Consider the following 56,108-nt stretch of genomic DNA (forward strand, 5'->3'; position numbering starts at 1 on the left):
GCCGCTGCGGCTACCCGATCGGCGCCAGTTATCCGCCCGACTGGGGCGAACGCACCATGAGCCTCAGACCCGGCGACCGCACCGAACTGCGCCCCGGCATGACCTTCCACTTCATGCCCGGCATCTGGGAAGACGACTGGGGGCTCGAGATCACCGAGAGCATCCTCATCACCGACACCGGCGTCGAGACCCTGTGCAACACGCCGCGCAAACTCTTCGTCAAGGAATGAGCACGATGAAACCCTCCCCGATCAGTGCCTCGGTCGACTTCGAGCGCGACGGTGTGCAGCACGGCTTCCTGAAGCTGCCCTATTCGCGCGACGACGCCGCATGGGGTGCAGTGATGATCCCGGTCACCGTGGTCCGCAATGGTGACGGCCCCACGGCGCTCCTGACCGGCGGCAACCACGGTGACGAATACGAAGGCCCGATCGCACTCACCAAGCTCGCGACCACGCTCGCGGCCGGCGACGTGCGCGGCCGCGTGATCATCGTGCCCTTCATGAACTATCCGGCTTTCCGCGCCGGCACGCGTACCTCGCCGATCGATCGCGGCAACCTGAACCGCAGCTTTCCCGGCAAACCCGACGGCACCGTCACCGAGAAGATCGCCGACTATGTGCAGCGCCATCTGCTCCCGCTTGCCGACTACGTGCTGGACATTCACTCCGGCGGCAAGACGCTCGATTTCCTGCCTTTCGCCGCCATCCACGTGCTCGACGACAAGGACCAGCAGGCGCGCTGCGAAGCGGCGATGCAGGCCTTCAATGCGCCGTACTCGATGCGCCTGCTCGAACTCGACAGCGTCGGCATGTTCGATACCGCAGCGGAGTCGGCCGGCAAGGTCTTCGTCTCGACCGAACTGGGCGGCGGCGGCAGCGCGACCGCCCGGAGCGTCGACATCGCCGACCGCGGCGTGCGCCAGTTCCTGGTCCATGCCGGCATCTGCGCAGGAGAGATCGAACATCGCGACACCATCACCCTCGACATGCCCGACGGCGACTGCTACGTGACCAGTCTGCACGACGGCCTGCTCGAGATGTGCCGCGACCTCGGCGACCCCGTCGAACGCGACGAGGTGGTGGCGCGCGTCCATGACGTGACCCGCACCGGCCAGCCACCCGTCGAGTACCGCGCGCGCCGCGGCGGCATCCTTGCCGCGCGCCACTTTCCCGGGCTGATCGTCCGCGGCGACACCCTCGCGGTGATTGCCGAGATGCCCGCCTGACCCGTCCGCGACCGCACCCGAAACACCATCCCAAGGAGAATCAAACATGAGCGAATACGAACATGCAGGCACTGGCGCAGTATGGGCTGGCGAAGAACACCTCTTTGCCGAGAATGCCATCTGCCTGCCGGTCTATAACTCGGTCACCTTCGGCTATGACGACATGGAGGAATGGCACCAGGTCGGCATGGGCAAGAAAAAGGGCCACATCTACTCGCGCAACACCAACCCCACGGTGCGTCCGCTCGAAGAGAAGATCCGCATCATGGACGGCGGCGAGGAAGCCACCAGTTTTTCCACCGGCATGGCGGCGATCAGCAACACCCTGTTCGCGCTGCTCGCCCCCGGCGAGCGCGTGGTGGCGATCAAGGACACCTACGGCGGCTCGAACAAGATCTTCATCAAGTTCCTGCCGCGAATGAATGTCGACGTATGCCTGGTCGACACCAGCGATTTCGACGCCATCGAGCGCGAGGTGAAAAAGGGCTGCAAGGTCCTTTACCTCGAGACGCCGACCAACCCGACGCTGAAGATCGTCGACATCGAGCGCCTCGCCAAGGTGGCCCACGACAATGGTGCCATCGTCGTGGTCGACAACACCTTCGCCACGCCGATCAACCAGCGTCCGATCAGCCTGGGCGCCGACATCGTCGTCTACAGCGCCACCAAGTACCTCAACGGCCACTCGGACGTCATGGGCGGGCTGGCCGTGGGCAGGAAGGAACTGATCGACCAGATCTTCCACTACCGCGAGATCACCGGCGCCACCCTGCACCCGCAATCGGCCTACATGATCCTGCGCGGCATGAAGACGCTGGAGCTGCGCATCGCGCGCCACAATGAAAACGCAATGAAGGTCGCCACCTTCCTGTCGCAGCACCCGAAGGTCGACCAGGTCTTCTACCCGGGGCTGGAGACACACCTCAACCACGACATCGCCAAGAAGCAGATGCGCGGCTTCGGCGGCATGCTGAGCTTCTCCCTGAAGGGCGGCTTCAACAACGTGGTGACCGTGCTGGAAAACCTGAAGTACGCGCACAAGGCCGCCAGCCTGGGCTCGGTCGGCACCCTCGTCGGACCGCCGCGCACCACCAGCCATGTCGAGCTGACCGAGCAGGAACGTGCCAACGCCGGCATCCCGGAAAGCCTGATCCGCTATTCGGCCGGTATCGAGAATGGCGACGACCTGATCGCCGACCTCGAGCAGGCGCTCGCCAGGATCTGAGACGCAGACCACCGCGTTTCCGATCGATTCGAGCCCCGCGGCGCCCACTGCCTCGCTGCAGGCGGGCGCCGCGGGCGCATTCTCCCCTCGCAGACACGCCGGGCGGCGTCCGTTCGCCCGCATGGAGACGTCGCAATGAGTCAGATAGTTGAAGTGAAGGTGCCCGATATCGGCGACTTCCCCGAAGTGCCGGTGATCGAACTGTTCGTGAAGGTCGGCGACAGCATCGCTGTCGACGACGCGATCTGCACCCTGGAATCCGACAAGGCCACCATGGACGTCCCCTCGCCGGCCGCCGGCGTGGTCAGGGGCGTCAAGGTCGCACTTGGCGACAAGGTCAGCGAAGGCACAGTGCTGCTGGAACTCGAAACCTCCGGGACAGCGTCTCCTCCCCTTCAAGGGGAGGGACAGGGTGGGGACGGGGTCAAAGCGGCCGCAGGCAAGACCCCTCCCCCTGCCGGTCTCCCCCTCGAAGGGGGTGGGACTGCCGCCGCACCCGCGGCCGTCAGCCCTGCGGGAGCATACGCAGGTCCGGCCGACATCGAGTGCGACATGCTAGTGCTCGGCGCCGGGCCCGGCGGCTATTCGGGCGCCTTCCGCGCCGCCGACCTCGGACTCGCGACGGTCATCGTGGAGCGCTACGCGACCCTCGGCGGCGTGTGCCTGAACGTCGGCTGCATCCCTTCCAAGGCCTTGCTGCATGTGGCCCAGGTGATGGATGAAGCCGAACACATGAGCAGCACCGGCGTGAGCTTCGCCAGGCCGGCGGTCGATGTCGACATGCTGCGCAAACACAAGGACGGCGTGATCGGCAAACTCACCGGCGGCCTCGCCGGCATGGCCAAGGCGCGCAAGGTGGATGTCGTGCGCGGCTGCGGGCGCTTCCTCGACCCCCACCACGTGGAAGTCGACCTCACCTCGGGCGATGGCCAGGACAGGACCGGCGAGAAAAAGCTCATCCGCTTCAAGCAATGCATCATCGCGGCCGGTTCGGCCCCCGTGCATCTGCCCTTCATGCCGGAAGACCCGCGCATCGTGGACTCGACCGGCGCACTCGAACTGCGCTTCATGCCGCAGAAGATGCTGGTCATCGGCGGCGGCATCATCGGGCTCGAGATGGCCACGGTCTACTCGGCGCTAGGCAGCCGCATCGACGTCGTCGAGATGCTCGACGGCCTGATGCAGGGGCCGGACCGTGATGCGGTCAAGGTGTGGGAGAAGCAGAACATCAAGCGCTTCGACAAGGTCATGCTCAAGACCAGGACGGTTGCTGTGGAGGCCAGGGAAGATGGCCTGCATGTGCGCTTCGAGGGCGACCAGGCCCCGCAGGCACCCCAGCGCTACGACATGATCCTGCAGTCGGCCGGGCGCAGCCCCAACGGCAACAGGATCGGCGCCGACAAGGCCGGTGTGGCGGTCGGCGAGCGCGGCTTCATTCCGGTCGATGCGCAGATGCGCACCAATGTGCCGCACATCTTCGCCATCGGCGACATCGTCGGACAACCGATGCTGGCCCACAAGGCGGTGCACGAGGCTCATGTGGCCGCCGAAGTCGCCGCAGGCCAGAAATCAGCTTTCGAGGCGACCGTGATCCCGAGCGTGGCCTACACCCATCCGGAAGTCGCCTGGGTCGGCTACACCGAAGCCCAGGCCAGGGCCGAGGGCAGGAAGATCGACATCGCCAAGTTCCCTTGGGCGGCCTCGGGACGGGCGATCGCCAACGGCGCCGACTACGGTTTCACGAAACTGATCTTCGATGCGTCGGAAAACGGCGGCCACCGCGTGATCGGCGGCACCATCATCGGCCCTTCGGCGGGCGACATGATCGGCGAAGTATGCCTGGCCATCGAGATGGGCGCGGACGCAGTCGATATCGGCAAGACCATCCACCCCCACCCGACGCTTGGCGAAACCATCGGCATGGCGGCCGAAGTGGCGCACGGCTCCTGCACCGACGTGCCGCCGCTGCGCAAGAAGTAAGGGCGCCGACGGCGCCTTGCCAAGGGTGTTGCGGCGCCCTTTGCCCGCACAGCATCCTTGCCGCAATCGGGCCGCGGGAATGGCGCGCATGGCCCTCAGGCCCCGGCGTCTGGCCCGGCGCGCGACTCACGAGCTGGCGACACCTACGTGTCGCCGGCCGTAAAAGGACACTCCACGTAGTGTCCTAGGTCATTCGTCCAGGCATCCCACCCCCCCTAAACTGCATTTCACAAACCGATCGCGCCAACGGCCTGCCCCGCATCGCGAAGCCCGAGTTGACACCAAAGGAAACGCGCTCATGACACACAACCCGTCGCCCATGAATCTGAATACCGGCTCCGACAATGATGCGGACGAGACCCGCGACTGGCTCGACAGCCTTGCCGAAGTCGTCGAGCGCGACGGTCTCAGCCGCGCCGAGTATCTGGTTGGCCGCCTGATCGAATCCGGCCGTCGCGCCGGTGGCCGTTTCCACACCCGGCACACCACCCCCTACCGCAACACCATCGGCGTCGATGCGCAGCCGCCCTACCCCGGCGACATCGACATGGAGGCCCGAATCACCGCCATCCACCGCTGGAATGCGCTGGCCATGGTGTCGCGCGCCAATAAGGCACATGCCGAACTCGGTGGTCACATCGCGACCTATGCATCGATCGCGGATTTGTTCGAGGTCGGCTTCAACCACTTCTTCCGCGGCCGCACCGAGGCGCATCCGGGTGACCTGGTCTATTTTCAGGCGCACGCCTCGCCAGGCGTGTACGCACGCGCCTTCCTCGAAGGCCGTCTGTCCGAAGACCGCCTCGAGCACTTCCGCCGCGAAGTGTCGGGCGGCATCGGTCGTGGCCTGTCGTCCTATCCGCATCCCACGCTGATGCCCGATTTCTGGCAGTTCCCGACCGGCTCGATGGGACTCGGCCTGATCAGTGCGATCTATCAGGCGCGCTTCCAGCGCTACCAGACGCACCGCGGCATTGCCGCGCCGAGCGACCGTCGGGTGTGGGCCTTCGTCGGCGACGGCGAGATGGACGAGCCCGAATCGCTGGCCGGCATTTCGCTGGCCGCCCGCGAGCAGCTCGACAACATGGTGCTGGTGGTCAACTGCAACCTGCAGCGGCTCGACGGCCCGGTGCGCGGCAACGGCAACGTGGTGCAGGAGCTCGAGACCCTGTTCGCCGGTGCGGGCTGGAATGTCATCAAGTGCCTGTGGGGCAGCAACTGGGACGTGCTGTTTGCCCGCGACCGCGAAGGCTGGATCCTCAAGCGCATGGCCGAGGCCGTGGATGGCGAGTTCCAGAAGCTCTCGGCCACCGACGGTCACTACAACCGCGAACATTTCTTCTCGCGCTACCCGGAGCTGGCCGCGCTGGTCGCCAACATGTCCGACCAGGAGATCGACTCGCTCAAGCGCGGCGGACACGATCCCAGCAAGATCTACGCAGCCTACGCCGCCGCGGCCGCCCATCGCGGCCAGCCGACGGTGATTCTTGCGCAGACGACCAAGGGCTACGGCATGGGTGCGTCGGGCCAGGGCGCCAACACCTCGCACCAGACCAAGAAACTCGCCCGTGCCGACCTCGAACGTTTCCGCGAGCGCTTCGGCCTGCCGCTGTCCGACCAGGACCTGGATGAACTGCGCTACTTCCATCCCGGCGAGAACAGCCCGGAGCTGCGCTACCTGCAGGCGCGCCGCGCCGCCCTTGGCGGCTACGTGCCCACGCGCAACCGCGAAGCCAAACCCATCACCCTGTCGCAACCCGATCTCTACGTGCCCTTCCACGCCGACTCGGGCGAGCGCGAGATCTCGACCACGATGACGCTGGTGCGCTTGCTCAACAAGCTGATGCGCGACAGCCAGCTCGGCCCGCGCATCGTGCCGGTGGTTGCCGACGAGGCCCGTACCTTCGGCATGCAGGACATGTTCCGCCAGTTCGGCATCTACTCGCCCTGGGGCCAGCAATACACGCCGCAGGACAGCGACCAGCTCGCCTTCTACCGTGAGGACGTGAAGGGTCAGATCCTTGAGGAAGGCATCACCGAGGCCGGTTCGATGGCATCGTGGATCGCGGCCGGCACCGCTTACTCGCACAGTGACGAGCCGATGCTGCCGTTCTACATCTTCTACTCGATGTTCGGCTTCCAGCGCGTCGCCGATCTGATCTGGAACGCGGCCGACTCGCAGGCACGCGGTTTCCTGCTCGGCGCCACTGCCGGACGTACCACGCTGTCGGGCGAAGGCCTGCAGCACGAGGACGGCCAGAGCCACATCTACGCGGCAACGATTCCGACCTGCCGCGCCTACGATCCGGCCTTCGGCTACGAAGTGGCGGTGATCGTCGAGGATGGCGTGCGGCGGATGATGAGCGAGGCCGACAACGGCTTCTACTACATCACCCTGTACAACGAAAATTACGCCCAGCCGGCGATGCCGGTCGGTGCCGAGGAAGGCATTCGCCGCGGTCTCTATCGGCTGCGCAGCGCCCCGGCCGACGACCGCCCGCGCGTCCAGCTCATCGGTAGCGGCAGCATTCTGCGCCAGGTGATCGCTGCGGCCGACCTGCTCGAACAGGATTTCGGTATCGCCGCCGACGTCTGGAGTGCCACCAGCTTTGGCGAACTGCGCAAGGACGGCATCGACTGCGATCGCTGGAACCTGCTTCATCCGGACGCGCCGCGGCGCGAACCCTGGGTCACGACCCAGCTCGCCGGTCATGGGCCGGTGGTGGCAGCCACCGATTTCGTGCGCAGCTATGCCGACCTGATCCGCAACTGGGTGCCGGGCCGCTACACCGTGCTCGGCACCGACGGCTTCGGACGTTCGGACACCCGGGTGGCACTGCGCGACTTCTTCGAAGTGGATGCCCGTTACATCGCCCTCGCCGCGATCCAGAGCCTGGTGAGCGACGGTGCGCTGCCCGCAGACCGCCTCGACGGCCTGGTCAAGCGCCTCGGCATCGACGCCGACAAACCCAGCCCACTCGGCTGCTGAGCCCACAATCGACATCAGGAAACCGATATGACCCAAGCCCTGGAAGTCTTTGTCCCGGACATCGGCGACTACAGCGACGTGCCGGTGATCGAGGTGCTGGTTCAAGCCGGCGACGCGATCAAGGCCGACGAACCGATCGTCACCCTCGAATCAGACAAGGCAACGATGGACGTGCCCGCACCGCAGGACGGCATCGTTCGCGAAGTGCTGGTGAAGGTGGGTGACCGCTTGTCCGAAGGCAGTCTGCTGATCCGCATGGATGCCGCCGACGCACCTGCTGCCGCCCCCGCGGTCCCCGTCGACACGAGCACGCCGACATCGACGCCCAGCGCGCCGCAGTCGCCGCCGCCGGCCGCTCCACCAGCACCCGCGCAAACGGCTGCGCCGGTGGCCCCCGGACCCGCGCCCCTCCCGCCCGGCGGCAAGGTGCACGCCAGCCCTTCGGTCCGGTACTACGGCCGCGCGCTCGGCGTCGATCTCGCAACGGTGCGACCGAGCGGTCGCAACGGCCGGATCACGCGCGAGGACGTCACCGCCCATGTCAAGGCGTCGATGCAATCGGGCGTCGTGCCCGGCAAGACCCCGGCCGCAAGCGGCGGTGGGATCGACCTGTTGCCATGGCCCAAGGTCGATTTCGCCAAATTCGGTCCCGTCGAATCGATGCCGCTGTCGCGCATCAAGAAGATCTCGGGTGCAAACCTGTCGCGCAACGCCATCGTGATTCCGCACGTCACCAATTTCGACGAAGCCGACATCACCGATCTCGAGGCCTTCCGCATCGCCCTCAACAAGGAAAACGAGAAGAGCGGCAAGAAGCTCACCATGCTCGCCTTCCTGATCAAGGCCTGCGTCTCGGCGCTGCGCAAGTTCCCCGAATTCAACGCCAGCCTCGACGGTGAGAATCTGGTCTACAAGCGCTACTTCCACGTCGCGTTTGCTGCCGACACGCCCAATGGCCTTGTCGTACCCGTCATTCGCGATGCCGACCGCAAGGGTCTCTACGACATTGCCGCGGAGGCCGCCGAACTGGCGAAAAAAGCGCGCGACGGCAAGCTCGGCCCGACAGACATGGCCGGCGGCTGCTTCACGGTATCGAGTCTGGGCGGCATCGGCGGCACGGGCTTCACGCCCATCATCAACGCCCCTGAAGTTGCCATTCTCGGCGTCACGCGGGCACAGACCAAACCGGTCTGGGACGGCAAGCAGTTCGTGCCACGGCTGATCCTGCCACTGTGCCTGTCATGGGATCACCGCGTCGTCGACGGCGTCCTCGCCGCACGCTTCCTGGTGCATCTGCAACAACTGCTCGGCGACTTCCGGCGCATCAGTCTGGACGGGTGACCACGCCTCGCCCCGCTGCGGAACAGCAGGGCGGTCCGCGACGGGGCGGGGCCGGATTGCCGAATCGGGCTAACGGTCGCACGGGCGGTGTTTCTATAATCAATCGATGAGAAACGCTGTCGTGCGCGCCGACGCGGGATCGCCATGAGCACCGCCGGGCGGCGCCAATTCATCGGCCAGTGCGTGGGTCTGCTGGGCTCGGGCGGCATCATGGCAGCGCTGCTGGCAACCGCCACACGACTGGCCGAGGCCCTGCCGGCTTGGGCACTGCGCCCGCCCGGCGCGCTACCCGAGGACGACTTCAGCGCGGCCTGCCTGCGCTGCGGACTGTGCGTACGCGCCTGTCCATTCGACATCCTGCATCTCGCCCACATCGACGACGGGGTCACGCTGGGAACACCCTATTTCGTCGCCCGCCAGCGCGCCTGCGAGATGTGCGTCGACATTCCCTGCGCCGTGTCCTGTCCAACGGATGCACTTACCGTGCCGAAGGCCGGCATCGGCGCCGCGCGCATGGGCTTGGCGCGAATGACCGGTCCGGACACCTGCTACAGCATCAACGGCACCGCCCAGTGCGGCGCCTGCTATCTGGCCTGCCCGATCAAGGACGCCGCGATCACCATGGCGCCACGCCGGGCAGGCGCCCGGCTGTATTTCGAGCCCACGGTCAATGCGGCACACTGCACCGGTTGCGGCAAATGCGAACAGGCCTGCGTAACCCGGGAAGCCTCGATCAAGGTGTTGCCGATCGGCCTGGCTCGCCACGACCGCCACGGGGTGTCGCGGCGGGGGGCCGGCTGATGCCGCGCCGCGGCTGGCTCGTTCGCCACCGCTGGCTGCTGCTGCGCCGACTGGCCCAACTGGGACTGCTGGCCGCTTTCCTCGCCGGTCCATGGTTCGGGGTGTGGATACTCAGCGGCGATCTGGCGTCCAGCGTGCTGTTCGACACGCTGCCCCTCACCGACCCGCTCGTGCTGCTGCAGGCGCTGGTCGCTGGCCACGGGGCGCAATGGGCAGCCCTGTCGGGGGGCGCGCTGGTGCTGCTGGCCTACACCGTCCTGGGCGGGCGCAGCTACTGCGCCTGGGTATGCCCGCTAAGTCTGGTCACCGATCTGGCGGCCGGCCTGCGCCGATGGATCGGCCTCGGCCGAGGCTGGCAGATACGGCGCCAGACCCGCCGCCTCGTGCTGGCCGCGGTACTTGTCGCCTCGGCGGCGTCGGGTACGCTGGTGTGGGAGTGGATCAACCCGATCACCATGCTGCAACGGGGGATCCTGTTTGGCATGGGTGCTGGTTGGGCGCTGATCCTGGCGGTGTTCGTGTTCGATCTGGCGGTGAGCGCACACGGCTGGTGTGGCCACCTGTGTCCGGTCGGCGCCTTCTACGGCCTTGTCGGACGCGTTGCCCGGGTCCGCGTCAATGCCGCCGCACGCACGCACTGCACCGATTGCGGCGACTGCTTCCGCATCTGCCCGGAGCCGCAGGTGATCGCCCCGGCCCTCAAGCCGGCCAGCCCGGATGCATCGCCGGTGATCCTCGACGGAGACTGCCTCAATTGCGGCCGTTGCCTCGATGTGTGCGAGGAGGATGTGTTTACGTTCGGCACCCGCCACGCCACCGTGCCGCTACGCGGCCCCGGCAACGATCACCACGCACGAGACACCCTGCGCAGCCCAGTGCTCGACCAGGGGCCGCCAGACCACGATCGATGACTGCGCGGACACCGGTAGTCGAGGAGCACTGAGCACGGAGCCAATCCCAGCATCACCCGGCAGCGGGTAGCCCGGGTCGAGCCGCTCCTGCGCACGAACCAACTCGCGAAAGCGCGCCACCTTGGCCCGCCCCCCATGCGCTATATCGCTACCAAGATCATCGACGCCAAACCGAAAAAATGCCCCCAAGCCGCCGTGTCTTCACCAGTTCGTCCTTTCATGTCGTCAGGGTAAAGGTTGAAAACAAGTTGTATGAGAAGTCCGCACGACGTAGCATCCTCAGCGCGGACGTAAAAATGCATATGTATTTGAATGTGAAACCGCAGTTATGACGATATGGAGAAGCCGGGACAGAAGAAAGTCCGGGCTGTCGAATCCTGGCACATCGCGTGGCCGGCTGGGTGCTTGGCTGACCGAGGCGCCAGCGGTTTCCACGAAGTTTGTGAAACCTGAGGTTGCTTTCAGGGGTGAAAAGCGTTTTTCATGGCTCTCTCGACTGACATTCTGTTCATGCTGAAGGGGTAGTCCTGGTAGCCCTGAGAATGAAGCAGTACTGTAGCAATCGTCGCTGTCCTGCCATGGAATACCGTATCAACGAGGAGCTCATGACGAAAGGGATATGGATTCAAGATTCTGCTCGTGCGACATCAGTGAAAGGTGCGCGTATCGAAGTTTCGAACCACAAGAGGGTCAATTCCTCACATGCTGATCGGACAATACCGGCAAACAATCAGGGCATCGTGTCGCTCGATACAATCAAGCCCGGCACATACAACCTTCGGGTTATTGCCCAATGGCATGAACCGCTATCGCTCATCAAGGTGGAGATCACCAAGGATGCAATACAGTTTTCCGAAACTCGCATGGAGCCGTAACAGCACAGCCCAAACGCCTTGGTGAGCGCATCGCGCAGTTTGCCTATCATACGGCTTCGAGCGGTTGACCATCTCACATTCGATGGCGAGCAACTATGTTGGCGTAAGGGAGGTCATTCCGAGCAGTGCTGGTCGGCTGTTTCCGGTCGGGAAGGCTACCAAAGCGGCGCACAGCAGACGGTCAAGGATAAAGGACCACTCCCTGAAGGACGGTGGAGTGTTCGGCAATCCGAATACCAGAAGATGCCGGACCGTCGTTTCGTAGAGAAAATTGCTGCAGAACTGGGTAGAACAGCATGGCCAGGAGGTGAAAGCGCTTGGGGCAGGCATCGAGTTTGGCTGCATCCGGAGCCAGGGACAATAACGTATGGGCGAAGTGGCTTCTCGATTCACGGCGGCGACACCCCAGGCTCAGCAGGGTGTATCGACCTTATCGGTAGCGTAGCAGAGTTTGCCCAACGCTTCGAAAGCCACGGCGAAGATCTATTGCTCGACGTGCAGTATGGTGACTGAATTGACCATGCTTCGTGCATTGAATGTCATTTTACTGTCGCTATTGGTATGCAGCCTCGCGTTGTCCGGCTACACCCTGGTTGACTATCTTGTAGCTCATGACCAGTTCCGATTTGGCACCGAAGTTGCGGGATGGCGATACCATACCAAGTGGCATTATGTTGGGTTGGCTGTGGGCGAAGGGCTCGTTGCGCTATTAGGGATCGTCGGTGGGTACTTCATAGCTTCGCTAAGAGCGCGGGTCGTGTTGTTGCTTGGCGTCCTCGGAGCGCTCGTTGTTATTCATGCGGTGTAATTCAAGGTGAATATTGTTCTTGTCTAGACCAGAGAATTGTTCTGAGGTGGGCTTATTCCGGGCCTGGTAAGCGAAACCAGCCCGGCAACCAAGGGCAATTTCGGGTTAGGCGATGCACGCGTCGGCATGGAGATTGTGACGGCTCTCAGGAGATGGGTGCAGTCAGGAGGATCCGACCGAACGCAGAAGGCGCGCGAGCCGAGTCAGAACGATTGTTCAGGTGAATCATGGTTTACCCCTTTTTTTCGCAGCGCTTCGCGCTTTTGCTGCTTCTGCTTCTGCTCCTGCTCGGAGGCGCATTTTTCCACTTCGGAAGGTCCCTTTGGGTTCCCATGTACTACAGGTTGGTCGGCCACCGTTCCGTGGACGGGGTCATTGCGAAGTACGGTCCTGGGGCGGAAGCTCGACTTCAGGATGCATTTCGGGCGGTCGACGTTGACTATCCTCCTGCGTCCTTGGCCTTCCTGGCGTTCAAAGAAGAGAAGCGGCTCGAGGTATGGGCATCAAGGCAGCGCCAGTGGGTGCTTGTCTCCACATACCTCATCAAGGGAATCAGCGGGAAGGCTGGACCGAAGCTGCGGGAAGGCGACAGGCAGGTTCCTGAAGGGATCTACAAGCTGGAGGGATTGAATCCGAACAGCAGCTTTCACCTGTCCATGAAGATCAACTATCCGAACGCCTTCGACCTGAAGCACGCAACGTTGGACGGCCGCACGACGCCAGGTGGCAACATCTTCATACATGGCGGGGCATTGTCGGTCGGCTGCCTTGCCATGGGTGACGACGCCATAGAAGAACTGTTTGTGCTGACCCATCGGGTTGGAGTTAGCAGTGTAAAGGTGGTCATCGCGCCTAGTGATCTGCGACGCGGGGCCTCGCCATCGCTATCAGGGCCAGGCTGGCTACCCGAACTGTATGGGCACATACGAACCGAACTTTCCGAGTTCAAGCCCCACTGAGCTCCGCTCCATTGCTCGGCAACGATCACGATGCGGTCGACCAGCGCGCCGATGGAGGCCAGTTCGGCTAATTGGACTTGCAGCTCATCAGTCATGCGACATCCATGCCGATGAGGTGGCTGGAATGGAGGTCGCCGCACATGGTCTCGGTAGGCTCAAAGCGCAGGGAATGGACCGCTCGGTCTTGCTGTCATTCTCCGGGGCAGAGAACTTCTGTGCCCGAGCCGTCCGCCTTCTAAACAACGAGCCTGCCACCGTGCTGTGGAGCGAGACCCCGCGCGCGGGGTCGCACGGACTTCAGGCGAGCCCCAGGATGTCAGCGATCGGTCGAATTGCTGGCGCTGAACGGCCAGTCGTCAAGGACGTGGGCCGGGTGCTTGTCGATGATGTCGGTATGCTCGACCAGTTCGAAGGCATTGAGCTGCAGATTGATGTGCCACCAGAGGAAGGACGAGATGCAATCGGTCATGTTGCATTGGGTCAGGTCGACGGCCTGGGTGCTGCCGGTGCCGATCAGATCGATCACACGTCCGCAATGACGCGGCTTCCAGAGCGGATGGCCCTCCAGCGCGGAAACATGTTCGGCGAGTGTCATCAAGGTGCCGACTGGCAGGTTAAAGGCGACCCAGGTCGCCTTGTCCTCAATGCAGGTGTCGGCCAATGTCTGGCACTCGTTTTCGCGATAGTCGCAGGTGCGTAGGGTGTAGCTTTGGCTGTTCCAGTTGCCGTCGCGATAGAGCAGCACGGTTCCGCTGGGCAAGGCGGGCGGAGCGCTCGAAGGCGCCGGAAGCGCGCCGTCCTGATTCGAATCCATCATTTTCGATGTTCCTTCAAGTGAGACCCAAGCTTGAGAAAATGGGCCGGCGCATGGAGGCGTGAAGTTCCACCCAAGTAGCCGTTCCATACACTGAACGGCAAAACACGCGATCTGGATGCAGCGAACGCGACAGAATTTTCCGGGCGCGGCGACGGCGCCCGAAAGGCTGCGAAGCGGGCTTGGCCTATTGGGTCTTTAATCCGGCCTTCGAGCTGAGTGGGCCGGCGAATCAGGACGGCCTTCCGATCACGGGATTGCTGTGCCTGTTTCTGGCAGATGCGGTGCGGGCTCAGGCAAGGAAAGCGACGCAGCATCGCCTGGAAGCGCACTACGGCGGTCGTTGATCTTGCCCTGACGCATGTCGCGCGACTCGATGGCTCGTGCAAACACCTCGAGCCCTTCGACGCAGGAAGTGAAGAGAAATCAAAACGCCCCGGTGACCGGGGCAACCCGCGGATCGCCTCGCTTGTTTCCGTCAGAACGACAGGCGCCCGGCGAAGATAAGCGAGGCCAGTCGCCAGGTCACTTCCAGATCTTGCCGCAAAGACCGCGGTAGACAAATGGCTGGGTGGGCTGCCCGGGTGGCGGTTGGTCCGATTCGATGGACACTGCCAACTCCAGCGCCGGGAAGAAGGCCTCTTCCGCCGGCTGGGAGAGGCTCATGTGCAGGATCTCGCCGGGGATTGCAGCAGGTAAGGCCCCCAGGGCTGTCGGCACGCCATCTTTGTCGATACGCCACAAATGCAGATGATGACCCGCCGGTACCGGCAAAGCGGTGACCACCTTCAGATCGACTATCGTGCCGCGCCGCAGGCTCGAGACGATGAGGCCGGGATTGCCTTGCGGCGTGGCAAGCACGCCCACATAGCTTTCAGGCAACTGCATCGCCGTCGGAGACGTCTGCACGTACTGCTGCCAGGCGATCGGCAAGCTCAAGCCGAGCACCAGACCCATGGCCAGTGCGCCCACCGGGACGGGTGCGAGCCATCGCTGCCACCAGCGCTTGGGCGAGGCCGCTACGTTCAGCTCGAGCGTGTCGGCCAGACGCGTCCACGACCCTGCGGAAAGTGTCTGCGGTGGCAGGGACAAGGCCAGCGGCAGGGCGCGCTCCGCCCATTGAGATACGATCTGCGCCACGTCGGGGCGCTGCGCCATGACCTTCTCGAAACGCCGACGCACACGTGCGCTCATGGTCCCCATGACATAGTTGGCGGCCAGGGCTTCGTTCGTCTTCGGATGCATGTACCAATTCATGCCTGCCCCTCCATGCACAGCTTGAGGCCATTGAGGCTGCGCCTGATCCAGGCCTTGACCGTACCCAGCGGACGCTGCAGGCGGGCCGAAATCTCGATATGGGTCAAGCCTTCGAAGTAGCCCAGCAATACCGCCTGACGTGGCCACTCATCGAGTGCGCGCAGGCAGCGCTGCATGACATGGTCGCCCTCGATCTCCAGCAACTGGGTCAGCGGCGAAGCCGACTCGTCTTCGACATCATGCTGATGCTCTTCGCCCGCTTCGTCCTTCCAGCTCAAGGGGGTGGTGGGCTGCAGCTTGCGCACTGCGTCGATGGCCCGGTGGCGGGTCACCACGCAGAGCCAGGACAGCGTCAGTGCTTGCCCGGCCATTCGCCCCTCGCTTTGCTTCCACAGGGTGACCAGCACTTCCTGTACGACGTCTTCGGCCAGCGCCCGGTCTTGTGTGACGCGCATGGCAATGGCCAGCAGACGGCTGCCTACCAGGTCATGAAGTGCACGAAAGGCGGATTGGTCTCCGAGCGCAATGCGGGCCAGCAAGTCGGCGGTCGTGTTCGCGATATCCATCGTAACTATCACATCACTCGGGTCATGAAAATGCACACTGGATGTGCGGCGAGCTGGCCAGCGACTTTCCGGGCCCCGCACTGTTCATCTGCAGACGTATCTTACGGCAGTAGAGGCAAAGGGGAACCGCGCGCGGAAGGACTCGCGCGCAGGATTCCCGATCCGGCACGCGAGTCCTTTGATGGTGGGACAGTGATGTGCGGAGGCCTCAGTAATACGAAGACGAAACCGGCGCTGCTGCGGGCGCGGGTCGGACCAGGTGCCAGACATCGCCGCTGCCATCACCGTTGCGCTCGCCGGGCTTGGCATCGCCTGCGAAGTAGTACAGCGGCTTGCCCTTCCATGCCCATTGCTTGCGCTCGCCTTGCTCAAAGCGCTTGGCTGCTTCGGAAACGCTGGTGCCGGGCTGAACGTCGCCCGTGTAAGCCGGCCAGGCTTTCAGGCAAGCACCTTCGCAATGGCTCTTGAAGGCTTCGTCCTTGTCGAAGACGTACAGGCTGCGACCGGCCGGGTCGGTGACGATGCCATCACGAATCACCGGATTGGCGAGTACAGCGGTGCTCGCGGCCAGGGTCATCAGCGCGCTGAGGAGATGGGTCGATGTGCGTTTCATGTTCTTATCCTGTGAATGTGGAGGGTTGAAGTTCAGGCCAAGAGACCTGTTCCACACACAGAACGGAACGCCGTGCGATATGGATGCAAGAGGCGCAGAAAAAATTTCTGCATACGAGCGCTGGAATGGGTGGTCTGGTCCAACCACCATCGACTACTTGCACCCATCGGCCATATCCCACCTGATAAGGCGGAGGCAAACTATCGGGGTCGTCATCCAGATGAAGGTCGTGAGGAAGGTGGCCTCACCCTCAAGCCAGCCGCGGGGGAATAGCGCGGTCGATCTATTGCGCGTCGCATGTGCAGACCGTTCCGCCCCATCTGTTCATTGGGCACAAGAACGATCGAGGCACGCATGCGACACCATTGAATCCGGACAAAAGAGCCCCTTCGCGCCCATTCGGACGCAAAGGGGTAAGAAACCGACCGACGCTCGGGTTCGGGAGAGGTCAGTGCCGGCCGGGGAGGGAGAAACGAATTGGGCGCCGACTAAGGCCTTGTCGCTTGCCCGGCCACCGTACGCGCGTCCACTTCAGCCTTGCGCGCTGCGCTGGCGGGAATACCGCCGATCCCCCAGTCCTCGGGCGCGACCTGCCGGCATTCACCGCGCACCATCTCGCGGCTGACACCGAGAATCTCGACCAGCAAACGCGTGAAGCCCTCTAGCAGACGGTGGCGCTGGTCGACGGGACGGCCCGCGAGGACGATGAAATCGAAGTACGGTGCGTGCCCCGTGACGAAGGTGGCAAGCTCGCCGCCCACGGCGAAACGGCCTGTCGGATGGGCAGTGATGAAGGCGCGGATGCGATCTATCGGCGCATCGAGCACTTCAGCGTAGAGACGACATGCTGCCAGCAGGAGCTGCTCTTCCTGTGCTGGCGTGCTCGCGCCTTCGAGCAGATGGAAATGGACGATCGGCATGTTGGCGCTCCTCTCGGTTCAAGGCAGACCGCGGCGGCGGCCGGAGTCGAGCATCAGCGTCGAGCCGGTCATGGCATCGGCACAGGGGTCGAGCAGCATCGCGACCGCCCAGGCCACCTGTTCCGGGGTGGTGAAAGCGCCGATGGACGACTCTTCCTTCAGTTCTTCCAGCACCGCATCGATACTGCAGCCGCGCTGTTCGGCACGGCCTCTGGCGACGTTGCGCAAGCGCTCGGTATCGGCTGGCCCGGGCGCGATGACATGCGCGGTGATGCCGCGTGGCCCGTAGGCCAGACTCAGTTGCCGTGACACGTTCACCAGGGCCGCGTTGGCGACACCCGCCGACGCGGCATAGGCGGTCGGCTCCAGACCGTAGTGCCCGCCGATGGAGATGATGCGGCTACCACGACTGAAGTGTTCGTCCGCCGCGCGGGTCAGGCGCAGCAGACCGCCGACCTTGATGTTCACCGCGTCCACCATGGTGGCGGTCGGCGCCACCAGAATGCCGCCGGCCACGCCCACCCCGGGGCCATGGACTACCGCGCGCACCGGGCGGTCGAGCACTTCCTTGATCGATGCGATGGACGAATCGTCGGAGATATCGGCCACGCAGATGCCAATGCTCGATTGGCGCGCCTGCAGTTCGGCCAGCGAATCGGCGCTGCGCGCCACGGCGATGACCTTGAGGCCCGCATCGACCAGACGATCGACCATGCTGTTGCCGAAAGCGCCGGTAGCGCCCACCACCACGGCGATTTCCTTGCGATCCGCGTTGTTCTGAATGTTATTCACGGTGTTCTCCGTTTCTCGTGCTCGTATCAGGTGGTGACGCCCAGAAAACTCTCGGGCACGTGCAACGACTGCGAGAACGCGGCCAGGCCGAGGTGATCCATGGTCCAGGTCAGCCTGGGGCTGTCCGGGTAGCGGGTGTGGCCACCGGTGAAGATCTCGTTGCGGTTGCCCGACGGGTCGAAGAAATAGATGGTTTTCACCGCCGTGATGCCGTGACGGTCGTTCTGTTCGATAGGCACGCCATACTTGCCCATCAGGTCGCCGGCGTACACATGGTCTTCAGTGGAGTTCAGGCGGAAAGACGCATGGTGAAAGCGGTCCGGCTCGGGATGGACGCCGAAGGCGATGTCATGGGCACGAGAGGAGCAGCTCAGGAAGGTCAGGATCTGGTTGCCGCCCGGCACGTCCACCAGCTCTTCGGCCAGGTCGAATTCGAACACCTCGGTGAACAGGCGCACGTTGTCTGGCATGTTGGGGCCGAGGATGAACAGGTGATCGAGCCCGTCGATGCGCATGCCGCGGATGACGCCCTCGTCGGGAATCGTGCCCGGGTTCATCTCACCCAGAGTATTGCCCACCAACGCCTTTTCGGCATACAGGTGCATCTCCTGGCCGGTGGGAATGCGGAACTTGATGCGCCGCCCGCTCTTGGGATAGACACCGGCAGCCACGTTTTCCACTTCGATGCCGAAGGCTTCGAGCTTGCCTTGTAGTTCGGTCAGGGTGGCGTCGTCGAACACCTTGTAGGCAAAGTGGTCGAGGCCGGCGCGATCTGTCTCGCGCAGCACCACGCTGTGGTGGTCCTTCTCGTTCCACGCCTTGAAATAGACCTTGCCCTCGGCGTCGGTCATCATTTCATGCAGGCCCATGTACTTGCCGTAGTGCTGTCTGGCTTCCGCCATGTCGAGCACGCGGATCTGGACTTCGCCCAGGCGAAGGATGCCTCTCATTGCCATTGTCTTGTCTCCAGTATCTGGGGTGATGCGGCCCGCCTGCGTGGGCGGGCCGTCGTTATCCAGCCGAGCGGTCTCGGCCTTATGCCACGTCTTTCAACAGGCCGCGCTGCTTGGCCATGGTCATGGCGGTGTCGATGATCATGTCTTCCTGTCCGCCGATCATCTTCTTGCGGCCCAGCTCGACCAGCACGTCGCGCGCCGGCACGCCGAAACGTTCGGCCGCGCGCTTGGCGTGCAGCAGGAAGGTGGAATACACGCCGGCGAAACCCAGCGTGAGCGAATCGCGATCGACACGGACCATGTGGTCCATCATCGGCACGATGACCTCTTCGGCCACATCCATGAGCTTGAACAGATCGACGCCGGTCTCGATGCCCATGCGGTCGCACACGGCGAGGAAGACTTCCAGCGGCGTGTTGCCGGCACCGGCGCCCAGACCGGCCACCGAACCATCGATGCGGCTGGCGCCGGCTTCGATGGCGGCGATGGAGTTGGCGATGCCCATGCCCATGTTGTGATGGCCGTGGAAGCCGATCTCGGTCTCGGGCTTGAGCACGTCGCGCAGCGCCTTGACGCGCGCCTTCACATCCTCGGGCAGCATGTAGCCGGCAGAGTCGGTCACATAGACCGTCTGTGCACCGTAGCTTTCCATCAGCTTGCCCTGCGCGGCGATGCCCTTGGCGTCGTTGAGGTGAGCCATCATCAGGAAGCCGGTGGTGTCCATGCCCAGCTTGCGGCAGTAGGCGATGTGCTGCGGCGACGTATCGGCCTCGGTGCAGTGGGTGGCCACGTGCACGCTGCGGGCACCGGCCTCGTAGGCGGCCTGCAGTTCGCGCATGGTGCCCAGGCCGGGGATCAGCAATACCGAGATTCTGGTCTGCTTGACCGCGGCGGCGACGGCGCCGATGTATTCCTCGTTGCTGGCCAGGGCGAAACCATGCTGCAGGGAGTTGCCGCCCATGCCGGCACCGTGGGTGACCTGGATGTAGGGCACACCGGCGCCATCCAGCGCGGTGGCGACCTTGACCATTTGCTCGACGCTGATCTGCTCGCGCTTGGCATGCATGCCGTCGCGCAGGCACATGTCGTGAAGAATGACCTTGCGGCCCTTGAGACTGTTCTCGCTCATCACGCGGCCTCCACGGCTTTGAGTTGAATCTTGCCGGCGAGGATTTCCTCGGCGAACATTTCGGCGGTGCGGCAGGCCGCGGCGGTCATGATGTCCAGGTTGCCGGCGTAGGTGGGCAGGTAGTCGCCCAGGCCCGCCACTTCCATGAACACCGCCACACGGTGGCCTTGTGGCACTTCGTCGAACACCGGGCCGTTGACCAGCTTGTAGCCGGGTACGTATTTCTGCACCTCGCCGATCATCTTGAGAACCGACTCGATGATCTTCGATTGATCCGGCTTCTCGTCGGTCAGGCAGTAGATGGTGTTGCGCATGATCATCGGCGGCTCCGCCGGATTGATGATGGCCAGCGCCTTGCCCTTGCGCGCCCCGCCCACCTTTTCGATGGCGTTCGAGGTGGTGTAGGTGAATTCGTCGAGGTTGGCGCGGGTGCCCGGGCCGACCGACTTCGAAGACAGCGAGGCGATGATCTCGGCGTACCCCACGCTCTGCACCTGGGCTACGGCATTGACGATGGGGATTGTCGCCTGACCGGCGCAGGAGATCATGTTGACGTTCATCTCGACCTTGTCGGCATGCTGGCGCAGGTTCACCGGCGGTACGCACAGCGGACCGATGGCCGCCGGCGTGAGGTCGATCATCATCACGCCCAGTTCATTGAGCTTGCGGCTGTTTTCCGCATGCACATAGGCACTGGTGGCGTCGAAGGCGATCTGGATGTTGTCGTCGAGCACATGTGGCAGCAGGCCGTCCACACCCTCGGCGGTGGTCTTGAGACCCATGTCGCGGGCGCGCGCCAAGCCCTCGGAAGTCGGATCGATGCCGACCATCCACACCGGCTCCAGCACCGGGCTGCGCTGGATCTTGTAGATCAGGTCGGTGCCGATGTTGCCCGAGCCGATCAGCGCACAGCGGATCTTCTTCATTGTGGTGTCTCCTCGGCCCGTGCAGCCGCGCGCTGGGCCATGGTCTTGCCGGCGACGTAGAAGCCGTCGTCGGCGTGTTCGGTAATGAGAATGCGGACAGTGTCCGGGCTGCAGGTCAGACTGGCGGCGACGGCCTCGGTCACCGCCGCAGCGACCCTGTTCTTCTGCTCGGTCGTGCGACCGACCATCATGTGCATCTCGATGATTGGCATGGCGTCTATCTCTCTTTTCGGGGTTATTCGACGAAGCGCATCGACACGCTGCCCAGTTCCTGGAAGCGGGCGACGATACTGTCGCCGGGCTTCACCGCCACCGCCTCGGTAATGCCGCCGCTCATCACGAAGCTGCCCGCGGGCAGCTCCTCGCCCAGATCGGCAAGGATGTTGACCAGCATCGCGATCGCCTCCGCGGGATGGCCCAGCACGGCAGCCGATGCGCCCATGGTGACGATCTCGCCGTTCTTCTCCATCACCACGCCGAGCGTGCGCAGGTCGAGCTCCTCCACATAGCGCGCACGGCCGCCGCCAACGAAGCGCGCAGACGAACCGTTGTCGGCTACCACGCTCTCGAGGTCGAACTTGAAACCCGAAAAGCGCGAATCGATGACCTCCACCGCGGGCAATACGTAGTCGGTCGCCGCCAGCACCTCGTCGCGGGTACAGTTCGGCCCCCGCAGCGTCTTCTTCATGACGAACGCCACTTCGCATTCGACCCGCGGATGCACCAGGTCAGCAGTGGAGATCGCCGAATTCTCGGGCCGTGCCATGCGGTCGGTCAGGAAGCCGATGGACGGTACGCTCACGCCCATCTGCTGCATCTTGGCCTTCGAGGTCAGCCCCGCCTTCCAGCCCACCAGCCTGTGGCCCTGGGCCAGGAAGCGACGGCGCAGCTCGGACTGCACGGCGTAGCCGTCGCCCATGGTCATGCCCGGATATTCATCCGTCAGCTTGGGAATTGCGTAGGCGCGCGTCTGCGCCCCTTCCACACGCTCGCACAGGCGAACGATGTCTTCACGCGACAGGGTGACGTTCATGCGCATGCTGCACTCCTCCCGGAGAATTTCACCCGGCAGCTGCCGAGCCCGCCGACAGTGCACACCAGTTCGTCGCCATCCACCACCGGCACCAGGGCCGATTGCGAACCGGACAGGATCACCTCGCCGGCCTTGAACGGAATGCCGAGCTCGCCCAGCGTGTTGGCCAGCCAGGCGACCGCGTTGGCGGGCGAGCCCTGCACCGCGGCACCAACCCCGGTCGAATGCAGCTCGCCGTTCTTCTCCAGCACCATGCCGGCCAGCGTGATATCGAGCCTGCGCGGATCGCCCCGGGTGTTGCCCAGTACATAGACGCCGCATGAGGCGTTGTCCGCCACCGTATCCTGGATCTTGATCTTCCAGTCGGTGATGCGCGAATCGACGATCTCGAAGCACGGCACCACGTAGTCGGTGGCGCGGATCACGTCCATCGCGGTCACGCCCGGCCCCTGCAGATCGGCCTTCAACACGAAGGCGAGTTCGGCCTCGGCCTTGGGCTGGATCAGCGCGCTCAGGTCGATGGTGTCGCCTTCCCGGTAGACCATGCCCGAGGTGAGCTGGCCGAAATCGGGCTGGAACACGCCGAGAAAATCCTGCACCGGCTTGCTGGTGACCCCGATCTTCTTGCCCACGATGCTCTCGCCTGCCACCACGCGGCGTTCGATGAAACGCAGCTGGATGCGATAGGCATCAGCCAGCGTGATGTCCGGCTCGCGTTCGAGCAGCGGCGGCACGGTGCGGCGCTCGCGCCAGGCGGCGTAGAGCTCGTCGCCGTATTTGTGGATGGTTTCGTCGTTCATTCGTCACTCACCGTCAGGTCATATTCAGCGCTGAAAGCTGTGAAGCAAGCGTCGCGAGCAGACCCGAGCTTGGGACGAGAAGCGCAGCCGTACAAAGGTACGGTGAGCATCGCAGTCGCAAGATCGGGACGCGCAGTAGCTTGATTCATAGCTTGATGCACACGTTGCGCGTCTCGGTGTAGAACTCGAGCGAATGCACCCCACCCTCGCGGCCGATACCAGACTGCTTCGAGCCACCGAATGGCGTACGCAGATCGCGCAGGAACCAGCTGTTGATCCAGGTGATGCCCACTTCGACCCGCGCCGCCATCCGGTGCGCACGGGTCAGGTTCGTGGTCCAGATCGTGGTGGAGAGGCCGTAATCGGTGTCGTTGGCGAGATTCACCACCTCATCCTCGGTGTCGAAGGGACGGATGTGGCAGCACGGGCCGAAGATCTCTTCGCGCACGACCGCCGCCGTCTCGGGCAGACCGGTCCAGATGGTGGGTTGCACCCAGGCGCCTTCGGCAAGCTCACCGGGCATGTCGGGCACACCGCCGCCGGTCACCACGGTCGCGCCCTCCTCCACCGCCCTAGCGTAGTAGGACAGCACCTTCTGGCGGTGCTCCTGACTGATCAGCGGCCCGTAGTTGGCGTCGTGATCTTCAGGACGGCCGAACTTGACCGCCTCGGCCCTGGCCTTGAGCGCGGCGACGAACCGGTCGAAGATCGGGCGTTCCACGTAGACCCGCTCGGTACCGAGGCAGACCTGTCCGGTATTGAGAAAGGCCGAGCGGAAGATGCCCTCCACCGCCGCATCGAAATCGGCATCCGCAAACACGATGCCGGCGTTCTTGCCGCCCAGCTCGAAAGAGACATCGCGCATGCCGTCCGAGGCCGCCTTCATGATCGCCGCGCCAGTGCGCGTCTCGCCAGTGAAGGTGATCGCATCCACCCCCGCATGGCGGGTCAGGTACTCCCCCGCGGAATCCGGACCGAAACCGTGCACCACGTTGTAAACACCCTTCGGGATGCCCACCGCGTTCATCACTTCGCCGAGCAGCGCCGCGGTGTGCGGCGACTCCTCCGACGGCTTGACCACCACGGTGTTGCCGCAGGCCAGCGCCGGCCCGACTTTCCACGTCATCAGCAGAAAGGGCGCATTCCACGGGCTGATCACGCCGATCACTCCCTTGGGCTGGCGGATCGCGTAATTGAGCGCACCGCGCCCGTCGGGCGTATCCATCTGGAAGGCCTCGGTGGGCACATTCTTGATGACATCTGCGAACACCTTGAAATTGGCCGCACCACGGGGAATGAACACATGGCGCATCACATGCGAGGGCTGACCGGTATCCGCCATTTCGGCCGCAACGAAGTCCTCGAAACGGCGGGTGATGCCATCGGCCACGCCATACAGCAGATCGACCCGCTGCTCGGTCGTGAGGGCGCCCCACTCTCCGCGCAGCGCGGCACGCGCTGCCGCGACTGCTGCATCGACCTCGGGCATCCCCGCCTCGCTGATCGAGGCAATCACCCGGTTGTCCAACGGCGACCGCTTGTCGAAGCGCCGCCCGCTGGCGGCACCGACAAACTCGCCGGCAATGAAATTCTCGATCTGGCGCATCCTCATCTCCTCCGTCCGCCCTCGCAGCTGCGCCTCAAGGGGCGGACTGCGGGACTGCGATTCATTCGATCCGGGACAGAGTCTAAGAAGCGGCAGAAATACCGTCCAATACCTTATTTCTGAAAACACGATACCTGGGGAGTATCGAGAGACACCCTGGCACAGCATGCTCAACGCGCGCACGGACGGCGGGCTCGGGCGAACTGCTGCCGGTGCGGCGGATCTGCGACCTTCTTGCCGCAACGGCGATCAGGGCGCGTGGCATTCAGTACCCATGTATCGATGCTCGTGCCTGGACGATCGGGTCAGGTGTTGGCTGCTTCAACGCTGCGGGCCACCGCGCCGGAAAAATGCCCGGAGAACGCGTCGGCCTCCGCTGCCATTCATGGCAGCAATGTCTGCCAGCCTGGCGCAATAGCTCCCGCAGGCCAGCAGGATCGACGACCGTCGACCTTCAAGCCATTGATTCATATGAACCAAGAGCCGACCTACCCGGTGGCACGCTTCTTGTTAAGAACGCCATATCCAGATCGGACACGCACCCGCCAGTCACAAGGCAAGGACGGACATGCACTTCAACCCGACACACCCTCAGCCCGTTGCACCCAGCGGCCAACAGTGTCCTGCCTGGCGCACGTGACGACTTTCGAAAGAACCTCCTCAAGCGCACTGATTTCCGAGCCCCGACGCATGACATCTCCATCCCGCATCACCATCATCGGCGCCGGCTTCGGCGCGCTCTCCTGCGTCCGCGAAATCCGCAAGCGCGACAGCATGGCCGAGATCACGCTGATCGCCCCCCGAGCCGAACTGCACTACCTGCCCGGCATCATCTGGATTCCGAGCGGCCTGCGCACGCGCGAACAGCTGATCGTCCCCCTTGGTAACTTTTTCCGACGCATGAACGTCCGCCACGTGGCAGCCGAAGTGACCGGCCTGCGTGATGGCGGTCGTGTGGTAACCACCAGCGCCGGTGACTTCCCCAACGACGGGCTGGTGATCGCCAGCGGTGGGCGCTTCATCAAGAAGCTGCCCGGGATCGAACACGCCATCACCCCATGCGAGGGCATTGCTGCCGCAGAGCAGATTCGTGATCGTCTGCAGGCGCTGCAGGACGGCACCATCGCCGTGGGCTTTGCCGGCAATCCGAACGAACCTGCCGCGGTGCGCGGCGGGCCGATGTTCGAATTCCTGTTCGGTATCGACGAACAGCTCCGGCGCGAGGGCAGGCGCGACAAGTTCGAGCTGGTGTTCTTCAACCCCTCCAATGAACCCGGCAACCGGCTCGGTCCGAAGGCCGTCAAGCACCTGCTCGCCGAGATGAAGCGGCGCGACATCCGTACCCACCTGGGCCACAAGATGAAGGGATTCGAGGCCAATCGCGTGCAGACCGAAGGCGGGTCGTTCCCGGCCGATCTGATCCTGTTCATGCCCGGCATGACCGGCAATGCCTGGTTCGACCAGACCGAACTTCAACGCTCTCCGGGGGGCCTGTTGCAGGCCGACGCGCACTGCCGTGTCGCCGGCACCGAGCATGTTTACGTTGTCGGCGACTCCGGCAGCTTCCCCGGCCCGGACTGGATGCCCAAACAGGCCCACATGGCCGACCTGCAGGCCGCAGCTGCGGCCGAGAACCTGGTGACAGGCTTGCGCGGCGGAACGCCGTGCAAGACGTTCAAGATTGAACTCATCTGCATCATCGATGCGATCGACCACGGCACGCTGGTGTTTCGCACCACACGGCGCCAGCTCATTCTGCCGCCGACCCGCCTCTTTCACTGGGTCAAGCGGCTCTTTGAAAGCACCTACCTGAAGAAATATCGATGACTACACTCCAAGCACACGTCACACCCTACGAAGCGCTGGGTGGCGCATCAGCCTTGCACCAGCTGGTATCTCGCTTCTATGAACTCATGGACACGCTGCCCGAGGCCTACGCCGTGCGCAAAATTCACCCGGAAAGCCTCGCCGGCAGCACCCGGAGCCTGTTCGAATTCCTGTCAGGCTGGCTAGGCGGGCCGTCCCTTTACATCGCCAAGAAGGGGCACCCACGATTGCGCATGCGACATGCCCCCTATGTGGTGGACCAGCGCATGCGCGACGAGTGGATGCTCTGCATGACGCAGGCGCTTACCGAGCAGGTGATCGATGCCGATTTGCGCGACGGACTCAACCATATCTTCTCCCAGATGGCCGATCACCTGATCAACACCGATGGCGGCTGTGGTTGCGCTGACGGTCATGGCCGAACAGTCGAACCGTAAGGCCTTGCGGTTCGAGCGCTACGAGCACACGCGTCTGCACCATCACTGCAAGTCAGCGGTTCAGGCGTGGAGCCAAAGTTTGGCCGAGTCGGCCATGCCGCTGTACAAACGTCCACCAGCGGCCCCCATGACTATTTTTTCAGCCGCTCAATGGCCAGCGTCAGTTCGGCGACCGACCGGAGATTCATCTTCGACATCAAATTGTGCCTATGAACCTTCACCGTGCTTTCCGTTACGCACAGGTCATAGGCGATGGCCTTGTTCTGCTTCCCCTGGGCGACCGCAAACATGATTTGCCTCTCGCGCGGGGTCAGGGTTTCGAAGCGTTGGCGCAGGGTTTCCGACTCGCTACGTTCGGTCGTCAGTTTGCTGACGCGCGAAAGCGCCACCGAAATCGCATCCAGCAGGTCCGTGTCATCGAACGGCTTGTTCAGAAAATCGATCGCGCCGGCCTTCATTGCGCGAACCGCAAGCGGAACGTCGCCGTGCCCGGTCACGAAGATGATCGGTATCTCGCGGCCAAGCCCCGCAATTTTCTCCTGCAGGGCCAGCCCGTCCAGACGGGGCATGCGCACATCCAGCACGAGACAGGACAGATCGCTCAGTGTGTCCTTTGCGAGGAACTCGAAGGGCGATGCAAAGACCTCCACCGCCATTCCGGCAGAACGAATCAGACTACTCAGGGATTCGCGAACCGACACATCGTCGTCGACCACATAGACCACAGGAATTGACGAAACCGGGTTTGTCGTCATGCGCTGACCGGAAGGTTGAATACGAAAGTTGCGCCCATGCCAGGTGTTGTTTCCAGCCAGAGCCTCCCGCCATGGTTTTCGATGATCGAACGGCTGATGGCCAATCCCATACCCAAACCACCTCCCTTGGTCGAAAAAAGGGCGTTGAAGATCGTCGCCTCGATCTCAGGCGGAATACCCGGACCGGTATCGTTGAATGAGAAGCGTGCCCCATCCAATGGGTCGGACACCACGGTAATCGTCAGCGTCCGGTCACGGGATGGGTGATCGCGCATTGCCTCTACCGCGTTGACGACCAGGTTGAGCATGACCTGCTGCAATTGAATCAAGTCGGCCTCCAGCCTCGGCAGATCCGGTGCGATCGACACATCAATTGCGACGCCGGCCTCGAGCAACAAAGTCTGCAGCATCAACAACAGGTCGTCGAGCATGCGCCTCACATCGACGACCTCGTGCTTGATGCCGCCCATGCTGAGAAAATTGCGGATGCGTGCAATGACCTCCCCCGCCAGGCTGGCGTCACGGTTCATCCGATTCAGTGCAGCGGCCACCTCGTCGAGGTCCGGCGTCTCCCGTGCCAGCCACCGTATCGCAGCCTTGCTGTTGGTAGTGATGGCGGCAAGCGGCTGATTCACTTCGTGGGCGATGGACGCGACCAATTCACCCATGGTCGTAAATCGCGAGACCCTGGCCAACTCCGCCTGGGTGGCCGCGAGAGCACTTTCCGCTTTCTTGCGGGAACTGACATCCTCGACAATGACCGCCAGTCGTGGGCCCTCCCGGTCGACCGCGGGAATCAGTGAAACGCTGACATTCGCCCAGAAGAAGCCGCCGCTCCGCGTTTCATAGCGCTTCTGTACGTGGTAGTTGTCGATGACCCCGTCGAACAGGCCATCGACGTTCCGCTTGGTCATCGCCCGTTGCGACTCGTCGCTGATATCGACAAAGGAAACGCCGACAATCTCCGTTTCGTCGTAACCGAGCATGCGTTGCAAGGCGGGATTGGCTTTCAGTATTCGTCCCGCCCGGTCTGCCAGCGCAATGCCAACCGCGGTATTCCTGTATAGCCCCTGCCACCGGCGCTCCGAGATCTGCAAGGCGACGAGGCCTTCCTGCAGCGACTTTCGGCTGGCGACCAGCCCGGCAGTCAATTCGCACACATCGGAGGCCTGGGAGTTGAGCTCCTTCTGGAGAATATCAACCATCCGCTTTACCGTTACCAAGTTGCGGACGCGCGCCCGCAACTCCTGCGGCGAGAACGGCTTCGTCACATAGTCCTGCACCAGTTCCTCCAGGAGCGTCTCGCGCAGTACGTCGTCGGCGCGTGCCGAGAGGACTAGAACCGGAATGTTCGGAAGGCGTCCGCTGGCACGCATCTCCCTGACGAACTGTTCGCCATCGCAGAAAGGCATCATCAAGTCGGTGATCACCAGATCCGGCGGGCTTTCCAGTACCGACGAGCGCGCCACCGCACCGTTCTCGGCGAGCGTGACGTTGTAGTCGTCGATCAATACGTCGTAGAGAAAATGACGCAGATCCGGGTTGTCTTCCACGACCAGGACCCTCGGGCTGCCTGGCTTGTCGCCCATCGCGGTCGGAACCTGCGGTTCGCTGTGATCGATCGTCTGAACGAAAGTGGCTGCCACCTCCTCACTTCTCTCCCGCACGAAGGCGCCTTTCGGGGCACGAATGGGCATCTCCACCTGGAAGATCGCGCCCCCGCCAAGCGCATCCAGCACTACGACCGTCCCGACATGGAGTTCCACGAACTCCTTGACGATGTTCAGACCCAGACCACTACCGCTGCCCGAAAGGGCATCCTGTCCCTGCGCGAAGCGCGAGAAGATCTGCTCTTTCATCTGCTGCGGGACACCGGGGCCGTTGTCCTGCACGCTCAGCAGGAAGCGACGATTCGCCACACGACCGATCGAGCAGCGAATGCGGCCGCCAGCGGGCGTGAACTTGAAGGCATTGGAGAGAAGGTTGGCCAGGATCCGCACCAGCTTCGCGCGATCGACATCCGCGTAAAGTTCGTCGGCACCTTCAATCAGCAAGGAGATCGATCGTTCCTCGGCCTCGGCAGCAAAACCGGCCGCCACCTCCCTGAGCAGGGCAGTCACATTGGCGCAGATATACGCCATGGGCATTTGTTGCGCATCGATCCGGGCCAGGTCAAGGAGGTTATTGACCTGCTGCAGCAACGACTGGGCATTGCGCTTGATTGTCGTCAGTCGAAAGCGCTCTCGCTCCCCCTGCGAAGGGGCTTCCTTCAGGAGTTGGTCGACCGGGCCCAGAATCAGCGCCAGAGGCGTCCGCAACTCGTGGCTGACGTTGGCGAAGAACTTGGTCTTGAACCCGTCGATCTCGCGCAGCTTCTCGAGCGCCAACTGCAGCTCGCCGTTCTTGCGGGTCAACTCGGCCTCGATGGCGATCTTTTCGGTGATGTTCCGCCCCTCCGGAAGCAGGAAGGCAACACGCCCTTCGTCGTCACGAATCGGTGTCAGGGAGAAATCGACGACGATGATCTTCTTCCCTTGGAGCTCGCCGTAGACTTCTATGTCGCAGCGCACGAACTCGCCCTGCCCGGCCCGGTCGACCATCGCCCTCACACGATTTCTCGACTCTTCCGAAACGGCCCACCAGCGAGCCTCCCAGAACGGCTTCCCGACAACATCATCCAGACCGATTCCCGCGCCCTCCAGAGCGGCCCGGTTGATCTCAAGAACAATGCCATTGACATCGAGAAGACCAAGAAACTGGTACATGGCGTCAAGGATGATGCGGGCGAGCTTTTGCCGACGAACCTCGGCGGTGTCGTCCGGGGCAAGCTTCACCCCTCTTACGGACGCTTGCGCGTCCGTGCTCGGAAGCATTGGATCAGTTCTCATCCGCACTCCATCGAGTCGCGTTGTTATTCGGAGATTGGGGCCTTTTACGGCAATTCAATTCAAGACCCCATCTACCGATCCGGGCAAGGCGGTCGCACCTCGCCATCAAGAGTCAAAACTGCATGTTCCTCTCCACAAAAAAAAGAGGCGAGCAAGCACTCGCCTGAACCATCGGAGGATGGGGGAACCGGACTTCAGAAGCTGTAACGCAGATTCACCGTAGCGTTGTCCTGGGCATGGGAAACCTTGATCGGGTCGGAGGTATTGGGGGGACCGGCGTTATCCATGGTTTCTTCGAATGCGTGGGAATAGGCAAAATCAAGCTTGCTCCGTTTCGAGAACGAATAGGTGAAACCGGCCGACAGGTGTCTTGAAGGAATTGCCGGAATCACTGCGAACAGCGTGGACCTGGACAATGCCTGGCTGGCCAGGCGCAAGCCGCCACGAACGGTCCATTGATCGTTGACCTCGTAGGCCGCGCCAAGCGACAGGATCGTCTGGTCCTCGTAGTTCTGGGGCAGGAGGATATTGATGTTGCCGCCGGCATCGGCGACAAAGGACACCTTGATATCCTTCATCACGCTTTTCCAGAAGACCCGCGACACATCGGCGGCAACCGTCCACTGCGGCGTCGGGCGGTGGCTGACGCCCAGATCGAGATGTGCGGGCATCTGGAAGTCCTTGATGCGGATCTTCCCGTCGAATGCAATCTGGCCCGCGGCGCCGTCGATCGCAGTCAGCGTCGCCCGCCCCTCCATGTCGTTCATCCGGCTCCTGAACGTGTAGGATGCCCCCAAAGTCGTCTCCGGTGCGACCCGATAGATTGTCCCGACTTTTCCGCCAAAGCCCCAGGAATCGACACCACTCGCCAACATCCGGTCCTTGGTCAGGCTGAAGTGGGCGCCCCGCAGGTCCGGCAAGCCGCCGAGGGCGCCCACCAGCGATCCGGACACCCGTCCGGCCCCGATCAGGCTACCGACCTGGTCGGCCCCCAGCAGCAGATCGAGGTTGAGTCCTTCCCACATCGCATCGATGCTGCCGCCTATCGTCACCTTGTCGCTGGCCTGAAAACTCGCGGCAAAGGGAATATTGAGCACCAGGAGACGACTCGAATTCTCCAGTCCGGTCGCGAGGCCGCCGGTAGCACGTGACAGAAAACTGTCATTGCCGTACTCAGTGCCGAGACCACCCTGGGCAAAAGCCCCGACACCGAAGGTCCACGGCCCGAAGCGTCTGGCGTATGCCGCCTCGGGTGCCACATACGGCCCCCGGTTATTGGACTGCGTTTCCGAGGACACGCGTTCACCGGTCGCCCGGTTTCTGACATCGATATCGGTTGTCACCAGATCGAGACCAAGCATCGCCTGCTCACCTTCCGGCATCAGCGACAGCGTAGCCGGATTGGTCATCATGCCGGCTGGTCCGACATCATGTGCCACGGCGGTGCCACCCATCGAACGCGAAATCGCCCCGAAGCCTTCCAGCCGGAAGACATCCGTCGCACACGCCGGGTGACTTGCTGCGGCCACGGCTATCCCCAGTGGCAATAAAACCATCATTCTTCTGATCATTTCCGTCATTTCCTCAGTTGTTGAGGTGCGAAGAACTTGAATTCCCCAGGACCTCCAAGACACAGCGCGCCTCAAAAGAAGCGATCAAAGTGGATCTGATCGAAGGGCACCCGGTGGCCGATCATCAGCATTTCTTGAAGGGCCTGGGTCATCGGCGGCGGTCCGGCAAAGTAGAATTCGTAGTTCGCCAGTTCAGTCGGGAGCAGACGCGCCACGGCGTCGTGCACATAGCCGATCTCACCGCTCCAGCCGCCTTCGTCACCTGGCAGCGAGACCACCGGGATGTAGACGATCTGCCCGTCGCGATGGTCGAGCGCATCGAGCATCGACTCACCGCAGACATCGCGAGGCGTCCGTGCGCCATAGAAGAAGTGCAGTTTCCTCCCGTTGAGCAGACCTGCCTCCGCTGCCCCGCGAGCGATCGAGATCATCGGTGCCAATCCGGAGCCGCCTGCAACGCAGACGATGTCACGTGGCGATCCAGTACGCAGGTAGGCCAGACCGTAAGGACCATCGAGACCGATCTCGTCGCCCTCGACCAGCTTCTCGAAAAGCACATGGGAGCCCTGCCCGTGAAGAACCCGGCGAATCTGGAAATGCCACTCCCGCCCTTCATTGGCTGTATTCGACAAGGAGTAGGCTCGCGAAGCGGCGAGTCCGGGCAGGTCGAGCATGGCAAACTGGCCCGGCAGGAATCTCGCATCGCTTTCCGAACGAAAGCGGAACTCCCGGATGTCGTGCGTGATGTCCCGCGTGCCGACAAGTCGGGCACGCTGTCGTCGGGGAAGGATCCTCGGCTGATATTCCGGCGCCGTCGCGGCCTTGATGGTTACCGGACCCAGAGCCCGGCACTGGCAGGCGAGGTGGCGGCCACGTTTGCGATCACGCTCACCCAAGCCCGGCGCACCCGGCCATTGGGTCTCTATCTCGCCATTCATCAGTTCGAACTTGCAGCCGCCACAGCCGCCGGAATTGCACTCGTACGAAAGGCCCAATCCGGCGCGCAATGCCGCACGCAGGATGGTGTCTCCCTCCGCTTGCTCGAATACCGAGCCGTCCTTCTCGTTCCGGATGGTTGGTTTGTCCATATGAACACCAATCTCTAGGTCGAGCTTGACCCGCGCCGTCAGGTGCCGGCCAATCCTCGAATTGCTGAAAGACTGCTTAGAGTCCCAGTGAACGACGGAAGTCGCGTGTCGCCGCCTTCGCCTCTTCACTTCCCCCGGCCACGTCAGGCAACGTGGCGCAATAGGCATCGATGGCTTTGTCCGCCAACGGCTCCCACCTGGCGATCCAGCTCTGGATCAGTTCCAGGTTGCCCGGGTTTTCCAGCGCCATCTTGACGAAGACAGCAATCCACCTGCGATGGCGGGCCGCATCGATCAACTGTGCGTCGGTCAGCAGGCCGAGCAAGGTGTCGCCGTTGTGGCGGGCGGACTCGCCCAGCTTGCGCAGCACGGCCTCCTCGATGGCCGGCTTGGCCACCAGGTTGAGGACGACGATCGCCTCGCCCCAACCCCACACCGTCAGCGCCTTTTCCATGAGTTCGCGAAAGCCCTGCCAAACCGGATCGGTTTCCCAGTACATGCGCTCGTCGACCGCGAACCCCTTGTCGGGAAAGGCGTTCGACAGCTCCCGGGTGCGATAGGCGGTGTGGCTGAGCCAGCGAAAGCTGTCGGCCATCTGGAAATAATTGCAGTTCGTTATGGTACTGGCCGGCGAAGTCTGCCCGACGTAGGCGGACGCCATCTGAACGGTATGGAACAGGTAGCGGGACGGCGTATAGAAGCGCGCCAGCGTTCCCGCCCAGCGCGCGTCGAGCGCAAGGTCGTGTTCGCGCTCGTTGAATTGATCGAAGAGGCCGAAGACGTACGTCTCCTGTCCGTCCTGCATCATGTTGTAGGTGCGGTAGACCACCTCTTCCGGGTCGCGGAAGACATTCCAGTCCGGGTGCTTGAGCGCGGTACCGAAGGTGTTCTTCTTGTACCAGGCATTCATGAACATGTCGGGATCGAGCTCGTACGGCGCATTTGCATCCCGATCGTTGTAGTGCAGGTTGGCACTGACGATCTCATATTCACTCGGCTTGCGACGGCGCGCAGCGAGATGGCTCCAGGTCTTGAGCGGCTTCAGTATTTGGACTTCCGACATTCTTGTCTCCTCTCTTTTTCAGGTCTTGGCAGGCCGCTGGCACTGCTCCGTGGCCTAAACTCTTTTCACGAAATAGAAGCGGACTGAGTTGTCACCGCTTTCGATCTGCCCGGCGAAAGAGCTCAGATCAACTTCCAGATCGTTCATCTTGAACGGGCGCCCCAACTCCTCCTCGATGGTTTCCCGGTGCAGCACCATCTCGTGTTCGGTGTGGATGCGGATATAGGCCCGCTTGTCCTCGACGAAGACCTCCTTCCCCGGGTTATCCACCTTTGCCGCCTCGATGACCGCCATCGCCAGGTCGCCGGCACGCATGACCGGCCCGACCAGATTGTTGTGATAGGCCTGCGCGGAACTTGTAACGCTCATTGCTTCCTCCTCGTTTTCCTTCAAGTCTGGCCCGCCCAGCCGGCTCGCCAGTCCGTAAGAACATGGCACCTGGACCCGCCCCCTGGCCCCGGCGGGTACGTTCCGATCCGACTTGTCCTCTCCACATCTCGTGCCCTTGTCCGAATGGAAGGGCAAGCGATCTCAGGTATGGGCGAACAAGGGCTCGACGCCTTCGGTGTCCACCAGGACCTCGTCTCCGTCCACCCTGACCGGATACTCGGCAAGGGCGCAGTCGTCCGGGTTGATGCCTTTTCCGGTGCAGGCATCGAACTGCCACAGATGCGCCCGGCAGATCACCTTCTTGCCGTCGAACTGGCCTTCCACCAGCGGAATATCCTGGTGCGGGCAGATGCCCTGGAACGCCTTGATGCCGCCCCCTTCGCCGCACACCAGCAGGACTTCGTGGCCGTCGACGCTGAACGACTCCATTTCCCCTTCCCAGAGGTCATCGAGCGTGCATACCTTCCTGAACCCCATGTCTGCTCCTGTCTCTTGTTATGGGCAAATCGTCCGCAAGCACTCAGTGCTTCGGTGCCTCCCAGATGATCTCGACGGTTTCGGTCGGCTTCAGGCCAGACTCGGAAACCTTCATCGTGCGCGGCAGGAAGTCCTCGCTCCCTTGCCGACGCACCCGCAGGATCTGCCCCGGACGCGCCCGGACGCGCCGGCCGACCGAATGCACAGCAGCTGCCGCGGCCACTTCGTCCATGCTGAACTCACTATCGACGGCAACGAGCTGCAGCACGAAGTCGCCTTCAAAATTGGAAGTAATCGGAAACAATGCCATCTCTGGACCCTCCTGAATTCTCTGGAAACCTGCATCGATCGACCCCGGCTCGCGGGGCCACCTCGATCAGCCGGCCTTCTTCGCCGCCCGCAGCGCGCGATACACCTCGGCCCACGCGTAGTTGTGCGCGTCATCTCCGCACTCACCCGGCGCGATGTTCATGTAATTCAACGCACCGCCCAGATCCATCGGCTGGATCATGCCGGCGAGGAAGCGGTCGACCACGCTCAAATGCCCGGCGTAACGCTCCGGCTCCTGTTCGAAGCACCAGCGGTCGACCTCCGAGCCGAAGTGGTACAGACGGCCTTTGTACTCGAGCGGGTAATCCTTGACGTTCCACTTCTTGCCCGGCGTACCAAGGATTGGCAGCTGGCACATGTTGCAGACATACGGCAGCGTCTCCGGATAGGCCATGGCCATGTTGCCGTCCACCACGTTGTCGATGATGACGTCCCAGCACTGCCCCCAGGTGTCGTTCCAGCCGGGATATTTCTCTTCGAGCCAGGCCCGTTCATCCGGCGTGACACCTGCGGCCGGATTCCACCACACCGTCGGCCGCCAGAAGTACGACCCCATGTGCATGCCATGGTGGGTTTCGCTCAGGTCGGCCAGGAACTTGTCCCAGTACCATGGCAAGTCCAGCCCCATGTCGGTCAGGGAGCGCTCGAACTGGGCGACGATCCACTCCTCCATGAACTCCTTGAAGGATTGCTTGCGATGCTCCAGCGGCGTGTAGTAATCCATGATCGGGCCGGTAAGCACCGAGAACAGCTTCCAGGCCCCCCACACAGCAATGTCGACACGCTTCTGGGCCTCGGCCTTCTGGCCGTTCTCGATCAGCACCTTGAGTGCCGGGCCGCCGATCTGCGCATGGCGGGACTCGTCGGTCTGAATACTGGAGATCAGGTTGGCGAAGGTGTGATCGCCCGCTTCGGCCGCATCGGCCGCCAGCCCAAGGAACTGCATGTTGGTGAAGCCGGTCTCGAAGCTGAAGGTCAGCATGATGGAGACGCTGATGGCGTCCCGCGTCATCATGATGTCGTCAAAGAAGTGACGCGCCGCGATCATCGCCCATTCGTTGGTGTCGTAGGCCTTGAACGCCCAGTCCATCTGGCGGTCCTTGGCAACGTGCTCGTGGGGAAAATACAGTTGCATCTGACCATGGCGGATTTCGTCCAGGCAGCCCAGGGTGGCCATATTGCGCATCCCCGGAGCCTTGGAAAAACGCATCATCCGCGCCTCAGCGCTTGCCGCCGCGTATTCGCCGCGGGCAATGGCCCCGTAATGAGCCTTCATCACCGATTTCCAGCCCGGATCGGCGTTCTCGAAAATACGGCTCCGCTCCAGCGCCGCCTTGACGGAATAGGCACCCGCGTCCTTGTCACGCTGGACCTTCACGTATTCCGGATAGGTCTGCTTGTATGGCTCGTCGTACTTTTCCCAGGCATCCTGCGGCAACCCGAATGCACCGGACATCAGCGGCGGAAACAATTCGTCTTCCGTCACATGGGCAGGCGACCAGTTCGTGGTTCTGGCCAGGTCATACCAGTCCATCCTGTTTAGCAAAGCCATCTTTGTCTCCTTATCCGCGGGACTCGGTGTCCCGCATTTCCCGCGCCGAGGCGATCTCCGTCGCCCGATTCACCCAGCGAATCCAACTGCATGGTCAGTTCGCGTTGAAGTGAAGATATTGGGAAATCGATAAGACGAGTATTAGACTTTGGTTTAGACGGGGTGCTTGCCCGGGTGAGGATTGACTTGACACCGGCGAGCCGCAAACCGGACAAATATGCCGATTGTTAAGTGCCAGACCTGGAGAAGCTGAAACGCCTCCACGCTGGCCCGCATCACACCCGGCGCTGCTACACTGCAGACAGTCGCCCCTTTGCTGGAGCCCAGCATGAACATCGACCTCGCCGCCTTCCGCCTCAACGCGCTGGCCTCGCTGACCGCTTCGAACTCGAGCGGCACGAACACCAGCCGCAGCGGCACGGACTTCCTCAATACCCTGCTCGACGCCAAGCGCGCGCTGGTGTCGGTTTCAGGCTCAAACTCGGGCAGCGCCGCCTCGGCCCTGGGCGCATTGACGGGCACCGGCGGCGGGCTTTCGCAGCTGGAGTCGGTGCTGAGCCGGCTCGAAGCCAGCAACTCGACCTTCATGCGCAACTACAGCGCACGTGTCGCGGAAATCGGCGACGAGGCCACGGTGCTGGCGCAACTACGCGAACGCATGAGCACACTGGGCACCGCGAGCCAGAGCCTCGGGGCGCTCGACACGACGGCCAGCGATGCCGACATCAAGGCGACGCTGCGCGACTTCCTCACGCGCTATAACCAGTGGGACACCGAGTTCGATCCCTATTTCGAGGACGGCGCACTGCTCGACGACAACCAGGCCGGCGAGGTCGCGCGCTTCTCGCTGCGCCGTGAGGTCGGCTCGATCTTCAACGGCGCCGGCAAGGGCGGTTACGAGCTGGGCCTGACCGACATGGGGGTAAGCTTCAGCAAGGATGGTCAGCTGCAGCTCGACGAGGCCGCATTCGATGCCGCGTTGGCCGGCGACCGCAAAGCCGCGCTGCAGACCCTCGCCAACGTCGCCAAAGGCTTCGGTGACGCGGCCAGGGTGCTCGCGTCCGATGGCCACCTGCTCGACCGTCGCATCGACAACGCCGAGCGCGCTGTCGCCTGGGCAGCCGACAATCAGAACAAGGTCGACGCCGAGTTCGGCCCCGGTGCCGTCAGCGCCCGCATCCGGGCCGCCCTGGACTGAGCCCGCTCGCCGCTGAACATCGCACCGGCGTGTAACGGCGTCTTACGCTGCTTCATGGCAGGCAACGCAGAGCTTGTTGCCGTCCGGATCCCGAAAATACGCGCCGTAGTAGTTCGCATGGTACTCGGGCCTCAGACCGGGCTTGCCTTCGCACGTGCCGCCAAGCCGAAGCGCAAGCGCGTGAACCAGATCGACCTGCGCCCGGCTCCGGGCGAGAAAGGCAACCATCTGGCCGTTCCCCGCATCGTGCGGCAATTGATTGAATGGGCGGCCGATGATGAATAGCGGTCTCGGATCGGGCGCAGACTGCCATCCTGCCCACGGCCTGTCGGATTCCTGAAAACGGAACCGAACGCCGAGCGCATCGAGCACCGGCTTGTAGAACGCCAGCGCGCGATCGAAATCCGTGACGCCTACCATGATGTGGGAAAACACCTTGCCACCCCCTGTCTTTGCCCGAATCGCGAAACAAACACGCGCCACCCACGTGGCGCCAACCGACCTGTTAGTGCAGCGTCACGTGCTGTTTGGCACATATGTTCGCCACGAGAGAAACGCCCTCCCCTTGTATGTTCAAGGAAAGGGCAAGAACGGAACTCCTCCCCCCTTGAAGGGGAGGAAGCAAAAAGCTGCCCACCCGAACCTCGTCAGCAGGTCCCTTCCCCTTCAAGGGGAAGGACAGGATGGGGATGGGTTTGAAGTGCCGCCAACGAAATCCATCCCCCCGACCGTCACTCGAGATAAGTGCCATCAAAAGCACATCAGTACACTAGCTGCGCTTCCCGCAACCGGCCGGATTGTAGATGCGCGTCGTGGACGGCGGATTGTTGGCCGGACGGCGTGGACGCGCAACCAGTTCGCCCCCGCAGTTCGGGCATGTTCCGCCGAGCACGGTGTCGGCACATGACGCGCAGAACGTACACTCGAACGAGCAAATGCGCGCCTCGGTGGAATCCGGTGGCAAGTCCTTGTCGCAGCACTCACAGCCTGGCCTGAGTTCAAGCATTCTGTTCTCCTGTTTGTCGAATCGTCGTCGCCACGGGCGTCAGTCAGTCGGGTTTTCCGCCGGTTTGCCGTCGGGGCTTCCATAAGCCCGTTCGACCTTCGCCACCCGGACCTCAAAGTGTTGGTACCAGTCACGCTTGCCCAGCGCCTGCGCGGCAAGGTGTTCGATATTGGCCTTCCATGCAGAAATCGCCTCCTCCGACGACCAGTATGAAACGGTGATGCCGAAGCCATCGGCACCGCGAGCGCTTTCGGCACCGAGAAAGCCGGCTTGCGCGGAGGCGAGTTCCACCATTCTGTCGGCCATCTTCCCGTATCCCGCATCCCCCTCCGTTCGCTGGGACGAAAAGATCACCGCGTAGTACGGCGGCGCAGGCGTTGTGGCAAAGCGTGCAGGACTGTTCATGATGATCGTCTGAAAAATTGGGGTTGGCGCATTTCACCACGCTGGCGCGATACCGCAGCCGGGGGCTTCTTCCTGTACGACTGCTTTCGGCACTGACACACCATCCATACGCAAGTTGAAGTCGAGGGTGGACCGGCTACGCGCTCAGGGCAGCGCACCGGGACAGCGTGTTGAAGTTTCTCGTCGTTGCCGCCACCTTCAGTTTTCGCTCGAAGAAATTGTTATTGAACTTCGAATCGCTGAGCTTCGTTGCATACAGCGTGTAAATCGCATCGCTCGTCACATGCACGCAGTCAGGTGAAAAATCGAGTTGGCGCAACGCATCGACCAGATGGGCTGATGGGGGCTGCGCCAGCAGGGAAAAGTACGTGCGGGAAGCCGCGTTCGAGGGGAAGGGATTGGCCTCCATCACCCGCCCGACGTCGGCATGCGTTCGGGCAATCACGACAATGTCGGCGCCGATTTCCCGGGCGATGGTCTCATGAACGAGCAACTGCACCGCGTGCCGATCGAGCGCCGACTTTGCGATGACGTTGCCGCTCTGAATGTAGGTCTGGACATCGACCAGCCCTGCGTCGCTCAGGGCAACGCGGAGCGCGCCCATGGGCACCTTGTTCTTGCCGGTAGGCATCACGCCACGCAGGAAGATCGCATAGTTATTCATCACGCCGGATACCCATGAATGACGACAAGCATGGCAGCGGACGCAGGACACCCCCGCTTACGCGATATGCGACGATGACAGGCCGAAAACGCCGTCGCCATCCACTCAGCCCCCATGCTCGAGGATATGGGTCGGTACGCCGTCGATGCTGAACTGGTTCTTCTGCGCCCAATACGCCTTGATGCCCTCATCGCCTTTCTTGACGGCCCAGTCGCTCAGCAATTCGCGATCGCCCTCGTAACCGAAATAGGGCACCGCCATGCCGCAGGAAGTCTGTACCAGGTCGACGTCCAGATCGAAGATCTGCCTGGCACCTGGCAGTGAAGGTAACAGCGCCTGCACCGCGTCCCACTCCGGGCTGGTCTTGTGAATCACTTTTGCCGTGCCGTAGAGGCGAAGAATGAGCGGCGCCCCCTCGAACGCGCAGAACATGATGGTCATTCTCGGGTCGAGCTGAACATGGGCCGCGGTTTCATTGCCACTGCCCGTCACATTGAGCCAGACGACACGCTTGTTGTTGATGATCCGCAGTGAGTCCATGCCTTTCGGAGAAATGTTCACCCGGCTATCGGCGGCCGCGGTTCCAACGAAGAACATCTTCTGCCGGGAAATGAACTCGACATGCTTTTCGGACAATTCGGGATATCTCTGGCCCATGGAAGTACTCCGGGAAAATGGGGGCTAAGGTCTGCAGACCAAATTATGGAGTCCGAGATCTGAAGCGGGCGACTGATGCGACTCTACTGCACGCTGCATCGAATCGCGGCGCAGGCGTCAGCTGGATGGCAGCACGGCCACTGCATTGATCGTGAGTCGGGCTCCGGGTTTTGGCAGCGCCGCGATTCCGATGACAGTACGCGCCGGAAACGGTTCGGAGAAACACGCCGCGTAGGCCCGGTTCATCTCGGCAAAGTCTTCAACATGGACCAGGTTCACCTGGACGGATGTGATATCGGCCTCGGTACACCCCGCTGCCGCAACGAAGTCAATCACGTTCCGGAGGGCCTGCGCTGTCTGCGCATAGGCGGTGTCCCCTGCCAGCTCGCCGGTATTCGGATCGACGCCCGGCGTTCCGGAGACAAAGATCAGATTGCCGGACTTGACGGCATGGCTGTAGGGGCCGATGGGTTTGAATGAACTGCTCTCCAACAACTCTCTGGGCATTTATTGCGCTCGCTTCTTTTCTCTGAGGATAGGGAGGAGACGGAAGTATCCCCTCCAGGTTTTGAGCAAAGGGGCGCACGGGCCCCGCTCTAAAGTCCGATCATGATGGACTGTGCCAATCGCCAAAGGCACGACAAACGCCCTTGGCCCGACGGCAATCAGACTGCGAACTCCGGCAGCAAACTCACCGCGCCATCAGCGCAAACACCCCCCACCCCATGTACTCGCGCGTATAAGTGGCGTAGCGCACGGGTTCCGAAGTCAGCTGGGCGCGAACCTGCTGCGCCAACTCGTCGTCGGGGTTCGCTTCAAGCCAGCAGCGCATGGTGAGCCATTTGGCCGCCTCGTACCGGTCCCAGCCGTCCTGGTTGGCCAGCACCATCTCGACGACGTCATAGCCCAGATCGCCGAACAACGCGAGAAGTTCCGGCAGCGGGAGAAAGTCGGAGATTGAGCTGGCAAGGCATCCCCTTGCAACGTCTTCGGTCGGCGGCAACTGCCGCCAGTAGGGCTCGCCGACCAGGATGATGCCTCCGGCCCGCAGGCTGCGCGCGAGCAGCGCAATCGTGCCGGCGACGCCTCCCCCGATCCAGGTGGCGCCCACACAGGCCGCCACGCTGACCTTGTCGTCGGACACATAACCGGCCGCATCGTCATGGATGAACGTCAGCTGATGCGCGACGCCAAGCTCTTCGGCACGACGCTTCGCTTGCCCGGTGAACAACGGACTCATGTCGACGCCGGTGCCGGTGATGCCGTGGTCGCGGGCCCAGGTGCACAGCATCTCGCCCGAACCGCTGCCCAGGTCGAGCACCCGGGCTTCCGGCTGCAGGCGCAATGCCTCGCCGAGCGTGGCGTACTTATCCGGTGTAAATGGGTTGTGAATGCGATGGGCACTTTCAGTGATGTTGAAAATACGCGGGATATCCATTACCGGAGCTTTCCTTGTTTGCGCGATCCGATGTGCGTGCCGCCCGACATCGGTGGCACCTCTCTCTCGCTGAACTTCTCGAATACGGCCTTGCCGGCACATGTCACCAGCGCGGACCAGGGACCGGACGGCCCGCTGCGTTGAGCGCTTACGCCTGCGTTTCGTCGGGAATCAGCATCAGCAGATCCGTCACCCCGACATCGACGCCAGCTTGTGACAGCAGCGTAGTCACCTGACCGCGGTGGTGGGTTTGATGATTGAAGAAATGCACGACGAGCGCGTAGAAGTTCCGCCTGGCGGCAATGCCCTTCGTGTTCGAATAGCCCAGGACGCAATCCAGATCAGGCTCGCTGATCGAACCCGCCCATTCCCTGATCATCTGATCGAGCAAGGCCCGGTGCCGTGAAAGGCCTTGAATGTCGGCGAACAGAATCTGATCGAGGCTCGCGGGAGCGGGCAAATCCCTGATGGCCAGGAGGGCCGGGTAGTTGGCCGGATGCGTCGAAAAGCGCTTCAACCAGATCGTGTCTGCAACGACCAGGTGGTTGAGGGAGCCGAGAATGGAGCCGAAGAATGCCTTTCTGTCGGCGCTCAATTCGTCGTCGGGCAGGCTACGGGCGGCCTCATACAGCTTGGCATTCATCCATTCGTTGTACTCGGCCATCAGGCGGACGTGCTCGGTTCGGTTCATGATGATCTCAAGAAAATAAGGGTTGAGGACACCGGCCGCCCGAGCGGTGAAGCCACGGAGGGAGATGACGCAAGAATGCGCGCCGACTCTCCGCCGGAAACTCACGAACAATGCGCGAGCCTCACACACCCATGGCGGTCAGGAAGACCAGCACCGCCTCTCCGCAGCCGTCGCCATCGCAGTCGACATCGATTACGGCGCCCGACCGCATCACCGGATACCTTCGGCATGCGCGCTACAGCTTACAAACAGCGCTCCTCCATGTCCATTGGGTAGGCGCCATTATTCGCACAAAATGGCGGGGTTCGACTCCGGACACGCGAATGAGCGCCCCCGACCGCAACAGGGGCGACCGCTCCCCGGGCGGGCAACGGCCCACCTGACGCGGGCGCGCTACCTGCCTTCATTCAATGGCGATCAGATCGCCTTGAACAGCGGACTCCGCACCTGCTGCGCGTCGGCTGCCGAGATGAACTTCTCGGTGTAGATGTCGCGCTCGAACAACCGCCCCTGCATGAGCGTGGTGATGCAGGCATCGATCATCAGCGGCGGGCCGCACAGGTAGGCCTTGTGGTCGCGGAAGTCGTTGTCGAAAGCGTCCTTGGCGGCGTCATGCACATAGCCGCGGAAGCCGGTCCAGTCCGAGTTTTCGGGCTCGTCCGACAGCGCGGGCACGTAGCGGAAGTTGGCATGCCGCTCGGCCAGGGCCAGGAACGCATCGTGGTAGTACAGCTCGGCGCGGGTGCGCTGGCCGTAGACCAGGGTGATAGGCAAGTCGCAGCCTTCTTCGAGCAAGTCGAGAATCATCGAGCGCGGGCTCGAGAGCCCCGAGCCGCCAGCCATGAAGATCATGGGCATCTGCGCCGACTTCTTGACGAAGAAGCGCCCATAGGGCCCGCTGATGCGCACCCGCTCGCCGGCCTGCAGTTGCTCGTGCACATAGGTGGTGCCCCTGCCGCCGGGGACGATGCGGATGTTCAGCTCCACTTCGCCATCGCTGGACGGCGCGCTGGCGATCGAGAACGCCCGGCTGCCGATGTCGCCCGGCAGCTGGAGGTTCACATACTGGCCGGCCTGGAAGCGGATCGGGTTATCGAGCCTGATCCACACGCCCTTGATGGTCGGGGTGAGGGATTCGATGCGGGTGACCTCGCCATCGAAGTCGCGCACCGGCAGGTTCTCGGCGTCCGGATCTTCCTCGATGTCGGCTTCGATGGTGATGTCGCCCTCGACCGTGGCGCAGCAGGCCAGGCACTTGCCCTCGTCGCGCTCGAAGTCCATCAGCGCGAAGCTGGAGGCTTCGCCATGCTCGACCTCGCCGTCGAGGATGTCCACCTTGCAAGTAGCGCACAGGCCGTGACAGCAGGCGTGCGGCAGGTAGATGCCGGCGCGCAGCGCGGCATCGAGAATGGTCTGGCCTTCCTCGATCTCGATGGTCTGGCCGAGGGGTTCGATGGTCAGTTCGTAGGACACGGCGGGCTCCTTCAGAAACCGGCGCCGTTGAGGCCGTCGAGGCCCGGTGTGATGAAGTGAACGGCGGTCTTGTGGGTGATGCCGTTGTCGAGCAGCGACTTGTCCCGCGCCGGGGTGAAGGCTTCACCATCCTTGGACCACTGCACGGCGGCCCAGTCGATCCTGGCGAAGTCCGGGTGGCGGCTGTAGGTGTCGGTCAGTTCCTTGTCGATGACTTCCTGGAAACTCATCGACGGCGGCAGCAGTTTGGCCACCGGGGCGTAGAACATCAGATGCCGGTCCCAGCAGAAATACACGACCTGCATGCCATGAAAATTGGCAGCGGCATCCTTGATGACAGGGGCGACGGGGCGAATGGTTTGATAGGTCATGTGTGTCTCCTGAATGTTGTTTGGTTTGGGTGCGATGGCGTGCGGCGGATGGCGTTGCGCTTATCCGCCCTACGGGTCGTGCGCTCCCTCCCCTTGTATGTTCAAGGAAAGGGCAGGAACAGAGCTCCTCCCCCTTCAAGGGGGGCGTAGCCGGGGTTTCGGCGAGCACTGCTCGCTGCCGGCGTAGCGGCGAGGCATTGCCGAGACTACCGGTTGGGAGGGGGATGGGTCTTGGTTGGCGACACTTGAAACCCATCCCCACCCCAACCCTCCCCTTGAAGGGGAGGGAGCAAGAGCAGCCTGCCCGAACCTGATTAGCTGGTTGCTTCCCTATCCCTGAACATACAAGCGGGAGGTGTCGATCCTGCCCCTTCCGTGGATATACAAGAGGAGGGGCCCTTCGCTTCAGCTCGGAATGAACGGCACGACGACGCAAGTCATTTGCACGTCACTTACGTGTTCGACGTGGCCATGCCACGCCACTGGGCGAAATTCTTCTCGTCCTCCGAGCCGGCGAAGTCGCCGTTGTCCTTGCCGTTTTCCAGGTGCCACCACTTCATCACCGAGGCGATGGGGTTGAAGTCCGGCGCGGTCGGGTCGTCGCCCTTGGCGAAGCAGTTGCCCTGCAGGATCTGGTGCACCGGCAACCACGCCTCGACGTATTTCTCCGGCTCGTGCTCGAAGATGTGCTGGCAGTGGTCGGAACAGAAGTGGTACTTCTCGCCCGCGTGCTCCACCTGGCGGTAGGCGATCTGGGTGGGGTCGTCCGGCTCGGTGAACAGCATCGGAATCTGGCACACCTGGCACAGCTGGGGCAGGTTGGGGTTCACGAAGCGCTCGCCCTTCTCCGCCTGCTCGCGGAAGAACTCGAAACGCGGCCGGTAGTACTTGTCGAAGGTATCCGGGTACTTGCTGGACAGCCAGTCGAGCTCATCGTCGCTGGGGATCCAAGTGTGGAAGTTGGTCATCGGCGCGGCGGCGTAGAAGGTGGTCCACGCCTGGTGCGAGAGGTGGTCCTTCTCCTTCTTGATCTGCTCCACGCAGTCCGGCACCTTGATGCCGTAGCGCGCCAGGTCCTTGAACAGGCTCATGCCGTTCTGCTCGAAGTAGATCTCCCAGGCTTCCTTCCAGCTCATCACGCGCTTGGGCAGCATGTAGTCCATCATCATGGCGACGATGGTCAGCAGGCGCACGCCGCGCCAGGTCCACTTGTCGATCCACTTCTGCACGATGGGCAGGTTGGCCGGGTCCTGCTCGAGCATGAACTTGATGACTTCCAGGCCGAGGGTCATGTGGCGCGCTTCGTCCGACTGGGCGGAGAAGCCGAAGGTCATGGTGCCCATGTCGCCGTTGTAGGCCGCGCCCGAGACGAAGGGCACGAACACCAGGTTGGTCAGCACGTACTCGAACGAGAAGCCGATGGCGATGATGAACTCGAAGGGGCCGCAGCTGCAGGCATCCTCGAAGAAGGACTTGGGCACCGACAGGTACCACAACCGGTCGTTCATGTACTTCCAGTCGTGGATGCCGTTGTAGAAGCGGTTGTAGTTGGAGATCGAGTGGATCTGGGTCTGGCAGTGACGGATCTCGTCGATGGCCTGCATCTGGCAGGCCACCTGCGGGCCGACCCCGCCCATGTGGCGGCCCAGGCGGGCAAAGCCGCGGTGGGCGTTGTATTCCAGCGACGGCACCGCCGACAGGAAGATCTTCATGGCGTTGATGTAGCGCGCATCGGTGACGTTCAGGTGGCCATTGTTCTGGTTGAACGCATCGATGATGGCGTAGAGCTTGCGCTCCTTCTCGGCCTGGTATTTCCAGTAGGAATCCATGGTCAGGCGGAAGGGGTCTTCCCACTTGTCCCAGTCATGGATCTTGATGCCTTCGTAGTCGAGCAGCGGGTAGACGTCCTCGCGCTTCTCGTAGCTCGGCTCCCAGCCGAGGTTGCGGGTCATCAGCGCGTACTTCTCTTTCAGCCCGAGCTTCTTCTTCACTTGCATGTCCATGGTGTCTCTCCGTTTTTCAGTTGTGCAAAGGGTTGATGCGCCGTCGCGAGCGGGTCGAGGGCAAGGCGGGCGGCGCGCAGCGACCGAGACATATCGTTCGGATAGGCGAGGAAGCGAGCACCGCCCAACGCCGCCATCGGCCCGCGCAGCAGGCGCATCGGCCCTTTTCAGTCGTTCCAGCTCAGACGGAACTCGTCCTCGTCTTCGTCTACATGGCCCGACAGCGTGATCAGGTTCACCTGCATCTCCTGCAGGTCGAAGGGGCGGCCCATCTTCTCCTCCACCGTCGTGCGGCGCAGCACGAGGGAACCGGGCACGTTGATCTTCACCATCGCGGGCTGTTCGTCGACCACGGCGGTGGGGTTGTCCTCCAGCAGGGCCTCGACGATGTGGCGGCTCTCTTCGTTGGTTTGCAGGGCAATGAATACGTTGGACATGAGGTCGCTCACAGGGTGAGACCGAGCTTGGCTGCGCGGTCGTTGAAGGATTGGTCGACGGTGGCCAGCACGTCGGCAGCGGTGTCGCCCAGGGCCTGCTGCGCGATCGGGCTCAGGGCCTCGACGGCCGCACCGCGCCACTGGCGGGTCCACTCGGTCAGCAGGGCCTTGTTGGCGTCGGATTCCGCCGCGGCGATCTTGATCACCGAGTCGATCCAGCGCCGGGTCTCGCCATGCCATTCGCCCATGAAGGCGGTGAGCATGGACACCCCGGCACCGCCGTGGGCGTTCAGATGCTTGTCCACGAACTGTTCGTAGATCAGCGGATACAGCAGGCCGTCGAGCACGAAGTTCTGGGCCACGAAAAGCTCGAACCAGTCCTGCGTCACCAGCGTCTTTTCCACCAGGCGCCGCAGCGGCTGCCAGCGCACATCGTTCAGCCAGGCCTCGCGACCGGCGTCGAGCGTCGTGACATCGCCCAGCAGCAGGCCGAGGCGGGTGAGGTACTGGGCGACGCCCAGGTTGTCCATGGCGTGGTACATGCACGGCTGGGTAATGAGCGTGCCGTAGCCATCGGCGCACATGCCGGTATTGTTCATGTTGGCGCCCCACGCGGCATGGCGCAGCGGCATCAGCACCGCCAGCGCAAGCGCACGGGTCGCCTCGTCCATCTGCGCGAGCAGGCCCCGGCTTTCGACGAACTCGAAACTCGACTCGGCCGACTCCTGCTGACGGGCGCGGGCCAGCGTGTAGGCGCCGTAGTAGTACTGGCGGGGGTCCTTGAAGGCATACCAGTCGGCCATCACGATGGCGGTGCGGCCGGGGTCGTGCAGCTCATGCTCCGGATCCCAGGTGGGACGATATTGCAGGTTGGCATCCGCCTGGATGTCGTAGCTGCCCTCCTGGTAGCGCGAGGCCGGCTTGTCGCCGAAACGGCGCACCAGGTGGTCGAAGGTGTTCCGCAGCGGTTTGATGCTGACGGTGCGAAGGTCGATCTGCATGTGTGTCGTCTCCTGTCGGGCGCATTGCCGCCCATTGATCTATTTGAATTGCCGCCCGGAGGCTTCGCTCAGTCGCCAGTGACCTGCATCACCGCCACTGGCCGCCTTGTCGGTGAGAAAAGTCACCGCGTTCATGGCGCAGAAATCGTCGAAGGCATCGGCATGGAGAATCATCTCCACGAAGATCTCCGGCTCGCCGATGGCAAAGTCGAACTCGATGAAGCGGTCCGGGCGCAGGGTGCGCACCCGGACGAACTTGCGCGAAGGGTCGAAGCGATCCCTCCGCCCCGCCCCGGGGGCGGTCGGATCAGTTGCCATGATTGGCATCTCCTTGTTTGCTTTGTGGCGAGCGAGCCCTCACCCGCCGGATGGCGGGCGCGGGCACTCACAGCCGACGCTCAGCTCACCACGGTCAGGAAGGTCTCGTGCAGCTTGCGCTGCGGGTAGTCGAGACCGCCGCCCACACCCAGCCCCTCGAACGTCCAGGTCGTGGGCTCATAGTCCGGATACGGCTGGTAGCCGCCCATGAAGGTCTCGAAGCGGTTGCCCGAGGGATCCCAGGCGTAGATCGTGCAGCCGCGGGTCACCCCGTGGCGGGTCGGCCCGATGTCCAGCGGCACCTTGTTCATCGACAGGATGTCGCCGGCACGCAGCACCTCCTCCCAGGTCTCGAGCATGAAGGACAGGTGATGCAGCTTGCCCGGCTCCGCATGCTCGACGAAGGCAATGTCATGCACCTTGTGGGAACACGACAGCCAGATCGCCGCATTGCCGTCGCCGTCCGGCGTCAGCACGCGCTCGACCAGGTAGAAGCCCAGCACCTCGGTGAAGATCTTCTGCACCTCCTCCACATTGGGGCCATAGAGCAGGCAGTGGTCGAGACGCACCGGCGCAACGCCTTTTTCGGACGCGGGGGTCCAGGGCGGCGGGTTGAGCACCTGCAGGCCGTTGCCGACTGCCGTCTTCTCTGCATAGAGCTCGATCTGATGCCCCGTCGGGATCTCGAAACGAACCCGCTCGCCGGTCTCCAGCAACTCGCCCGCCGGGATGCGTGCGGTCTCGAGCCCATAGGCCCGGAGCTTCTCGTCGAAGTCGTCGAGCGTCGCCTTGTCGAGCACCTTGAAGGCGAAGAAATCGATGCCCGCGCTGTCCGCCTCGCGCAGGATCAGGCTGTTGTGGTCGCGCTCGTCCCAGCACTTCAGATACACCCGCCCCTGCGCGTCGCGGCCGGTTTCCACCATGCCCAGCACGTCGCGGTAATGCCGCACCCCTTCCTCGAGATTCAAAACACGCAGTTGCGCGTGGCCCGGGCGAAGAACACCTGTCATTGCCATGTGAGTCGTCTCCTCGATCGATTCGATCTACTTGTTTTCCTGAGTGGTTCGCAGCCCGGCCGCGGTACACACCGCGCGATGCATCTTGCCGAGCACCTTCACTGACAAGTCGGCGCGGGGAAACACCCGGCAGGCCAGCACACACTGCTGCGCCTGCTCTTCCTCGCTCACATGCTGGCGACTCATGGCCCGGGTCTCGTACGCCCCGGCGGTGACTTCCACCTTGCACACGCCACACCCGCCGCCGCGACAACCGAGCGGAATGCCCCGGCGACCGGAACGGGACATGGCCACCAGCAGGTTCTCCTGCTCGCCGCACGCGTACTGTTCGCCGGTCTCTTCGATGGTGACCTGGTATTGCATGGCATCTCCTCCAGCATGTCCTGACGATTTTGTCAGTCGAGCGCATGAATCGATTTTTCTGATCGCGCCCTTAAGCTCTCTAATGCAGAGGCCGTGCCAGGGAAGCCAAGTGATTGATTTGACTGAATCCTCGAGATTTTCGGTCGACATTGCCGTGACTGGCACATGACCATTTTGAACACCTGATTTTTGCGCTCGACAAAATGGTCAAGCTGCACTGCAATAAACCAATATCGAATCAATGGCTTATGTGCAGCGCACAAAATCGGCAGACGCGGGCGACGTCCGCCGCCCCAGGCTGTCGATGGCCCGCCTCAAGGGCAGGCCCCCTCCCCCGCCCGCGCGCCGCTAATCCATGCTCAGACGGACATAGACCGGACGATGGTCCGACCCGATGCGCGGACCCACCCCGGCGTCGAGCACCCGCCAGTGCCGCGTCACCAGGATCTGGTCGATGGGAATCATGGGGAGGCTCGCCGGCCACGTGGGCGTGAGCGCAGTCGCCCGCCGCCAGCCGCCCTGCGCCGGCGGATGCATGGCAGACGACCATGGGCTGGCATTCAAGTCCCCGGCTATCAGGACCGGCAAGCCGGCGGTGGCCCCCCAAGCCGATGCCGTCGCAAGCAGCTCGCGTCGCCGCGCATGAAATTGCGGACTGATCGGCGGCATCGGATGGACCGCCACCAGCACCACCTGCGCCGCGCCCCAATGCACCTGCATGCGCGCATGCAGCGTCTGCCCCGGCGGCACGCGACATTCGATCTGCTCCAGCGGGAGACGCGACAGCACCGCCAGACCGAACGGACCCTCCGCCGGCGCGAGCATCCGGTACGGGTAGTCGGCCCACCCCGCCAAAGCCGCTGCCATGCGCGGATTGACCTCCTGGAGCACAATCACGTCCGCATCGAGACCCTGCGTCCAGCGGCGCAGTTCGGCGGGATCGTCATTGTCGGCGTGGAGGTTGGCACTCACCACGGTCAACACCTGCGCCCCGGTCGCGCCCGCCGGCGCGCCCGGCATCGCCAAACACGGGCCCAACACCAGCACCACTCCGCCGCTTACCGCCCAAACAAACGCGCGCTGCGCCAGCAGGCCGAGCGCACACACACCGCCGACCAGCAGATACACCCACTGCCAATGTACCGCCAGATCGGGCACCCAGGCCAGCCAAGACGCCCCATCCGGCAACCAGCCGACCACCAGCGGCAGCGCTGCACCCAAGCCACAGAAGAACAACAACACTTTGGCGCGGCGGGTAATGGCGGTTGTGAGGGAAGGCATGGCGGTGAGCGAATGGCGTGCGCAAAGAAGCGTCATTGTGCCCTGAGCGGCCGGCCGAGCCACGGAAGGCAAACTCAATGCCTCGAATACGTGCCCACCACCCAACGGGGCCGGTCGGTCGCCGCTCCATGGGTTCCACCACCGGCTACTGAGTCAAACCGCCGCTTGCAGGGCAATGGCAAACTGCGGCCAGTCGGTTTGCACCGATGCCACCAGCAGGCGCGCTCGATCCACCGAGAACATTGACGACGATATCGATGCCACCGAGACGATCCAGAACAGCATCCGCCACAGCCCGGCAACCGTCTGCCGTGGTCAAATCGGCGGCGAAATAAGTGACGCCTTCGGGCGCAATTTCGGGCACCGAACGCGCTGTTGCGACGATCGTTACACCCGCATTGCGCAAGGACTCGACGACGGCCGCACCCACCCCCTTCGTACCGCCCGTCACCAGCGCTCTGCGTCCAGTGAGCTCAAGGTTGAAGTTCATAGGCTGATCTCCAGAAACGCAATCTTGTTGCCTTCGAGGCCAAAGAAATATCGAAGGTCAACCGGACTGCCGGGGAAGTTGCCGGTCAAACGGCTGGTGACGATGGTCTTGCCGTCTTTTTCTTCGCAAGCGAAGGGCACGCTCGTGTAGGTGTACTTCCTCGAGGCATCCGTTTTCCATTGTTTGATGGCGGCCAAGCCGTTGTAGATCTGGCCCTCGTCCTTCACGACGGCGTGATCCGTGAAGCATCGGGCAACCGCCTCGCCGTCACCCCTGTCGGCGGCGAAATAGAGGCTGATGGATTCTGGAAGGTCGAGAGGCATCTGCTGGGCTCCTTCGTGGTTTATCCGATCACCAAGTGCGACCAGAATTGATAAGGCAGAAGGATGAAGATAAGCTCCAAAAAGAACAAGAACGCACAGAAAAGTAAGGTACACACCAAAAAGTATGGCGAAAGAATGGACCCCCACCTCGGCCGCGAACGGTGTCGAGCAAGCCCTCCAGATCCTCGAAGGCAAGTGGAAGCTCGTGATCCTGTTCCATCTGTTCGGAGGCAATCTGCTGCGATTCTCCGAACTCGAAAGAGCGATCCCTGCCATCACGCAGAAGATGCTGATTCAGCAACTCCGACAGATGGAGGCGGACGGCGTTGTCCGGCGGATCGTTCACCATCAGGTGCCACCGAAAGTCGAATACGGCCTGACCGATTGGGGCCAAGCGCTCTGCCCGGCACTCGATGCTCTGCTGAAATGGGCCGATCTACGCGACGAACACCTCAATCGCGACGTCTGATTACATCCCTCAAGACAGGATCGAGATTGTTGCGGACGCCCCGTCATCGGCCGCTGCCGTCGTTCGTCGCGCTTCTACTGAGTGACTGAACTGAGCTGGCGAGCGGCCAGATGTCGCCCGAGTCTGAAACCACAACGTAGCTCCGTCCAATGTTGCGCCACGGAAAGCGCGAGCGCGGGAGGGCTCCTGCATAGCTGACCCCTTTCAAGATCTCGAGAACATGCATCATCTCCAGGACGAATCCCCACCGATCCGCTGCGAGTCATTAGAATCGTGCATTTTGGATACTGTTGCCGAGCTCACATGCGTGTCTGTACCGATTCACGCCATATCCCAAATCGATAGAACAAACTCGAAGATCGAGAGAAACAGGAATAACCGCATGACCAGCAGCCAGCAACGAGCCGCCCTGCAACGTGAGATCTGGAAAATCGCCAATGATGTCCGTGGCGCCGTCGATGGATGGGATTTCAAGCAATACGTGCTCGGCACCCTGTTCTACCGTTTCATCAGCGAAAACTTCATCGCCTACATCACCGGGGGCGATGAGTCCGTGGATTACGCGGCCATGGACGATGGCGATCAGAACATCGCCGCCGCAAAAGAAGATGCCATTAAGACAAAAGGCTACTTCATCTACCCCAGTCAGCTGTTTTCCAATGTGGCGGCCAAGGCCAACAACAACGAAAGCCTGAACACCGACCTTGCCTCCATCTTTGCCGCCATTGAAGCATCTGCCAGCGGCTACCCCTCGGAGCAGGACATCAAAGGCCTGTTCGCGGACTTCGACACCACCAGCACCCGCCTGGGCAACACCGTCAGGGACAAGAACGCCCGCCTGGCCGCCGTGCTCAAAGGCGTTGCCAATCTGAACTTCGGCCACTTTGACGCCACCCACATCGACCTGTTTGGCGACGCCTACGAATACCTCATCTCCAACTACGCCGCCAACGCCGGCAAGTCGGGCGGCGAGTTTTTTACCCCGCAGCAGGTCTCCAAGCTGATCGCCCAACTGGCCATGCACGGGCAGACCAGCATCAACAAGATCTACGACCCCGCCTGCGGCTCCGGATCGCTGCTGCTGCAAGCAAAAAAGCAGTTTGACGACCACATCATTGAAGACGGCTTTTTCGGGCAGGAACTCAACCACACCACCTACAACCTGGCGCGGATGAACATGTTCCTGCACAACGTCAACTACGACAAGTTCAACATCCAGCTGGGCGACACCCTCATCGAGCCCCACTTTGGCGACGACCAGCCGTTTGACGCCATCGTCTCCAACCCACCGTATTCGGTGAAATGGAAAGGCTCGGACGACCCCACCTTGATCAACGACGACCGCTTTGCCCCAGCCGGCGTGCTGGCGCCGAAGTCCAAAGCCGACTTTGCCTTTGTGCTGCACGCGCTGAGCTACCTCTCCGCCAAGGGCCGCGCGGCCATCGTTTGCTTCCCCGGCATCTTCTACCGGGGCGGCGCCGAGCAGAAGATCCGCCAATACCTGGTGGACAACAACTATGTGGAAACGGTGATTTCGCTGGCACCCAACCTGTTCTTTGGCACCACCATCGCCGTGAACATCCTGGTGCTGTCCAAACACAAGACCGACACCACCACCCAGTTCATCGATGCCAGCAACCTGTTTGACAAGAAGACCAACAACAACGAGCTGTCGGACGCGCACATCGAACAGATCATGGCGGTGTTCGACAGCAAGGCCAACGTGGCGCACTTCGCCCAGTCCGTGCCGTTCGAGAAGGTGTCCGGCAACGACTACAACCTTTCGGTCAGCAGCTACATCGACGCAAAGGACAACCGCGAAGTGGTGGACATCGCCCAGCTCAATGCCGCGCTGAAAACCACGGTTGCCAGGATTGACCAGTTGCGCAAAGAGATTGACACCATCGTGGCCGAGATCGAAGGCGAGGGGTTGGAGGCATGAGCAGCGCGGACTTTCTGGACAAGCTACTGGATGGGGTTCCGGTGGGGTGGAGGCCGCTCGGGGAACTGGGTGAATTGGTTCGTGGCAACGGATTGCAGAAGAAGGACTTCACCGAAACAGGCGTGCCCGCCATCCACTATGGTCAGATCTATACCCATTACGGCCTATCGACCAAAGAAACAAAATCATTTGTTTCGCCTGATTTGGCCAAACAACTGCGAAAAGTCAACACTGGCGATGTTGTCATCACAAACACAAGCGAAAATTTTGAGGATGTGGGTAAGGCTTTGGTCTATCTAGGCGAACGCCAGGCCGTCACTGGCGGGCATGCAAGCGTATTGAAGCCTGGAGATTGCCTATTGGGAAAGTACTTTGCTTATTTCACTCAAACAGACACGTTTGCAGGCGAAAAAAAGAAGCTAGCAAAAGGTGCAAAGGTCATTGATATTTCGGCCACTGATATGGCCAAAATCAAAATCCCTGTTCCCTACCCAGATCATCCCAAGAAATCGCTTGAGATTCAGGCCGAAATCGTCCGAATATTGGACACCTTCACCGAGCTTAAAGCCGAGCTTAAAGCCGAGCTTACAGCCCGAAAGAAGCAATACAAGCACTATCGCGATCAGTTATTGCGCTTTGAAGGCGAAGCCGTCGAGTGGAAACCGTTGAGCGAGATCGGGGAATTCATCCGAGGCAAACGCTTCACCAAGGCTGACTATGTCGAAGACGGAATTCCTGTCATCCACTACGGTGAGATCTACACCCGGTACGGTGTGTTCACGGATCAGGCTTTTTCTCAGGTGAATGACGATATGGCCGATTCTCTGCGCTATGCAGAGCCCGGAGACGTCGTAATTACCGACGTCGGCGAGACGGTGGACGATGTGGGAAAAGCCGTCGCATGGTTAGGCAAAGAGAAAGTGGCTATTCATGACCACTGCTACGCTTTTCGGCATGCCATGAACCCGAAGTTCGTTTCCTATTGCATGCAGACAACGGCGTTCATTGCCGAGAAGGCCAAATACGTCGCCAGAACCAAGGTCAACACGTTGTTGATCAATGGATTCGCCAAGATTGCCATCCCCGTTCCGTTCCCGGACGACCAAGAAAAGTCGCTGGCAGAACAAGCCCGCATCGTCGCTATCCTCGACAAGTTCGACGCCCTGACCAACTCCATCAGCGAAGGCCTGCCCCGCGAAATCGAACTGCGCCAGAAGCAATACGAACATTACCGCGATCTGCTTTTGAGCTTCCCGAAGCCGGAAGCGGCCGAGGCCTGACATGAGCAAGACGCTGACCGAGATCGCCCAGCAGCTCAAAGATGCCAACAAGAAGGTGCAGCTGATCTACGCCTTCAACGGCACTGGCAAAACACGCCTGTCTCGGTCATTCAAGGAACTGATTTCCCCCAAGGCAGAAGGCGAAGAGGCCCAGTCATCCGATTTGGCCGACAAGAAGGTGCTCTACTACAGCGCCTTCACGGAAGATCTGTTCTATTGGGACAACGACCTGGGACAAGACGCTGAGCCCAAGCTGGTCATTCAGCCCAACGCGTTCACCCGATGGGTGCTCGAAGAACAAGGCCAGGACCAGAGCATCACCGCCACGTTCCAGCGCTACACCAGTGACAAGCTGACACCGCATTTCAGTACGGA

Annotated in this window: 58 protein-coding genes (1 of these 58 running past the window's edge); 17 read left to right on the forward strand and 41 right to left on the reverse strand. The window is 62.3% G+C overall.

The window, feature by feature from the left end:
- From J5J83_RS05450 to J5J83_RS05500, 10 genes are all read left to right on the forward strand, one after another.
- The coding region (locus J5J83_RS05450; RefSeq protein ID WP_212346355.1) for a M24 family metallopeptidase at window positions 1–230 on the forward strand (230 nt) is incomplete at its 5' end.
- A gap of 5 nt (window positions 231–235) precedes the next feature.
- A complete protein-coding gene (gene doeB, locus J5J83_RS05455) occupies window positions 236–1,228 on the forward strand; it encodes a N(2)-acetyl-L-2,4-diaminobutanoate deacetylase DoeB (RefSeq protein ID WP_212346357.1) in 993 nt (330 codons plus the stop codon).
- Window positions 1,229–1,274: 46 nt separating this feature from the next.
- Entirely contained in the window at window positions 1,275–2,453 is a 1,179-nt protein-coding gene (locus tag J5J83_RS05460) for a cystathionine gamma-synthase family protein (RefSeq protein WP_212346359.1), read from the forward strand.
- Between the two features lie 135 nt (window positions 2,454–2,588).
- On the forward strand, window positions 2,589–4,433 hold the full coding sequence (gene lpdA / locus J5J83_RS05465) for a dihydrolipoyl dehydrogenase (protein ID WP_212346361.1): 1,845 nt from the start codon (window positions 2,589–2,591) through the stop codon (window positions 4,431–4,433).
- 298 nt (window positions 4,434–4,731) lie between these two features.
- Window positions 4,732–7,422 carry a pyruvate dehydrogenase (acetyl-transferring), homodimeric type gene (gene aceE, locus J5J83_RS05470; protein WP_212346363.1) on the forward strand — a complete coding sequence of 897 codons (2,691 nt, stop codon included), beginning with the start codon at window positions 4,732–4,734 and terminating at the stop codon, window positions 7,420–7,422.
- A gap of 27 nt (window positions 7,423–7,449) precedes the next feature.
- Entirely contained in the window at window positions 7,450–8,763 is a 1,314-nt protein-coding gene (gene aceF / locus J5J83_RS05475; protein WP_212346365.1) for a dihydrolipoyllysine-residue acetyltransferase, read from the forward strand.
- 144 nt (window positions 8,764–8,907) lie between these two features.
- Entirely contained in the window at window positions 8,908–9,564 is a 657-nt protein-coding gene (locus J5J83_RS05480; protein ID WP_212346368.1) for a MauM/NapG family ferredoxin-type protein, read from the forward strand.
- Window positions 9,564–10,475 (forward strand): quinol dehydrogenase ferredoxin subunit NapH, encoded by a 912-nt coding sequence (gene napH, locus J5J83_RS05485; RefSeq protein WP_212346371.1) that lies wholly within the window; start codon window positions 9,564–9,566, stop codon window positions 10,473–10,475. The genes J5J83_RS05480 and napH overlap by 1 nt, the downstream gene beginning before the upstream one ends.
- A 578-nt stretch (window positions 10,476–11,053) precedes the next feature.
- Complete coding sequence (locus tag J5J83_RS05490; protein ID WP_212346374.1) at window positions 11,054–11,350, forward strand: hypothetical protein; 297 nt, start codon at window positions 11,054–11,056, stop codon at window positions 11,348–11,350.
- 1,035 nt (window positions 11,351–12,385) lie between these two features.
- Window positions 12,386–13,117, forward strand: a complete 732-nt coding sequence (locus J5J83_RS05500) for a L,D-transpeptidase family protein (protein WP_212346378.1) — start codon at window positions 12,386–12,388, stop codon at window positions 13,115–13,117.
- Window positions 13,118–13,433: 316 nt separating this feature from the next.
- On the opposite strand, the gene J5J83_RS05505 is transcribed toward J5J83_RS05500, so the two are convergent.
- The 13 genes from J5J83_RS05505 to J5J83_RS05565 form a co-directional block, all read right to left on the reverse strand.
- Window positions 13,434–13,934: a hypothetical protein gene (locus tag J5J83_RS05505; RefSeq protein ID WP_212346380.1), complete on the reverse strand. Its 501-nt coding sequence runs from the start codon at window positions 13,932–13,934 to the stop codon at window positions 13,434–13,436.
- A gap of 522 nt (window positions 13,935–14,456) precedes the next feature.
- A complete protein-coding gene (locus J5J83_RS05510; RefSeq protein WP_212346382.1) occupies window positions 14,457–15,188 on the reverse strand; it encodes an anti-sigma factor in 732 nt (243 codons plus the stop codon).
- The gene (locus tag J5J83_RS05515) at window positions 15,185–15,754 is read right to left on the reverse strand and encodes a sigma-70 family RNA polymerase sigma factor (protein ID WP_212346385.1); all 570 of its coding nucleotides are present in this window, start codon (window positions 15,752–15,754) and stop codon (window positions 15,185–15,187) included. Before J5J83_RS05515 ends, J5J83_RS05510 begins: the two co-directional genes overlap by 4 nt.
- Before the next feature lie 208 nt (window positions 15,755–15,962).
- Window positions 15,963–16,367: a hypothetical protein gene (locus J5J83_RS05520; RefSeq protein WP_212346387.1), complete on the reverse strand. Its 405-nt coding sequence runs from the start codon at window positions 16,365–16,367 to the stop codon at window positions 15,963–15,965.
- 488 nt (window positions 16,368–16,855) lie between these two features.
- Window positions 16,856–17,287, reverse strand: coding sequence for a tautomerase family protein (locus J5J83_RS05525; RefSeq protein WP_212346389.1), 432 nt, complete (start codon window positions 17,285–17,287; stop codon window positions 16,856–16,858).
- Window positions 17,288–17,305: 18 nt separating this feature from the next.
- A complete protein-coding gene (locus tag J5J83_RS05530; RefSeq protein ID WP_349251864.1) occupies window positions 17,306–18,079 on the reverse strand; it encodes an SDR family oxidoreductase in 774 nt (257 codons plus the stop codon).
- Between the two features lie 26 nt (window positions 18,080–18,105).
- Window positions 18,106–19,035 (reverse strand): catechol 2,3-dioxygenase, encoded by a 930-nt coding sequence (locus J5J83_RS05535; protein WP_212346392.1) that lies wholly within the window; start codon window positions 19,033–19,035, stop codon window positions 18,106–18,108.
- A 79-nt stretch (window positions 19,036–19,114) separates the two neighbouring features.
- Window positions 19,115–20,164 carry a 4-hydroxy-2-oxovalerate aldolase gene (gene dmpG / locus J5J83_RS05540; protein WP_212346395.1) on the reverse strand — a complete coding sequence of 350 codons (1,050 nt, stop codon included), beginning with the start codon at window positions 20,162–20,164 and terminating at the stop codon, window positions 19,115–19,117.
- Window positions 20,164–21,090, reverse strand: a complete 927-nt coding sequence (locus tag J5J83_RS05545) for an acetaldehyde dehydrogenase (acetylating) (protein ID WP_212346398.1) — start codon at window positions 21,088–21,090, stop codon at window positions 20,164–20,166. Before J5J83_RS05545 ends, dmpG begins: the two co-directional genes overlap by 1 nt.
- Window positions 21,087–21,302: a tautomerase family protein gene (locus J5J83_RS05550; RefSeq protein WP_212346402.1), complete on the reverse strand. Its 216-nt coding sequence runs from the start codon at window positions 21,300–21,302 to the stop codon at window positions 21,087–21,089. Before J5J83_RS05550 ends, J5J83_RS05545 begins: the two co-directional genes overlap by 4 nt.
- A gap of 23 nt (window positions 21,303–21,325) precedes the next feature.
- Window positions 21,326–22,129, reverse strand: a complete 804-nt coding sequence (gene dmpH, locus J5J83_RS05555) for a 2-oxo-3-hexenedioate decarboxylase (protein WP_212346403.1) — start codon at window positions 22,127–22,129, stop codon at window positions 21,326–21,328.
- Window positions 22,120–22,923, reverse strand: coding sequence for a 2-oxopent-4-enoate hydratase (dmpE, locus tag J5J83_RS05560; RefSeq protein ID WP_212346406.1), 804 nt, complete (start codon window positions 22,921–22,923; stop codon window positions 22,120–22,122). Before dmpE ends, dmpH begins: the two co-directional genes overlap by 10 nt.
- Window positions 22,924–23,068: 145 nt before the next feature.
- The gene (locus J5J83_RS05565; RefSeq protein WP_212346408.1) at window positions 23,069–24,529 is read right to left on the reverse strand and encodes a 2-hydroxymuconic semialdehyde dehydrogenase; all 1,461 of its coding nucleotides are present in this window, start codon (window positions 24,527–24,529) and stop codon (window positions 23,069–23,071) included.
- Between the two features lie 690 nt (window positions 24,530–25,219).
- Between J5J83_RS05565 and J5J83_RS05570 the strand changes: the two genes are divergently transcribed.
- Together J5J83_RS05570 and J5J83_RS05575 are read left to right on the forward strand one after the other, a co-directional pair.
- Window positions 25,220–26,356 (forward strand): FAD/NAD(P)-binding oxidoreductase, encoded by a 1,137-nt coding sequence (locus tag J5J83_RS05570; protein WP_212346410.1) that lies wholly within the window; start codon window positions 25,220–25,222, stop codon window positions 26,354–26,356.
- Window positions 26,353–26,793 carry a group II truncated hemoglobin gene (locus J5J83_RS05575; protein ID WP_212346412.1) on the forward strand — a complete coding sequence of 147 codons (441 nt, stop codon included), beginning with the start codon at window positions 26,353–26,355 and terminating at the stop codon, window positions 26,791–26,793. Before J5J83_RS05570 ends, J5J83_RS05575 begins: the two co-directional genes overlap by 4 nt.
- A gap of 131 nt (window positions 26,794–26,924) precedes the next feature.
- Here the strand turns inward: J5J83_RS05575 and J5J83_RS05580 are convergent, their stop codons facing one another.
- The 9 genes from J5J83_RS05580 to J5J83_RS05620 all read right to left on the reverse strand — a co-directional run bounded on the left by J5J83_RS05580 (window position 26,925) and on the right by J5J83_RS05620 (window position 36,907).
- Window positions 26,925–27,548: a response regulator gene (locus J5J83_RS05580; RefSeq protein WP_212346413.1), complete on the reverse strand. Its 624-nt coding sequence runs from the start codon at window positions 27,546–27,548 to the stop codon at window positions 26,925–26,927.
- Window positions 27,545–30,436 carry an ATP-binding protein gene (locus J5J83_RS05585; protein ID WP_212346415.1) on the reverse strand — a complete coding sequence of 964 codons (2,892 nt, stop codon included), beginning with the start codon at window positions 30,434–30,436 and terminating at the stop codon, window positions 27,545–27,547. The genes J5J83_RS05580 and J5J83_RS05585 overlap by 4 nt, the downstream gene beginning before the upstream one ends.
- A gap of 194 nt (window positions 30,437–30,630) precedes the next feature.
- Window positions 30,631–32,007: an outer membrane protein transport protein gene (locus tag J5J83_RS05590; RefSeq protein WP_212346418.1), complete on the reverse strand. Its 1,377-nt coding sequence runs from the start codon at window positions 32,005–32,007 to the stop codon at window positions 30,631–30,633.
- 71 nt (window positions 32,008–32,078) lie between these two features.
- Window positions 32,079–33,095: a 2Fe-2S iron-sulfur cluster-binding protein gene (locus J5J83_RS05595; protein WP_212346421.1), complete on the reverse strand. Its 1,017-nt coding sequence runs from the start codon at window positions 33,093–33,095 to the stop codon at window positions 32,079–32,081.
- Between the two features lie 76 nt (window positions 33,096–33,171).
- On the reverse strand, window positions 33,172–34,158 hold the full coding sequence (locus tag J5J83_RS05600; protein WP_212346424.1) for an aromatic/alkene monooxygenase hydroxylase subunit beta: 987 nt from the start codon (window positions 34,156–34,158) through the stop codon (window positions 33,172–33,174).
- Window positions 34,159–34,212: 54 nt separating this feature from the next.
- Complete coding sequence (locus J5J83_RS05605; protein WP_212346427.1) at window positions 34,213–34,527, reverse strand: MmoB/DmpM family protein; 315 nt, start codon at window positions 34,525–34,527, stop codon at window positions 34,213–34,215.
- A 162-nt stretch (window positions 34,528–34,689) separates the two neighbouring features.
- A complete protein-coding gene (locus J5J83_RS05610) occupies window positions 34,690–35,025 on the reverse strand; it encodes a Rieske 2Fe-2S domain-containing protein (protein ID WP_212346429.1) in 336 nt (111 codons plus the stop codon).
- Between the two features lie 43 nt (window positions 35,026–35,068).
- Window positions 35,069–35,335: a toluene-4-monooxygenase system B family protein gene (locus tag J5J83_RS05615; protein ID WP_212346431.1), complete on the reverse strand. Its 267-nt coding sequence runs from the start codon at window positions 35,333–35,335 to the stop codon at window positions 35,069–35,071.
- 66 nt (window positions 35,336–35,401) lie between these two features.
- Window positions 35,402–36,907 carry an aromatic/alkene/methane monooxygenase hydroxylase/oxygenase subunit alpha gene (locus J5J83_RS05620; protein WP_212346432.1) on the reverse strand — a complete coding sequence of 502 codons (1,506 nt, stop codon included), beginning with the start codon at window positions 36,905–36,907 and terminating at the stop codon, window positions 35,402–35,404.
- Between the two features lie 328 nt (window positions 36,908–37,235).
- On the opposite strand from J5J83_RS05620, the gene J5J83_RS05625 reads away from it, so the two are divergent.
- Window positions 37,236–38,105, forward strand: a complete 870-nt coding sequence (locus tag J5J83_RS05625) for a hypothetical protein (protein ID WP_212346434.1) — start codon at window positions 37,236–37,238, stop codon at window positions 38,103–38,105.
- A gap of 42 nt (window positions 38,106–38,147) precedes the next feature.
- Here J5J83_RS05625 and J5J83_RS05630 read toward each other — a convergent pair whose 3' ends face one another.
- The 19 genes from J5J83_RS05630 to J5J83_RS05725 form a co-directional block, all read right to left on the reverse strand.
- Complete coding sequence (locus J5J83_RS05630; protein ID WP_212346436.1) at window positions 38,148–38,540, reverse strand: VOC family protein; 393 nt, start codon at window positions 38,538–38,540, stop codon at window positions 38,148–38,150.
- Between the two features lie 610 nt (window positions 38,541–39,150).
- A complete protein-coding gene (locus J5J83_RS05640) occupies window positions 39,151–39,516 on the reverse strand; it encodes an antibiotic biosynthesis monooxygenase (protein WP_212346443.1) in 366 nt (121 codons plus the stop codon).
- 136 nt (window positions 39,517–39,652) lie between these two features.
- Window positions 39,653–40,180 (reverse strand): DUF1697 domain-containing protein, encoded by a 528-nt coding sequence (locus tag J5J83_RS05645; RefSeq protein WP_212346446.1) that lies wholly within the window; start codon window positions 40,178–40,180, stop codon window positions 39,653–39,655.
- A gap of 105 nt (window positions 40,181–40,285) precedes the next feature.
- A complete protein-coding gene (locus tag J5J83_RS05650; RefSeq protein ID WP_212346449.1) occupies window positions 40,286–40,837 on the reverse strand; it encodes a pyridoxamine 5'-phosphate oxidase family protein in 552 nt (183 codons plus the stop codon).
- A gap of 117 nt (window positions 40,838–40,954) precedes the next feature.
- Window positions 40,955–41,329 (reverse strand): Rid family hydrolase, encoded by a 375-nt coding sequence (locus J5J83_RS05655; protein WP_249115627.1) that lies wholly within the window; start codon window positions 41,327–41,329, stop codon window positions 40,955–40,957.
- Between the two features lie 199 nt (window positions 41,330–41,528).
- On the reverse strand, window positions 41,529–42,275 hold the full coding sequence (locus J5J83_RS05660; RefSeq protein ID WP_212346455.1) for a class I SAM-dependent methyltransferase: 747 nt from the start codon (window positions 42,273–42,275) through the stop codon (window positions 41,529–41,531).
- Between the two features lie 148 nt (window positions 42,276–42,423).
- A complete protein-coding gene (locus tag J5J83_RS05665) occupies window positions 42,424–43,071 on the reverse strand; it encodes a DinB family protein (RefSeq protein WP_349251940.1) in 648 nt (215 codons plus the stop codon).
- 312 nt (window positions 43,072–43,383) lie between these two features.
- On the reverse strand, window positions 43,384–44,439 hold the full coding sequence (locus J5J83_RS05670; RefSeq protein ID WP_212346461.1) for a phenol 2-monooxygenase domain-containing protein: 1,056 nt from the start codon (window positions 44,437–44,439) through the stop codon (window positions 43,384–43,386).
- Between the two features lie 11 nt (window positions 44,440–44,450).
- Entirely contained in the window at window positions 44,451–44,810 is a 360-nt protein-coding gene (locus tag J5J83_RS05675) for a phenol hydroxylase subunit P4 (RefSeq protein WP_212346464.1), read from the reverse strand.
- A 452-nt stretch (window positions 44,811–45,262) separates the two neighbouring features.
- The gene (locus J5J83_RS05680) at window positions 45,263–46,813 is read right to left on the reverse strand and encodes an aromatic/alkene/methane monooxygenase hydroxylase/oxygenase subunit alpha (RefSeq protein WP_212346467.1); all 1,551 of its coding nucleotides are present in this window, start codon (window positions 46,811–46,813) and stop codon (window positions 45,263–45,265) included.
- Window positions 46,798–46,971 (reverse strand): hypothetical protein, encoded by a 174-nt coding sequence (locus J5J83_RS05685; protein ID WP_212346470.1) that lies wholly within the window; start codon window positions 46,969–46,971, stop codon window positions 46,798–46,800. Before J5J83_RS05685 ends, J5J83_RS05680 begins: the two co-directional genes overlap by 16 nt.
- A 9-nt stretch (window positions 46,972–46,980) precedes the next feature.
- Window positions 46,981–47,250 carry an MmoB/DmpM family protein gene (locus J5J83_RS05690; protein WP_212346473.1) on the reverse strand — a complete coding sequence of 90 codons (270 nt, stop codon included), beginning with the start codon at window positions 47,248–47,250 and terminating at the stop codon, window positions 46,981–46,983.
- An 8-nt stretch (window positions 47,251–47,258) separates the two neighbouring features.
- On the reverse strand, window positions 47,259–48,251 hold the full coding sequence (locus J5J83_RS05695) for an aromatic/alkene monooxygenase hydroxylase subunit beta (protein WP_212346476.1): 993 nt from the start codon (window positions 48,249–48,251) through the stop codon (window positions 47,259–47,261).
- 39 nt (window positions 48,252–48,290) lie between these two features.
- The gene (locus J5J83_RS05700) at window positions 48,291–48,569 is read right to left on the reverse strand and encodes a phenol hydroxylase subunit (RefSeq protein WP_212346478.1); all 279 of its coding nucleotides are present in this window, start codon (window positions 48,567–48,569) and stop codon (window positions 48,291–48,293) included.
- A gap of 80 nt (window positions 48,570–48,649) precedes the next feature.
- Window positions 48,650–49,585, reverse strand: a complete 936-nt coding sequence (locus J5J83_RS05705) for a catechol 2,3-dioxygenase (protein ID WP_212346480.1) — start codon at window positions 49,583–49,585, stop codon at window positions 48,650–48,652.
- A gap of 27 nt (window positions 49,586–49,612) precedes the next feature.
- Window positions 49,613–49,948 (reverse strand): 2Fe-2S iron-sulfur cluster-binding protein, encoded by a 336-nt coding sequence (locus tag J5J83_RS05710; protein ID WP_212346482.1) that lies wholly within the window; start codon window positions 49,946–49,948, stop codon window positions 49,613–49,615.
- 348 nt (window positions 49,949–50,296) lie between these two features.
- A complete protein-coding gene (locus J5J83_RS05715; RefSeq protein ID WP_212346485.1) occupies window positions 50,297–51,229 on the reverse strand; it encodes an endonuclease/exonuclease/phosphatase family protein in 933 nt (310 codons plus the stop codon).
- Window positions 51,230–51,374: 145 nt separating this feature from the next.
- Window positions 51,375–51,719 carry an SDR family NAD(P)-dependent oxidoreductase gene (locus J5J83_RS05720; protein ID WP_212346487.1) on the reverse strand — a complete coding sequence of 115 codons (345 nt, stop codon included), beginning with the start codon at window positions 51,717–51,719 and terminating at the stop codon, window positions 51,375–51,377.
- Window positions 51,716–52,042, reverse strand: a complete 327-nt coding sequence (locus J5J83_RS05725) for a nuclear transport factor 2 family protein (RefSeq protein ID WP_212346489.1) — start codon at window positions 52,040–52,042, stop codon at window positions 51,716–51,718. The genes J5J83_RS05720 and J5J83_RS05725 overlap by 4 nt, the downstream gene beginning before the upstream one ends.
- Before the next feature lie 124 nt (window positions 52,043–52,166).
- Here J5J83_RS05725 and J5J83_RS05730 point away from each other — a divergent pair, with 124 nt between their 5' ends.
- From J5J83_RS05730 to J5J83_RS05745, 4 genes are all read left to right on the forward strand, one after another.
- Window positions 52,167–52,511 (forward strand): helix-turn-helix domain-containing protein, encoded by a 345-nt coding sequence (locus J5J83_RS05730; protein ID WP_212346491.1) that lies wholly within the window; start codon window positions 52,167–52,169, stop codon window positions 52,509–52,511.
- A 220-nt stretch (window positions 52,512–52,731) separates the two neighbouring features.
- Window positions 52,732–54,453, forward strand: coding sequence for a type I restriction-modification system subunit M (locus tag J5J83_RS05735; protein WP_249115628.1), 1,722 nt, complete (start codon window positions 52,732–52,734; stop codon window positions 54,451–54,453).
- The gene (locus tag J5J83_RS05740) at window positions 54,450–55,733 is read left to right on the forward strand and encodes a restriction endonuclease subunit S (protein ID WP_212346493.1); all 1,284 of its coding nucleotides are present in this window, start codon (window positions 54,450–54,452) and stop codon (window positions 55,731–55,733) included. Before J5J83_RS05735 ends, J5J83_RS05740 begins: the two co-directional genes overlap by 4 nt.
- A 1-nt stretch (window position 55,734) precedes the next feature.
- Window positions 55,735–56,108: the 5' end (the start) of an AAA family ATPase gene (locus J5J83_RS05745; protein ID WP_212346496.1), read on the forward strand. 742 nt of this gene lie beyond the right edge of the window; only the first 374 of its 1,116 coding nucleotides appear in the window; it begins with the start codon at window positions 55,735–55,737; its stop codon lies off the right edge, out of view.

Source organism: Azoarcus sp. L1K30, assembly GCF_018122735.1.
Taxonomy (GTDB): Bacteria; Pseudomonadota; Gammaproteobacteria; order Burkholderiales; family Rhodocyclaceae; genus Parazoarcus.

Excerpts from the sequence above, each read along its gene's own strand:
- doeB (WP_212346357.1), top strand. The coding sequence starts at position 236 with ATGAAACCCTCCCCGATCAGTGCCTCGGTCGACTTCGAGCGCGACGGT.
- J5J83_RS05460 (WP_212346359.1), top strand. The coding sequence starts at position 1,275 with ATGAGCGAATACGAACATGCAGGCACTGGCGCAGTATGGGCTGGCGAA.
- lpdA (WP_212346361.1), top strand. The coding sequence starts at position 2,589 with ATGAGTCAGATAGTTGAAGTGAAGGTGCCCGATATCGGCGACTTCCCC.
- aceE (WP_212346363.1), top strand. The coding sequence starts at position 4,732 with ATGACACACAACCCGTCGCCCATGAATCTGAATACCGGCTCCGACAAT.
- aceF (WP_212346365.1), top strand. The coding sequence starts at position 7,450 with ATGACCCAAGCCCTGGAAGTCTTTGTCCCGGACATCGGCGACTACAGC.
- J5J83_RS05480 (WP_212346368.1), top strand. The coding sequence starts at position 8,908 with ATGAGCACCGCCGGGCGGCGCCAATTCATCGGCCAGTGCGTGGGTCTG.
- napH (WP_212346371.1), top strand. The coding sequence starts at position 9,564 with ATGCCGCGCCGCGGCTGGCTCGTTCGCCACCGCTGGCTGCTGCTGCGC.
- J5J83_RS05490 (WP_212346374.1), top strand. The coding sequence starts at position 11,054 with ATGGAATACCGTATCAACGAGGAGCTCATGACGAAAGGGATATGGATT.
- J5J83_RS05500 (WP_212346378.1), top strand. The coding sequence starts at position 12,386 with ATGGTTTACCCCTTTTTTTCGCAGCGCTTCGCGCTTTTGCTGCTTCTG.
- J5J83_RS05505 (WP_212346380.1), bottom strand. The coding sequence starts at position 13,934 with ATGATGGATTCGAATCAGGACGGCGCGCTTCCGGCGCCTTCGAGCGCT.
- J5J83_RS05510 (WP_212346382.1), bottom strand. The coding sequence starts at position 15,188 with ATGAATTGGTACATGCATCCGAAGACGAACGAAGCCCTGGCCGCCAAC.
- J5J83_RS05515 (WP_212346385.1), bottom strand. The coding sequence starts at position 15,754 with ATGGATATCGCGAACACGACCGCCGACTTGCTGGCCCGCATTGCGCTC.
- J5J83_RS05520 (WP_212346387.1), bottom strand. The coding sequence starts at position 16,367 with ATGAAACGCACATCGACCCATCTCCTCAGCGCGCTGATGACCCTGGCC.
- J5J83_RS05525 (WP_212346389.1), bottom strand. The coding sequence starts at position 17,287 with ATGCCGATCGTCCATTTCCATCTGCTCGAAGGCGCGAGCACGCCAGCA.
- J5J83_RS05535 (WP_212346392.1), bottom strand. The coding sequence starts at position 19,035 with ATGGCAATGAGAGGCATCCTTCGCCTGGGCGAAGTCCAGATCCGCGTG.
- dmpG (WP_212346395.1), bottom strand. The coding sequence starts at position 20,164 with ATGAGCGAGAACAGTCTCAAGGGCCGCAAGGTCATTCTTCACGACATG.
- J5J83_RS05545 (WP_212346398.1), bottom strand. The coding sequence starts at position 21,090 with ATGAAGAAGATCCGCTGTGCGCTGATCGGCTCGGGCAACATCGGCACC.
- J5J83_RS05550 (WP_212346402.1), bottom strand. The coding sequence starts at position 21,302 with ATGCCAATCATCGAGATGCACATGATGGTCGGTCGCACGACCGAGCAG.
- dmpH (WP_212346403.1), bottom strand. The coding sequence starts at position 22,129 with ATGCGCATGAACGTCACCCTGTCGCGTGAAGACATCGTTCGCCTGTGC.
- dmpE (WP_212346406.1), bottom strand. The coding sequence starts at position 22,923 with ATGAACGACGAAACCATCCACAAATACGGCGACGAGCTCTACGCCGCC.
- J5J83_RS05565 (WP_212346408.1), bottom strand. The coding sequence starts at position 24,529 with ATGCGCCAGATCGAGAATTTCATTGCCGGCGAGTTTGTCGGTGCCGCC.
- J5J83_RS05570 (WP_212346410.1), top strand. The coding sequence starts at position 25,220 with ATGACATCTCCATCCCGCATCACCATCATCGGCGCCGGCTTCGGCGCG.
- J5J83_RS05575 (WP_212346412.1), top strand. The coding sequence starts at position 26,353 with ATGACTACACTCCAAGCACACGTCACACCCTACGAAGCGCTGGGTGGC.
- J5J83_RS05580 (WP_212346413.1), bottom strand. The coding sequence starts at position 27,548 with ATGACGACAAACCCGGTTTCGTCAATTCCTGTGGTCTATGTGGTCGAC.
- J5J83_RS05585 (WP_212346415.1), bottom strand. The coding sequence starts at position 30,436 with ATGAGAACTGATCCAATGCTTCCGAGCACGGACGCGCAAGCGTCCGTA.
- J5J83_RS05590 (WP_212346418.1), bottom strand. The coding sequence starts at position 32,007 with ATGATCAGAAGAATGATGGTTTTATTGCCACTGGGGATAGCCGTGGCC.
- J5J83_RS05595 (WP_212346421.1), bottom strand. The coding sequence starts at position 33,095 with ATGGACAAACCAACCATCCGGAACGAGAAGGACGGCTCGGTATTCGAG.
- J5J83_RS05600 (WP_212346424.1), bottom strand. The coding sequence starts at position 34,158 with ATGTCGGAAGTCCAAATACTGAAGCCGCTCAAGACCTGGAGCCATCTC.
- J5J83_RS05605 (WP_212346427.1), bottom strand. The coding sequence starts at position 34,527 with ATGAGCGTTACAAGTTCCGCGCAGGCCTATCACAACAATCTGGTCGGG.
- J5J83_RS05610 (WP_212346429.1), bottom strand. The coding sequence starts at position 35,025 with ATGGGGTTCAGGAAGGTATGCACGCTCGATGACCTCTGGGAAGGGGAA.
- J5J83_RS05615 (WP_212346431.1), bottom strand. The coding sequence starts at position 35,335 with ATGGCATTGTTTCCGATTACTTCCAATTTTGAAGGCGACTTCGTGCTG.
- J5J83_RS05620 (WP_212346432.1), bottom strand. The coding sequence starts at position 36,907 with ATGGCTTTGCTAAACAGGATGGACTGGTATGACCTGGCCAGAACCACG.
- J5J83_RS05625 (WP_212346434.1), top strand. The coding sequence starts at position 37,236 with ATGAACATCGACCTCGCCGCCTTCCGCCTCAACGCGCTGGCCTCGCTG.
- J5J83_RS05640 (WP_212346443.1), bottom strand. The coding sequence starts at position 39,516 with ATGAACAGTCCTGCACGCTTTGCCACAACGCCTGCGCCGCCGTACTAC.
- J5J83_RS05645 (WP_212346446.1), bottom strand. The coding sequence starts at position 40,180 with ATGAATAACTATGCGATCTTCCTGCGTGGCGTGATGCCTACCGGCAAG.
- J5J83_RS05650 (WP_212346449.1), bottom strand. The coding sequence starts at position 40,837 with ATGGGCCAGAGATATCCCGAATTGTCCGAAAAGCATGTCGAGTTCATT.
- J5J83_RS05660 (WP_212346455.1), bottom strand. The coding sequence starts at position 42,275 with ATGGATATCCCGCGTATTTTCAACATCACTGAAAGTGCCCATCGCATT.
- J5J83_RS05675 (WP_212346464.1), bottom strand. The coding sequence starts at position 44,810 with ATGACCTATCAAACCATTCGCCCCGTCGCCCCTGTCATCAAGGATGCC.
- J5J83_RS05680 (WP_212346467.1), bottom strand. The coding sequence starts at position 46,813 with ATGGACATGCAAGTGAAGAAGAAGCTCGGGCTGAAAGAGAAGTACGCG.
- J5J83_RS05685 (WP_212346470.1), bottom strand. The coding sequence starts at position 46,971 with ATGCGCCTGCTGCGCGGGCCGATGGCGGCGTTGGGCGGTGCTCGCTTC.
- J5J83_RS05690 (WP_212346473.1), bottom strand. The coding sequence starts at position 47,250 with ATGTCCAACGTATTCATTGCCCTGCAAACCAACGAAGAGAGCCGCCAC.
- J5J83_RS05695 (WP_212346476.1), bottom strand. The coding sequence starts at position 48,251 with ATGCAGATCGACCTTCGCACCGTCAGCATCAAACCGCTGCGGAACACC.
- J5J83_RS05700 (WP_212346478.1), bottom strand. The coding sequence starts at position 48,569 with ATGGCAACTGATCCGACCGCCCCCGGGGCGGGGCGGAGGGATCGCTTC.
- J5J83_RS05705 (WP_212346480.1), bottom strand. The coding sequence starts at position 49,585 with ATGGCAATGACAGGTGTTCTTCGCCCGGGCCACGCGCAACTGCGTGTT.
- J5J83_RS05710 (WP_212346482.1), bottom strand. The coding sequence starts at position 49,948 with ATGCAATACCAGGTCACCATCGAAGAGACCGGCGAACAGTACGCGTGC.
- J5J83_RS05715 (WP_212346485.1), bottom strand. The coding sequence starts at position 51,229 with ATGCCTTCCCTCACAACCGCCATTACCCGCCGCGCCAAAGTGTTGTTG.
- J5J83_RS05720 (WP_212346487.1), bottom strand. The coding sequence starts at position 51,719 with ATGAACTTCAACCTTGAGCTCACTGGACGCAGAGCGCTGGTGACGGGC.
- J5J83_RS05725 (WP_212346489.1), bottom strand. The coding sequence starts at position 52,042 with ATGCCTCTCGACCTTCCAGAATCCATCAGCCTCTATTTCGCCGCCGAC.
- J5J83_RS05730 (WP_212346491.1), top strand. The coding sequence starts at position 52,167 with ATGGCGAAAGAATGGACCCCCACCTCGGCCGCGAACGGTGTCGAGCAA.
- J5J83_RS05735 (WP_249115628.1), top strand. The coding sequence starts at position 52,732 with ATGCATCATCTCCAGGACGAATCCCCACCGATCCGCTGCGAGTCATTA.
- J5J83_RS05740 (WP_212346493.1), top strand. The coding sequence starts at position 54,450 with ATGAGCAGCGCGGACTTTCTGGACAAGCTACTGGATGGGGTTCCGGTG.